The organism is Anianabacter salinae (assembly GCF_019061145.1).
Classification (GTDB): domain Bacteria; phylum Pseudomonadota; class Alphaproteobacteria; order Rhodobacterales; family Rhodobacteraceae; genus Anianibacter; species Anianibacter salinarum.
Genome location: NZ_JAHQZS010000001.1, coordinates 892,507 through 943,289, shown reverse-complemented (window position 1 = coordinate 943,289; position 50,783 = coordinate 892,507). Strand labels below are relative to the sequence as shown.

The following is a 50,783-nucleotide window of genomic DNA, read 5'->3' as shown; positions in this document are numbered from 1 at the left end:
TCATCTCCTGAGTTATCCGCTTCCCCGCACCAGAACCTCAGCCCCGACCCGCTTCCGCGTCACCAACAAGCGCCTCAGCGCCGCCGGTGAAGGGGGTTCTAAGCAGACACGCCAATACCCGCAAGCGGAAAATTCCGAAATCGCGGAAAAATCGTCAAGAAAGTGTTTTGTGGCTTTATATCAATGACTTGACCGTTCACACCCCCGTCAGAACCACATTCGAGGTCGTGCTGCGCCTCCTATCTAGCCGTCTTGCAACACGCACCTGCCCCCCTCTCACCCGACTCGCGATGCCCGCACTGTATTCCGCTGCCGCTGTCTGGCGCAGTTCAGCGTGCCCTCCCCTCCTCCCGATCCCGGTCGTTCCCTGCCAGACTCGTTGCAGTGTCGCAGCAGTCTCGTTTTGAGAATCAGTTGGCTCCCTGGGTCTGCCTTCGTCACCTTCAGCGGTAGCTCGACACGACGTCAGCAAGCCCGAAACCTGGCCGATATCCGGACAATCAGGCGTTCTGCGGGGATATTCGCGCCAAGTTGACCTCAACAGGTCGTGAGGTCGGGACAGTCCACAGCGATCCGCCATGACAGTGCTTGATTGTCGCCATGAAAAAGCCTCACCGTCCCTCGCGTGGGGTGTCGTAGCCCTACGTGTCGGTTGCGCACCCCGGTTTGTTAACGATGCGCCATCGCGCGGCTGCCACCGCGCAATACTCTCCAAGTATCAGGTGCATGTTTTCTGGGGGCGCGCGACATGGTCACGATCAATGACGGCAACGGCGGCAATACGCTAAACGGAACCAACGACGACGACACCATCAACGGCAATGGTGGCAACGACACCATCAACGGTCTGGGCGGCAACGACACGCTGGACGGCGGTGATGGCAACGATGTCGTCAACGGCGGCGACGGCAACGACAGCCTGAGAGGCGGGCGCGGCACCAACACCCTGACCGGCGGCAGTGGCAACGACACCTACGAATTCCAGGTCTCCGGCAGCGCCGGGCGCGATTTCGTCGATCTCGGCAGCGGCAACGACTTCGCGTTCCTCGGCTTCTTCAACGCCGGGCTTGGCCCGCACGCGGTGAACGGCGGCACCGGGATCGACACGATCCGGCTCGACGGAGCGGATATCAACAATTCCAACCTCAGCCTCGATCTTGGCGAGCCCGGTCAGCCGAACGAAAGCCAGAACTTCGGCACCGTCTACACCAACTTCGAGAACGTCATCGGCAACGCAGGCGCCAACAACCTGTCCGGCAACAGCCAGAACAACGTGATCGAAGGGCGGGGCGGCAACGACATCCTGTCGGGAGAAGGCGGCGACGACACGCTTCTGGGCGGCACCGGCAACGACACCCTGAACGGCGACGCGGGCAACGACCTGCTGGACGGCGGTGATGGGGCGGATGTCCTGAACGGCGGTGACGGCAACGACACGCTGATCGGCGGCGCGGGCGGCGACACCCTGAACGGCGGCGCGGGCAACGACACCATCATCGCACGCGACGGCGCGGATATCGTCAATGGCGGGGCGGGTGACGACTCCATCACCACCTCGGGCGCGGATACGATATTCGGCGGCGCCGATGCCGACACGATCAAGGTGGAACCGACGAGCGCCTTTCTTGGGGCGACTGTGCTGGCGGATGGCGGGTTTGCAGGCAACGACAACGACACGCTGGACCTGTCGGCTCTGATTGCCGATGGCTACCAGGTGGTGCTCAACCTGCCTGTCCCCGAGGTTCTCGGCAATCCGGGCTTCAGCGGCACGATCACGCTGCGGCAGCCCGGTCTTCTCGGCGACACGGTTATCATCAACTACACCGACATCGAGAACTTCAACATCTGCTTCACGGCGGGCGCCCGGATCACGACGGATCGCGGCGATATTGCGGTGGAATCCGTCCGGGAGGGCGACCGCGTCCTGACCCGTGACAACGGCTTTCAAGAGGTCCGCTGGACAGGCTCCACCCGCATCGCCGCCGACCGGCTGGTGTTCGAGGACCGCATGCGCCCCGTTCTGATCCGCAAGGACGCCTTCGGCGAAGGTTGCCCTGCCCGCGACACCATGGTCAGCCCGCAGCACCGGATGCTGCGCGCCGGACCCGCGGCAGAGCTGTATTTCGACGAGCCCGAGGTGCTGGTCGCCGCCAAGGACCTGACGGGTCTGGATGGCGTCCACCGTGTCGCGCCTGCGGCAGGTGTTCTTTATGTGCACCTGATGTTCGACAGGCACGAGGTGGTGCTTGCCGATGGCTGCTGGTCCGAAAGCTTCCAGCCCGGCGACTACAGCCTCAGCGGGATCGATCAGGGCCAGCGGTCCGAGATCTATGCCCTGTTCCCCGAGCTTGAGACGCCGAAGGGACTTGGCAGCTATGTCGCCGCCCGCCGGTCGCTCAAGACTCACGAAGCGCGACTTCTCGCCGACTGAACCGGCCTCTTGCCACGGGCTGTCGAAAGCCCGTGGACAATCTTCACATTTTGGCCTCATTGCCGCCGCCAGATCCCCCCGTTTCGGGCGAATGGTTCCGGAGTGGACCTTTCGCACCACGAACGTGTCAGGGTCCGGACGGCAGGCAACGAGTGACCAAGGAGGTGCCAGGTGGCACGCAAGGACAAGCCCGAGACGCAGGGCAAAACCATCAAGGCGTCAGACGAGCAGCGCAGCGCCCCCAAGCCGCCCAAGGTGGCCCCCGGACAGGTCTATCGCGACTGGGCCGCGATCTGACCTCTTGCCTGCGGAACCGCAGGTTCGCGCCTGCGTTCCTTCCGCATGACGCAAGCCTTTCACCCGCCTACCATTCCTAGGGATCACGCCGCGACGCTTGATCGTCTGGACCGGCTGGCACAGCGGATGGACAGCGCGTTCGGCATCCCCGGCACGCGGATCCGGGTCGGCTGGGACAGCATCCTGGGGCTTGTGCCCGGCATCGGCGATGCGCTCGCCATCGCGCCGGGGCTCTACATCATCGGCAAGGCGCGCGGGATGGGCGCCCCAACGCCTCTTCTGCTGCGCATGGGCACGAACAGCGCGGTCGATTTCGCGGTCGGCTCTGTCCCGCTGGTCGGCGACATCTTCGACATCGGCTTCAAGAGCCACCGGCGCAACGTCGCCCTGCTGCGCCGCCATATCGAGACCCGCACATGAAAAAGGCCGCCCCCGAAGGGCGGCCTTTTCAATTGCGCCGACTTTTGGGATCAGCCGACCAGTTCGAGACCCGAGAAGAAATACGCGATCTCTTCGGCAGCGGTTTCCGGCGCGTCAGACCCGTGCACCGAATTCTCGCCGACCGACTCGGCGAATTCTGCGCGGATCGTGCCCGGCTCTGCGTTCGCGGGGTTGGTCGCCCCCATCACGTCGCGGTTCTTGGCAATCGCGCCCTCGCCTTCCAGCACCTGCACGACGACCGGCTCGGATGCCATGAATTCGCACAGCTCGTCATAGAACGGGCGCTCTGCATGGACCTTGTAGAACTCGCCGGCCTGCGCCTTGGTCAGGTGAATACGCTTCTGCGCAACGATGCGCAGGCCCGCTTCCTCGAACTTGGCGTTGACCTTGCCGGTCAGGTTGCGACGGGTTGCATCGGGCTTGATGATCGAAAGGGTCCGTTCGACGGCCATGGCTGCTCTCCTGTGAGACGGAAAACCGGGCGTGAGGCCCGGCTTTTGAAATGTGGTCGGCGGTCGGTTAGCATGGGGGGCGGGGCTTGCAAAGCCCGGAACACGCACGCGCGGCCCGGGCGCTTGCTGCCCGGTCACAACATGCCTCCCCTGCGCCTGTAACCGGCGCTTTCCCCTGCCTTGATGCGCTGCTAAAGCGCGGCCATGCTCAAGATCGAAGACATCTCCTATTCCGTCGATGGCCGCCCCCTGTTCGAAGGCGCGTCCGCCGTGATTCCCGATGGCCACAAGGTCGGCCTGATCGGCCGCAACGGCAGCGGCAAGACCACGCTGTTCCGGCTGATCCGGGGCGATCTGACCCTTGACGGCGGCGCGATCAACCTGCCCTCGCGGTCCCGCATCGGCGGCGTCGCGCAAGAGGTCCCGTCGTCGGAAACCTCGCTCATCGACACCGTGCTGGCCGCCGATGCCGAACGCGCCGATCTCATGGCCCGCGCCGAGACGGAAACGGACGGCGCCGCCATCGCCGAAATCCAGACCCGCCTCGCCGACATCGACGCCTGGTCCGCCGAGGCGCGCGCCTCCTCGATCCTCAAGGGCCTCGGCTTTTCGGATACGGAACAGCTGATGCCCTGCTCTGCCTTCTCGGGCGGCTGGCGGATGCGCGTCGCGCTCGCGGGCGTGCTGTTTGCGCGCCCCGACCTTCTGCTGCTGGACGAGCCGACCAACTACCTCGATCTCGAAGGTGCGCTTTGGCTTGAAAGCTACCTTGCGCGCTATCCGCACACCGTCATCATCATCAGCCACGACCGCGGCCTTCTGAACCGCGCGGTCGGCACGATCCTGCACCTCGAGAACCGCGGCCTGACCGTGTATCAGGGCAACTACGACACCTTCGCGCGCACCCGCGCCGAACAGCGCGCCGTGCAGGCCGCGCAGGCGAAAAAGCAGGACCTGCGCCGCGCGCACCTGCAATCCTTCGTCGACCGCTTCCGCGCCAAGGCGTCCAAGGCCAAGCAGGCGCAATCGCGCGTGAAGATGCTGGAAAAGATGACACCGATCTCGGCGCCCGAGGAAATGGCGCGCCACGTCTTCACCTTCCCCGAACCCGAGGAATTGTCGCCGCCGATCCTGAACCTGCAGGGCGCCGCGGTCGGCTACGGCGATCGCGCGGTCCTGTCGAAGCTGGACCTGCGCATCGACCAGGACGACCGCATCGCGCTTCTGGGGCGCAACGGCCAGGGCAAGTCGACGCTGGCCAAGCTCTTGTCCGACCGGCTCGCGCCGATGGAGGGCAAGGTCACCAAGGCGTCGAAACTGCGCGTCGGCTTCTTCGCCCAGCACCAGGTCGACGAATTGCACATCGACGAGACGCCGCTGCAACACCTGCAAAGCATCCGCCCCGACGAAGGCCAGACCCGCCTGCGCGCGCGCCTCGCGGGCTTCGGCCTGACCGCCGACCAGGCCGACACCGCCGTGGGCCGCCTGTCAGGCGGCCAGAAGGCGCGCCTGTCTCTGTTGCTGGCCACGATCGACGCGCCGCACATGCTGATCCTCGACGAGCCCACCAACCACCTCGACATCGAATCGCGCGAGGCTCTGGTCGAAGCGCTGACCGCCTACACCGGCGCGGTGATCCTCGTCAGCCACGATATGCACCTTCTCAGCCTCGTGGCCGACCGTCTTTGGCTCGTCAAGGACGGACGCGTCGCCCCCTATGAGGACGACCTGGACGCCTATCGCCAGATGCTTCTGGCAGGCGACGCCCCGGCGAAACCCGCCAAGTCCGTCGCGCCGCCGCCGAAACGGGCCAGCCGCGACGACATCCTCGCGCTGCGGTCCGAGGCGCGCAAATGCGAGGCGCGGGTGGAAAAGCTGAACGAGATGCGCGACAAGCTGGCCACCAAGCTGGCCAACCCCGCACTCTACGAGCAGGACCGCGTCGGCGACCTGGGCGTCTGGAACAAGAAATACGCCGAGGTGATGGACGGTCTCGCCCGCGCCGAGGCGATGTGGATGGCCGCGCTCGAAAAACTGGAGAAGGCCGAGGCCTGACCCGCCCGCGCGCCCGATCCATCTTTGGTCCACAAATACCTCCGGGGGAGCCGCGCACTTCGCGCGGCGGGGGCGGAGCCCCCCAAAAATATCGTGTCGCGCCGCAAGGCGCGCCCGCTGGCTCACATATCGCCGCAAGGCGCGCCCGCTTGCCTAATTCGTTCCGCCCCGCTAGCCCGGCACGATGACCGATCTTGCGCCTTACATCACCGCCTTCACCACGCTCTTCGTCGTGATCGACCCGATCGGGCTTGCGCCGCTGTTTGTCGCGCTGACCCAAGGGATGACCGACCGCCAGCGCCGGATCATCGGGCTGCGCGCCTGCGCGATGGCGGTTGTCCTGCTGACCCTCTTCGGGCTGTTCGGCGAGGCAATCCTCGGCTTCATCGGCATCTCGCTGCCCGCCTTCCGCATTGCGGGCGGCATTCTTCTGTTCCTCACCGCGCTCGACATGCTGTTCGACCGCCGCACCAAGCGGCGAGAGGGGCAGGCCGAGGCGGCGGATGATCCCGGCGACGATCCCACCGTGTTTCCGCTGGCGACCCCGCTCATCGCCGGGCCGGGCGCGATGGCGACGATGATCCTTCTGACCGGATCGTCCGGCGCGGATTGGACGCATGTGGCGGCGATCCACGGTGTCATGGTCGCCGTGATCGCGCTGGTGCTGGCGCTGTTCATGGCAGGCGGGCTGATCGAGCGGGCGCTGGGGCCTGTGGGCATCAACATGGTTTCGCGGCTTCTGGGGATGCTGCTTGCGGCGCTATCGGTGCAGTTCGTGCTGGACGGCCTGCGCGGCTTTGGCCTCGCGGCGGCGTGATCGGCCGCTGACAAGCGCAGGCTGCGCGCCTATCTGTTGGCCATGGACGCAGACAATACCGCCCGCTTTCTCTATCTCGCGCTGCTCGGCGGCGCGATCGCCGCGTATTTCTTCGCGGCCAACCGCAACCGGCTTGGGCAGGTGGCGCAACAGGCGCTTGTCTGGGGTCTGTTGTTCATCGGCGTCATCGCCGCCTATGGCCTGTGGACCGACATCCGGCCCGACGTTCTGCCGCAGCAGGCGGTGGTGTCGGGCGACGGCGCCCGGATCGAGGTGCCGCAAGGGTTCGACGGCCATTACCGCTTGACGCTTGGCCTGAACGGAGCACCCGTCGACTTCATCGTCGACACCGGCGCGACCGACATGGTGCTGACCCCTCAGGACGCCGCACGCGCAGGCGTCGACGAAGGCCTTGCCTTCACCGGGCGCGCGGGCACCGCCAACGGCGAAGTGCGCACCGCACGCGTCCGGCTCGATACCGTCACCCTCGGCCCGATCACCGACCGCAACGTATCGGCGACGGTCAACGCCGCCGACATGCCCGCCTCGCTTCTGGGGATGGGTTATCTGCGGCGGTTCGAGCGGATCGAGATTTCGGGCGGCCGCCTGATCCTCGAACGCTAGGCGCTACTTGCCGAACAGGTCAGTCTGGCCCGGCGCTTTCGGCGGCTCCAGCCCCAGGTGTCGCCAGGCCCGGCTGGCCAGCATCCGCCCCCGCGGCGTGCGCTGGATCAGGCCCTGCTGCAGAAGATAGGGCTCGATCACCTCTTCCAGCGCGTCGCGCGATTCCGACAGCGCCGCTGCGATGGTCTCGATCCCCACAGGACCGCCGCCATAGTGATCCGCCAGCAGCCGCAGGTAGCGCCGGTCGGCACTGTCGAGGCCGATGTCATCGACCCCGAGCCGCGTCAGCGCACTGTCGGCGATGGCGCGCGACAGGCTGCCGTCGCCTTCGACCACAGCGAAATCCACCACCCGGCGGAGCAGCCGCCCGGCGATCCGCGGCGTTCCGCGCGCGCGCCGCGCGATCTCGTGTGCGCCTTCGGGCGCGCAGGGAATGCCCATCAGCCGGGCACCGCGCGCGACGATCTCCTCCAGTTCCGCGACCTCGTAGAACTGCAGCCGCACCGGGATGCCAAAGCGGTCGCGCAGCGGTGTCGTCAAAAGGCCCAGCCGCGTCGTCGCCCCGACCAGCGTGAAGGGCTGCAACTCGATCCGCACCGTGCGCGCCGCCGGCCCCTCGCCGATCACGAGATCCAGCTCGAAATCCTCGAGCGCGGGATACAGCACTTCCTCGACGACCGGGTTCAGGCGGTGAATCTCATCGATGAACAGCACGTCGTTGCGTTCGAGGTTCGTCAGGATCGCCGCCAGATCCCCCGCCTTGGCCAGCACCGGCCCCGAAGTCATGCGGAAATTGACGCCAAGCTCGCGCGCCATGATCTGCGCCAGCGTCGTCTTGCCAAGGCCGGGCGGGCCGTGGAACAGCACATGGTCCATCGCCTCGGACCGCATCTTGGCGCTTTCGATGAACACCCGCAGGTTCGCCCGCGCCTCGGCCTGCCCGATGAACTCGGACAACTGCTGCGGACGCAGCGCGCGGTCGGCATCCTCGGGGCGCGGAGCGGGGCGCAGGATCGGATCGGGTTCGGTCATGGCGCGACCTTGGCCCGGCCCGGACGGCCAAGGCAAGCACAGCGAGCGCAAGCACGGCGCACCTCGGTCACCGCCCTACCCCTTCGGCGCCAGCAGCCGCAGCGCCGCGCGGATCAGCGTCGCCGTCTCGGCGTCCGGCGTGTCGCCCTGGGCTTCTGCCACCGCGCGGGCAGCCTCGGACGGGGCGTAGCCCAGGTTGGCCAGCGCCGACATCGCCTCGGCCTGCGCGCTCGATCTCGGTCGCTCCGCCGGGCGTGGTTTCGTCGCGGCGGCGCCTTCGATCACCTCGTCATCGACTTGTGCCGCCTGCACGGGGGCCGATCCCGCCCCCATCGCCATCACCGACGGCGCCTTGTCCTTCAACTCGTTCACCACGCGCTGTGCGATCTTGGGGCCGACGCCGGGCGCCGCCTTGACCGCGTTCCAGTCGCCCAAGGCGATGGCGCGGCTCACCCCGTCCGGCCCCAGCGCGCCGACGATGCCCAGCGCCGATTTCGCGCCGATCCCCTGCACCGACACCAGAAGCCGGTACCATTCCTTTTCCACCAGCGACAGGAACCCGATGAGCTGCATCAGGTCTTCGCGCACCACGAGTTCGGTATAAAGCGCAACCGCCTCGCCCGGCCCCGGCAGCGCCATCAGCGTGCGGTCCGAGACCTGAACGATGTATCCGACGCCGCGCACGTCGATCATGACATGGTCGGTGCCGCGATACTCCAGCACGCCTGCGATGCGCCCGATCATGCCCCCACCTCGCGCAGGCGCGGCGCGCGCACATAGAAGGCGTGGCAGATCGCGACCGCCAGCGCATCGGCGGCGTCCGGCCCCGCGATCACGACACCGGGCAGTTGCAACTTTACCATGTGGTCGATCTGCACCTTGGCCGCATGGCCGACGCCGACGACCGTTTTCTTGACCTTGTTGGGCGCATATTCACCCACCGTCAGCCCGGCCTGCGCAGGCACCAGAAGCGCGATCGCCCGCGCCTGCCCCAGCTTCAGCGTGGCGACGCCGTCCTTGTTGACGAAGGTATGTTCCACCGCCGCCGTGTCCGGCGCATAGTCGGCGATCACGCGGGTCAACTGCCCGTGCAGTTCCAGAAGTCGCTCCGCCAGCTCGCCGGTTTCAGAGGTGCAGACGCCGTTCGCCACATGCCGCATGCGGCTACCGTCGGTATCGATGATTCCCCATCCCATCCGGCGAAGGCCCGGGTCGATGCCGAGAATGCGCATGATCTTGCCTGCCTGTTGTCGTTTTGCCCTATCTAGCACGAAACGTGAACATCCGCCACCGCTAACACGCTGTGCGGGGTTTCGCCCGAAAGCTGAGCGAGAAGTGTCGATATGCGTCATCCCGCTGCGCTGCAGCGACGCGTTCCGCACTTCGCGCGGGCTTTGCTGACACCGCGTCTCAGTCATGCGGAAAACGCATGCATCCCATGCAAAAACTGCTGCTTGTGCGGGCAGAATCGAAACGCTAGCTGCGGCTGACAGGCACAATTCCGTGCCGTCCATACGACCCGCCAACGGAGCTTGCCATGGCACTTTACGATCACGCCCGCATGGACGCGACCGCCGGTATCGGCGGAGCGATCTCGACCTCGGTCACCCGGTTCTTCACGCGCCTCTCCGACTGGAACGCCGCGCGCATCACCCGCCGCGCCCTGTCGAAACTGTCGGATCACGAGCTTGACGACATCGGTCTTGCCCGTGGCGATCTGGACAGCTTCAATCGCTTCTGAGGCCGTCCTTCGATCCATTGCAAAAACCCCGCTGCACGCGCCGTGCAGCGGGGTTTTTCATGTCCGGGTTCAGCGGCGACCCAGCGTCAACGTGGTCCAGTCGCCGATCACCTCGCGGCGCAGGCAGTCGAACCCCGCCGTGTCATAGGCCGCGACGACCTCGTCCGCCTGTTCGTTCAGGATGCCTGACAGGATCGCGTGGCCGCTTGGCGCCGTCACCGACGCCATTTCGGGCGCCAGATCGACCAGCGGCCCCTTGAGGATGTTGGCAAAGACCAGATCGAACGGCGCGGCCGCCATCAGTTCGGGATGATCGAACCCCGTCGCCTCGAGACAGCGCACCCGCCCCTCAAGATTGTTGCAGAGCGCGTTCGCCTCGGCGACCTCGACCGCGACCGGGTCGATGTCCGAGGCCAGCACATCTTCGGGCCAGACCTTGGCCGCGGCCATCGCCAGAACGGCGGTGCCGCAACCGATGTCGACCGTGTTGCGGGCGTGCACGCCCTGCCCGATCAGCCATTCCAGGGCCTTGAGGCAGCCTTGGGTGGTGCCGTGGTGGCCGGTGCCGAACGCCATCGCCGCCTCGATCAGCAGCGGCACGGCATCGCTGGGCACGCGGTCCGCGTCATGGCTGCCGTAGACAAAGAAGCGCCCGGCGACGACCGGTTGCAATTCGCGCCGCACCTTGGCGACCCAGTCGATGTCCGGGACCTCGGACACCACGAAGGGTTTCGCCCCATAGGCCGCCGCCAGCAGCATCAGCGCGATGTCGTCGGGTTCCTCGGTGAAGTAGCAGCCGACCTCCCACAGGCCCGACCCGTCCTCCATCTCGAAGACGCCAACGCCCTGCGGTTCGGGATCGAGGTCTTCCAGCGCCTCGCCCAGCGCCTCGGCCTGGGGTTTGCCGGGAAGGGTCGTCAGGGCGGAATAGGTGGTCATGGCAGGGGTCCTTGCATGTTGCGCGGCATCTGGCATGCAACGGCCCGCGCCGCAAGCGGCAGCGTCCCGATCACCGGCCCGAGGCGGTGTTGCCCCGGAACACCGACAACGCCATCGCCAGAACATCCCTCGGGTCCTCGCCCCGGCCGCGCATGTCGAGGGCAAGCCCGATCTGCGCGTGAAGGTACTGCGCCGCGAGAGGAACGGCGATGCCGCCCTGCCATTCACCCGAGGCCTGCGCCTCGGTCAACACGCGCGTGAACGCCGCGAGTGTCGCCTCCTGGATCAGGTCGACCAACCCTTGCGTGCGCTCGCCCAGCTGCGGCTTCACCGCGCGCATCTTGACCCAAAGGCAGCCGTGCGTGTGCAACGCATCCTCGGCGGCCAACCGGGCGACCTCGTCGATCTTCCATGCGAAGCTGCCCGGTCCATCAAGGACTGCCTGCATCTTCGCCAGGACGACCTCGGTATAGGTTTCCAGCACGGCGCAGGTCAGACCGTCCTCGTTGCCGAACTCGCGGTAGACCGACGGCTTGGACACTTCCGCCTTCTGGCAGATCGCATTGAGCGACACGGCGTCAGGCCCCTCTTCCCAGTAGGCGTGCATCGCCACGTCGAGAACGTCGGCGCGTTTCATCGTCCGGGGGCGCCCGCGACCGGGCCGGGAGGGATCGTCAGCCATTATTATACCACATGGTATTTTATTATTGACAGTCGGTTTCGTTTATTCGTACCAATCGGTATCAAAAAATGCAAACCGGAGAAACACCATGTTGAAGACATTGTTCGCCGCAGCCACCACCGCCGTCATCGCGACCTCGGCTTTCGCTGACACCCACGCCGACGAGCATATCGTCATGGCAGACGACATCGCGTGGCAGGACGTCGTTCCCGGCATCCAGCTTGCCCTCGGCTGGGGCGACCTAGAGGCGGGCGACGACATCTGGCTGATCCGTATGGAGCCGGGGGCGGCCTTGCCCAGCCACGCGCACACCAACGACTACTGGGGCATGACCGTTCAGGGGACATGGGTGCACATCCACGAGGACGGATCGGAAACCGCAACCACGGTCGGCGACTATGCCCTTGTCGAGGGCGGCGTGTTTCATGCCGACCGGTGCGACGGCGACGTGCCGTGCATCGGGCTTCTGGACTTCGACGGCGAACGGGATGCCATCTTTCCCGAGTGAAGCGACCTGAAAAACAAAAGACCCCGGCGCGCACCGGGGTCTTTTCTATCCTCTGATCGGCGCTGTCAGACTGCCGCGCCGGTTCCGATCGGGCAACTCACGCCCGTGCCGCCGATGCCGCAATAGCCCGCCGGGTTCTTGGCAAGGTATTGCTGGTGGTAGGGCTCGGCGTAGTAGAACACCGGTGCAGGTTTGATCTCGGTCGTGATCTCGCCAAAGCCCGCCTCCTTCAGCTTCGGCGCGAAGTCGCGTTTCATGCGCTCTGCCGCATCCTTCTGCGCCTCGGAGTAATAGTAGATGCCCGAGCGATACTGCGTGCCCGCATCGTTGCCCTGCCGCATCCCTTGGGTCGGGTCATGCCCTTCCCAGAACACGCGCAGCAGGTCTTCGTAAGAAATCACCGACGGGTCATAGATCACCCGCACCACCTCGTTATGGCCGGTCTTGCCGGTGCAGACCTCGTCATAGGTCGGGTTCGGGGTGTGCCCTGCGGCATAGCCCACCATGGTCAGCCAGACACCGTCCAGCTTCCAGAACATCCGCTCGACCCCCCAGAAACAGCCCATGCCAAAGATCGCCTCGGCCATGCCTTCGGGCACCGGCGATTTCAGCGGGCGGTCGTTGACGAAGTGATACTCGGCGGTCTCGATCGGCGCATCGCGGCCCGGCAGCGCGTCGGCCTTCGGCACCATTTCCATCTTCTTCTTCTGGAACAGGAACATCTCGGTCCTCCTTTTCGGCTTGCACGGGATATAGGCGCGCGGCCGTCCGGCTTCTACTCTGCCGGGGACGGTGTTGCAGCTTTCAGGCGGGCGAACACCGTCTCGTGACCGGGTTCGGGATGGCGCGGGATGCACAGCGCCAGCATCAGCGACGTGAAGGCCATCGCGGCCGCCAGCACGAACACCCCGCTTGGCGAGGTGATCCACAGGTAGCCCAGGAACGCCGGCAGAAACACCGCTGCGATATGGTTGATCGTGAAGGCGACGGCGGCGGTCGGAGCGATGTCGCCCGGATCGGCGATCTTCTGGAAATAGGTCTTGAGCGCGAAGGCGAGCGCAAAGAACAGATGGTCCAGCACATACAGCACCGCCGCAAGCACCACGCCCCAGCCGAACCAGTAGATCCCGCCATAGGCCAGGAAGATGGCCATCAGCCCGATGTATTCGAACGCCAGCGCCCGCCGTTCTCCGAACCGCGCCACGGCATGGCCCATGAACGGGGCGAACAGCATGTTGGCGACGAAGTTTATCAGGAACAGCGCCGTGACCTCGTGCACCTCGAAGCCGAAGCGCTCGACCATCATGAAGGCCGCGAAGACGACGAAGATCTGCCGCCGCGCGCCCGACATGAACTGCAGCGCATAATACAGCCAGTAGCGGCGGCGCAGCACCATCTTCTTGAGCTGCGGATTGGGGGACTCGAACTGCGGATAGGCAAAGGCGCAGAACACCGCGATCGCCGCCGTGATCCCCCCCGACGTGAGGTAGACGAAGTTGTAGCTCAGATCGAACGCCCGCCATGTCACCACCAGCAGGCCGTAGGACACCAGCGACGCCGCCGACCCCACGGCCACGATCCATCCCAGTGTCTGCGGCGCGCGGGCCTTGTCGATCCATTGCAGTTGCAGCGACTGGTTCACCGTCTCGTAGTAGTGAAACCCGACCGAGGCGAAAAACGTCACGATCAGCATCCCGCCCAGCGTCGGGAACCACGCGGTGATCGCAGAGGCGGCCCCCAACAGCAGCAGCGAAGCCAGCGCAAGCGTCTGTTCGCGCATGAAAATAATGATCGCGATCACGCCGATGGCCAGAAAGCCGGGGATCTCGCGCACCGTGTGGAGCCAGCCGATCTCTACCCCGGTGAAGTTCGCCGCCTCGATGACGAAGTTGTTCAGAAGCGCCGACCACGTCGCAAAGGCGATGGGCATGGCGAAGGCCATGAGAAACAAGAGCGCCTCGGGCCTGCGCCAGCGCGGCAGGGCCTTGGCCTGATCGAGGGTCATCGTCGCCATGTGCAAAGCCAATACGCCTCGGCGCCGGTCTTGGCGAGGGCCTTGGCGCAGATCCCGTCTGTGCGCCTACGCAGGGGAGAAGCGGTAGACCACGTCGGAAAACGCATCGCGCGGAAAGACATATAGGAACCGCAGCCCCTCGGGCCCGGCCAGCACGCTGTGTTCGGCATCGGCGGGGATGAACAGCGCATTGCCTGCGCTGAACTCGTGCGGAACGCCGTCTATCGTCACCACGCCCGCCCCCGCCAGCGCGAAATACATCTCGGCGGGTTCGTGCCTGTGCGGCAGCAGAGTCCCCTGCGCGCCGAACTCTGCGATGCCCATGACCATGCCCGAAGTCGCGGTGCGGTCGGCCGAGAACAGCGTCCGCCAGCGCACGGTGCCAAAGGCCGGGTCCTCGCCGCCTTCCAGCGGGGCGTGGTCGGCATTCGCCACCACCGGCAGCGCGGCGAGGATCGCCGCGACCTCGGTCATCGGAAGACTTGCGTCGATCTGCACGTCGGCCATAGCGGCGCTCTCCATCGTCTCTTGCCGCAAAACGTCGTCCCTTCCCGAGCGGCAATCTGATCCGGCGGCGACAGCGGCGCGTCGTTTTCGCGCCGGATGATCTGAATCAAGGACGCGAACGCCCCGCCGGGGCAGGGTTCGGCAGGCTTTTTCACGGAGACCGCCCATGGACCTGCTCATCGCCATCCTCGACCGGATCGGAGAGGCGCCCGCCGCCGCGCTTGCCGGAGTGCTGACCGGCGTGATCTTCGGCATCGCCGCCCAGCGCTCGCGGTTCTGTCTGCGGGCAGCAACGGTGGAATTCGCGCGCGGCAGCCTTGGCCCCAAGGTCTCGGTCTGGCTGCTGACCTTCTCGACCGCCGTCGTCTGGGTTCAGGGCGCACAGATGCTGGGCCTGATGCGCGGCAGCGACGCGAGGATGATGGCGGTCACGGGATCATGGTCGGGCGCGATCCTCGGCGGCCTTCTGTTCGGCATCGGCATGGTGCTGGCGCGCGGCTGCTCGGGGCGGTTGCTGGTGCTGGCGGCGACCGGCAACCTGCGCTCGGTCATCTCGGGCCTGATCTTTGCCGTGGTGGCGCAGATGAGCCTTTCGGGATGGCTCGCGCCGCTGCGCGATGCGCTTGCAGGGCTTTGGGTCACCCAAGGCGGCCACAACGTGAATCTTCTGGCCGGGATGCCAGAGGGGACCGGCCTGACCCTTGGCCTTGCCATTGCGCTGGTGGCGCTTGGCCTGTCACGGCGGAACCGCATCGGCGCGGCAACACTGGTCTTTGCCTCGGGCGTCGGTTTCGCGGTGGCGGTCGGCTATGTCAGCACCTTCACGCTGGCACAGGTCAGCTTTGATCCCTTGCAGATCGAAAGCGCGACGTTCACCGGCCCCTCTGCCAACACGCTGATGTTCTTCCTCGACCGCACGGCAGTGCTGGAATTCGACATCGGCCTCGTGCCGGGCGTGTTCCTGGGGGCCTTGCTGGCCGCTGCGGCGACAGGCGAGTTGAAGCTGGAGGGGTTCGACGGCGCCGCCACGATGCGCCGCGCGATGCTGGGCGCGGCGCTGATGGGCTTCGGCGGGATGCTGGCGGGCGGCTGCGCCATCGGCACGGGCGTGACGGGCGGGTCGATTTTCGTCGGCACCGCCTGGGCGGCGCTGAGCGCGATGTGGGCCGGGGCGATCCTGACCGACATGCTGATCGACCAGCGCGGCAGTCCCGTCGCGGCCTGAGCGGTCAGAAAAAGCTCTGCGGGTCGATGTCGACGCTCAGCCGCAGATCGCCCTTGATTGGCACCGACGCGACCCATTCCGCCAAGGCCGCCTGCAGCGGCGCCCCCTTGTCCGCCTTGACCAGAAGCCGCACCCGGTGCCGCCCCCTGATCCGCGCGATGGGCGCGGGCGCGGGGCCGTAAACCTGCGCCCCGATCCGGCGGAGCGGGCCGTCCGCGCGCGCCAGCCGGTTGCCAAGGTCGAACACAAGTTGCACGTCGGGCGAGGACAGCACGATGCCCGCCATCCGGCCATAGGGCGGAACGCCTGCGCGTTCACGTTCAGCGGCCTCTGCGGCCCAGAACGATTCCTCCTCGCCGGACAGGATCGCGCGGATCACCGGGTGTTCGGGCTGAAAGGTTTGCAGCAAGGCCAGCCCCGGCGCCTCGACACGGCCCGCGCGCCCCGCCACCTGCCGCATAAGCTGGAACGTGCGTTCCGCCGCGCGCAGGTCCGACCCCTGCAAGCCAAGGTCGGCGTCGATCACGCCCACCAGCGTCAGTTTCGGGAAATTGTGCCCCTTGGCGACAAGCTGCGTGCCGATGATGATGTCGGCCGCGCCCTCGGCGATCTCGACGATGGCCGCCTTGAGCGCGCGCGCCGATCCGAACAGGTCGGACGACAGCACCCGCACCCGTGCGTCCGGGAACAGCGCCGCCGTCTCCTCGCCCAGCCGCTCCACGCCGGGGCCGACGGGGGCCAGCTTGCCCTCGACCTTGCAGGACGGGCAGACCTCGGGCATCGGTTTCGTCTCACCGCACTGGTGGCACACAAGGCGCTTGAGAAAGCGGTGCTCGACCATCCGCGCATCGCAGTGATCGCAGCCGATCTGATGGCCGCAGGCCCGGCATATCGTCACCGGCGCATAACCGCGCCGGTTCAGGAACAAGAGCGACTGCTCGCCCGCCTCGATACGCCCGCGCACCGCCTGCGCCAGTGTGGGCGAGATCCAGCGCGTGCCCGGCAGATCCTCGGACCGCATGTCGAGCGCGCGCATCTGAGGCATCACCGCAGCACCGAAGCGCGATGTCAGGTCAAGCCGCGCGTATTTCCCTGCGTCCGCGTTGGCCCATGTTTCCAGCGACGGCGTGGCCGAGGCCAGCACCACCTGCGCCCCGGTCATCGACGCGCGCAGAACCGCCATGTCCCGCGCGTTGTACAGCACCCCGTCCTCCTGCTTGTACGAGGTGTCGTGTTCCTCATCGACGACGATCAGGCCAAGGTCGCGGAACGGCAGGAAAAGCGCGGACCGTGCGCCGACGACGAACTGTGCGCCCCCCTCGCCCACCATGCGCCAGCAGCGGCGGCGTTCGGTCATCGTCACGCCGGAATGCCATTCCGCCGGTTTCGCGCCGAACCGTGCCTCGACGCGGGTCAGGAACTCGGCCGTCAGCGCGATTTCCGGCAGCAGCACCAGCGCCTGACGCCCCCTCCGCAGCGTCTCGGCCACCGCTTCCAGATACACCTCGGTCTTGCCCGATCCGGTGACGCCCTTCAGCAGCGTGGTGCCGTAGGTTTCGGCGCGGATCGCCTCGCCCAGACGCGCGGCGGCGGTCGCCTGATCTTCGGTCAGGGGCTTGCCGGGGCGGTCCGGGTCCAGCGCGGGATAGGGCAGATCGCGGGGGCTGTCCTCTTCCAGCACCACCCCCTCTTTCACCAGCCCCTTGACCACCGAGGACGTCACGCCCGCCATCTCGGCCAATTCGCCCAAGGTAAAAGCCAGCCCGCCGTATTCCTCCAGTGCCGCGATCACCCGCGCCCGCGCATCTGTCGCGCGCTTGGGCAAGCCGGTGCCGCGCCGGTAGACCTTGCGCATCGCGGGCGGATCGCCAAGGCCGGGCGAGCGGGTCGCAAGCCGCAGCATCGCGGGCATCGGGGTCAGCGTGTAGGCGCCCGCCCGCTCAAGAAAGGCGCGCATCTCGTCCAGCATTGGCGCAGCATCGAGCACACGGATCACGCTGCGGATCTTCGCGCGGTCGAAATCGCCTTTCCCCGGCCCCCAGACGCAGCCCAGCACCTTGCGCGGCCCCAGCGGCACCTCGACGAACGCGCCAAGGTGACATCCGCCCTCGGGCGCCTTGTAATCCAGGATACGGCCCAAGGGCTGCGTGGTCAGCACACCGACCAGATCGCCTTCGTGGAAGAAGGATGTCATATCGCGCAGCCGATGTCGGTTCTGGGGAAATCGTCACCGATGAACAGAAGCGGACAGCGCAGATCACGCGCGAGGGCATAGGAAAAGCAATCGGCAAGGTTCAGGCGTGCAGGGTGCAGGCCCTTCCCGAAACTCCGGTAGGCCTTTGCCGCAAGATGGGCGCGGGCCTCGTCCACCGGCAGGACATCCAGCACCAACCTGTCCACCAGCCGCAAAGCCGCGTCTCCGACGCCGCGCAGGTCCGCGACGATCAGGAACTCTTGCAGCGTTCCCGCCGAGATGCACCGGCGCGACGCCTGCCGCATCATGTCGAGACAGGCGGACGCCTCGGGTTCGTCCAGAAGGATTGCGATCAAGGCAGACGTATCGACAACGATCACTTGGGAAGGCCAAACTCGTCATACAGAAAATCGGCGGCGCGCGCGGCAGACGGCCCGGGAAGCGCCTTGGCCGCGGCCTCTTTCGAGATGTCCTCGACCTCGCGCAGTCTTGCGTCCCAGTCGATCGCCTCTGCCTCATCGCGCGCCGAAGCCAACCGCACGACGGGCTTGCCATGCCGCGTCAGAACGATCTCTTCCCCCGCCTCCGCCCGGCGGACCAGATCGGTTAACCGCGCCTTCGCTTCGCTTACCGGCACCTGCATGGTCCAATCCTCAACTAACTTGGTCCAATATATCCAGACTTTTGGACCAATTCAAGCCACGCTAATACGGGTTCATCCGCGCGCTGCTTTCGACTACATGTGCGCCGAACACATCCTCCAGCGAAAGAGGCACCCCATGAAATTCTTCGTCGACACCGCCGAAGTGGACGCGATCCGCGAGCTGAACGATCTGGGCATGGTCGACGGCGTGACCACCAACCCGTCGCTCATCATGAAGTCCGGCCGCGACATCAAAGAAGTCACCAAGGAAATCTGCGAGATGGTCGATGGCCCGGTCAGCGCCGAGACCGTCGCGCTCGACGCCGACGGCATGATCGCCGAAGGGCGCGAGCTGGCGAAGATCGCCGATAACATCGCGATCAAGGTGCCGCTGACCTGGGACGGGCTCAAGGCCTGCAAGGTGCTGTCGAGCGAGGGCCGCATGGTCAACGTCACGCTGTGCTTCTCGGCCAACCAGGCGCTTCTGGCGGCCAAGGCGGGGGCGACCTTCATCTCTCCGTTCATCGGCCGGATCGACGATCTGTCGCTCGACGGGATGGACCTGATCGGCGACATTCGCACGATCTACGACAACTACGGCTTCGAGACGCAGATCCTTGCGGCGTCGATCCGCAGCCTGAACCATATGAAGGACGCCGCCCTGATCGGTGCCGATGTGGCCACAGCGCCACCCGCGGTGATCAAATCCATGGCAAACCATGTGCTGACCGACAAAGGTCTGGACGCCTTCATGTCCGATTGGGCAAAAACGGGTCAGAAGATCCTGTAAGACCGGCATGTGAACCGGCGACGTCAGTGAACGAGGATGGCATGAGCAGTTCGGCAGCGACGATCCAGGAGGATCTGCGCGCAAGGATCATTTCCGATCCCGAGGCCATCCTCGGCGACAACGATCTGATGAAGGCGCTTCTGGCCGCGAACGAGCGGGTGATGGGCACCAACGTCGTCGACCTGCGCGGTCTGGCGATGGAACGGCTCGAAGCCCGCCTAGAACGGCTGGAGGACACGCACCGTAGCGTCATCGCCGCCGCCTACGACAACCTGTCCGGCACCAACCAGGTGCACCGGGCGGTGATGCGGCTGCTCGATGCAGACTCGTTCGAGGATTTCCTGACCGCGCTCGAGGCCGAGGTTCCCGAGATCCTCAAGGTCCACACGATCCGGCTGGTGCTGGAGACGCGGGTGGCCCCAGACGATCCCGTCGTTCGCCTGCTTGGCAAGGTGCTGGCTGTGGCCGATCCTGGCTTTGTCGACGGCTACATCACGCAAGGCCGCGACGTGCCGATCCGCCGCGTGACCCTGCGTCAAAGTCAGCCCGACAGCGAGGTGATCTACGGCGATGCGGCGCATGACGTGCGCTCCGAGGCGTGCCTCAAGCTCGATCTTGGCGATGGGCGCCTGCCCGGCATGATCGCTCTTGGCGCCGAGGATCCGCACCAGTTCAAGCCGACGCAAGGCACCGATCTGCTGGAATTCTTCGCCGGAGTGTTCGAGCGCACGATGCGCCGCTGGCTGGCGTGACCGCGCCGCCGCCTGTCTTCCTGTCCCCCGGCCTGCGCGATGCGCTTGGCCTCTGGCTTGACCACAAGCGCGCGCTGGACGGTGCGGCGGATCACACCCTGACCGCCTACCGCGCAGATGTGCTGGGCTTTCTGGCCTTCCTCACGCAGCACCACGGCGAGGCGCGCGGCGCTGCCGTTCTTGCGGACCTGTCGGTGTCCGACATGCGGTCCTGGATGGCGCACGAGCGCGGGCGGGGGCTGTCGGCCCGCTCGCTCGCACGGGCGCTGTCGGCGGTGAAGTCCTTTGCCCGCTGGGCGGCCGAGCGCGATGGCTTCGATGCCACGGCGATCCTGTCGGCGCGCAGCCCAAAGTTCCAGCGCAAGCTGCCCCGCCCCCTGGCCGAGGATGCCGCCCGCGAGATGCTGTCGGTGGTCGAGACGCAAGCGCGCACCCCATGGGCCGCCGCCCGCGATCTGGCGGTGGTGACTCTGCTGTGGGGCTGCGGGCTGCGTATTTCCGAAGCCCTGTCGCTCTCCGGCGCCGCGCATCCGCTTGGCGACACGCTGCGGATCACCGGCAAGGGCGGCAAGGAACGGCTGGTGCCGGTGCTGCCCGCCGCCCAGGGTGCGGTTGCCGAATACGTCCGCCTCTGCCCGTTCGACCTGACGCCGCCAGAGCCGCTGTTCCGCGCCGCGCGCGGCGGGGCGCTTGGCCCGCGCGGCATCCAGAAGGCGATGGAATCGGCACGGCTTCAGCTTGGATTGCCCGCCACGGCGACACCCCACGCGATGCGGCACAGCTTTGCCACACACCTGCTGAACGCGGGCGGCGATCTGCGGTCGATCCAGGAACTTCTGGGCCATTCCTCGCTGTCCACGACGCAGGCCTACACCGCCGTCGACACCGCCCGCCTGATGGAGGTCTACGAGACCGCGCACCCACGCGCCCGCAGGGCGCCATAGGGCCAACGCCCGCAGGGCGCCATAGGGCCAACGCTCGCAGGGCGCCATAGCTCCGCGCCGCAGGGCGCCATAGGGCACGCGCATCGTTTGCATCCGGGCGGCGCTTGGTTCATGACGCAATTATGACACTCAACACCCGCGCGCTTCTCGTCCATCTGCTTACCGCCACCGGTGCGATCTTTGCCATGCTGGCCCTGCTCGCGGCGGTCGAGGGCAATTGGGGCGTGATGTACCTGTGGCTGGTCGTCGCCTTCGTGGTGGACGGCATCGACGGCCCGCTGGCGCGCCGCTACGACGTCAAGACCAACGCCGCGCGCTTTGACGGTGTGCTGATGGACCTCATCATCGACTACCTGACCTACGTCTTCATTCCCGCCTATGCGCTGTTCGCATCGGGCCTGTTGCCGGGCTGGACCGGCTGGGCGGCGATCCTGACGATCAGCTTTGCCAGCGTCGTTTATTTCGCCGACACCCGGATGAAGACCGCGGATTCCTCGTTCCAGGGCTTTCCGGGCTGCTGGAACATGGTCGTTCTGGTGATCTTCGCGGTCGAGCCGCACTGGACCGTGACCCTTGGCATGGTCGTCGCGCTGGCGGTGGCGATGTTCCTGCCGATCAAGTTCGTGCACCCGGTGCGCACGAAACGCTGGCGCGCCGTGACGCTGCCGCTGGCGCTGGTGTGGGTGGCGCTTGGCGCTCACGCGGCCTGGACCGGGTTCAACGAAGGGCCCGAGGTCACGATCGCTCTGGCGGCGGTAAGCCTGTATCTGTTGTTCGCGGGCGCCGTGCAGGAACTGTTCCCGGCCCGCCGCGCCTGAGAGACGGCTAGAACACCGGCGCCGGATACCCCACACCCGCCAGATACAACCCCTGCGGCGGCGCGACCGGACCGCAGCGCGCACGGTCCCGCGCCTCCAGCGCGGATTTCACGTCCTGCGGCGACCACGCCCCCGAGCCGACCCTTTCCAGCGTTCCGGCAAAGCTGCGCACCTGGTTGTGCAGGAAACTGCGGGCACGGACGTGCAGCCGGATTTCCTGTCCGCCATCGCCGCGCTGCACCTCCTCGACGCGCAATTCGTCGAGCGTCTTCACCGGGCTTCGCGCCTGGCACAGCGCCGCGCGGAAGGTGGTGAAATCGTGCTTTCCAAGCAGATGATCGGCGCCCGCCTGCATCGACGCCGCGTCCAGTTGCGTCTTGACCTGCCACACGCGCCCCGCCTCCAGCACCAGCGGAGCGCGGCGCGCGACGATGCGAAAGACATAGCGCCGCTCTGTAGCCGAGAACCGCGCATGCCAGTCATCAGCCACCCGCGCGGCCCCCACCACGGCCACCGGCGCAGGTTTCAGATGATAGTTCAGCGCCTCGGACAGCCGGAACGGCGACCAGTCGCGCACCATATCGCAATGCGCCACCTGCCCTGTCGCATGAACCCCCGCATCCGTGCGTCCCGCCGCCGCGATGCGCGGCACGTCCGGCTCCAGCCGCGCCAGTGCAGCCTCGACGGCGTCCTGCACCGACGGCAGGTCGATCTGCGTTTGCCAGCCCGCAAACGGGCCGCCGTCGTATTCAAGAAGTAGCGCATAGCGTGGCATGGGCCGAGGGATTAGCGCCGCCGCGCGGGCTTGGCAAACACTGGCACATGGCAGGGCTTTCGCCGAGGCGCTGCGGTGCCTATCTTCTGCGCAAGGCAAACGGGGGCAGGCAGTGATCCTTGGCGATATCGCGGACGGGCTGACGCGCGGCGTCGAGAGCATGGGCAATGCCGTGTCCGAGACATTCTTCGAGCCGGTGATCCGACTTGGCGTCACCGGCCTGTCGCGCGCAGGCAAGACGGTGTTCATCACGTCGCTCGTCGCCAACCTGATCGATCGGGGCCGGATGCCGGGGCTGGTCGCCGCCTCCGAGGGCCGCATCCGCACCGCGTTCCTGCAGCCCCAGCCCGACGACCACGTTCCGCGCTTCGACTACGAGTCGCACCTAGGCGCGATCCTGTCTACGACGCCGCATTGGCCCGATTCGACCCGTGCGATCAGCGAGTTGCGCCTGTCGCTGCGGGTGTCGCCCACGGGACTGATTGGCGGGTTGTCTGGGCCGCGCACCGTGCACATCGACATCGTGGATTACCCCGGCGAATGGCTTCTGGACCTTGCGCTTCTGGACCGCAGCTATGCCGACTGGGCCAAGGCGACGCTGGAGAGGATCGCAAGGCGCCCGCTGGCGGCGGATTACCTGTCCCTCATCCGCGAAACCGACGGCGCCGCGCGTTTCGAGGAACCTGCAGCACGGCGGCTGGCCGACAGCTACACCGCTTACCTGACCGGCGCCCGCGCGGCGGGATATTCCGACTGCACGCCCGGGCGGTTCCTGCTGCCCGGAGAGATGGCCGGATCGCCTGCGCTGACCTTTGCGCCGCTGCCCCGGCCCGACAGCCCAGGGCGCGGCAGCCTCTGGCGCGAGATGGACCGACGCTTCGAAGCCTACAAGTCGCGCGTGGTCAAGCCGTTCTTCCGCGACCACTTTGCCCGGATCGACCGGCAGGTCGTGCTGGTCGATGCGCTGGGCGCGATCCACGCCGGCCCCGAGGCGCTGGAGGACCTGCGCCGCGCGATGACCGAGATCCTGTCCGCCTTCCGCCCCGGCCGGAATGCGTTTCTGTCCCAGCTTTTGCTGGGCAAGCGCGTCGGAAAGATCCTGTTTGCCGCGACCAAGGCCGATCACCTGCACCACACCCAGCACGCCCGCCTGACCGCGATCATGGAGGCGCTCACCAAGGACGCCCGCGCTCGCGCCGATTTCTCGGGCGCGCAAACGGCGGCGATGTCCATTGCCAGCCTGCGCGCCACGGTCGAGGAAACGCTGACCCATGACGGGCGCGAGCTGGACTGCGTGCGCGGCACGCTTCTGGACGGCGGCAAGCGCGCGGCCTTCTACCCCGGCGAGTTGCCGGGCGATCCGCAGCGCCTGCTCGCACCCGCCCGCGAAGGCGCCGAAACCTGGCTTGACGGCGACTATGGCATCATGTCCTTCGCGCCCGCCGCACTGACGTTGAAACCGGGCGAAGGCCCGCCGCACATCCGGCTTGACCGTGCGGCGCAATTCCTGATCGGGGACCGGCTGTGACGCCGCGCCTCGCCCCTGCGCGCGCCAGTGACACCGGCTGGCTCGCACGAATCCTGTCGGACGGACGCGGCCTGCGCACGGGCCACGCAGACCGCCGGGCACTGCGCGACCTGATCCGGCAGGGCGCGGTCATCACCGCGCGCGGCTGGGTCGCGCCGGTGGGATTTTTGGCGCGCTCAGGCGACACCATCCACGCGCTCTACGTCTCGCCGTCAGCACGCGGGCGCGGCATCGGCGAGCGGCTGATCGAACACGCCAAGGACGGACGCGACCGGCTTGATCTTTGGACCGCGCAGGGCAACGAGGGCGCGCGCCGCTTCTATGCGCGGCACGGCTTCTACGTCAGCGGCTTCTCGGCGGGCAGCGCGAACGATGAAGGCGCCCCCGACGTGCGCATGACATGGGTGAGGGACGCCGCATGACCGAACGACGCGGACCTGTGCTGATCGAACTGGACGGCGACGCGGCAGAAATGGTGACCCCCGCCACCGCGCCGCCCGTGCCCGACACCGCCGAGGCGCCCGATCCGCGCGCGATGCGCACCCTTGCCACGCTCGCGACGCGGCGGCCCTTGCGGCTGGCGCAGTGGTTCTGGTCGCTGCTCGGGGCGATCCTGGCTCTTGCGGTCTCTGTCGCGGCGTGGAATTTCGTCACCGGGCTTCTGGCGGCGAACCCGGTGCTGGGCGGCATCGCCACCGCGCTGGTCGCCGCCTTCGTGCTGGTCCTGCTGGCTATCGCGGTCAAGGAATGGGCGGCCTTCGCGCGGCTCGGCACGCTCGACCATCTGCGGCAGGCGGCTGACAGCGCCGTCGCCGACAGCGATCTTGCCGCCGCGCGCAAGGTGGCCGAGCGACTGTCCGCGCTCTATGCGGGGCGACCCGAACTCGACTGGGGACGCGATCGGCTGAAGGACCGGCTGGGCGATGTCTTCGACGCCGACGGCGCCATCGGACTGGCCGAGACCGAGCTTCTGGCCCCGCTCGATACCGCCGCGCGCGCCGAGGTCGAGGCCGCGGCGCGGCAGGTCGCCACCGTCACCGCCATCGTGCCGCTGGCTTTCGCAGACGTGGCAGCGGCGCTGACGTCGAACCTTCGGATGATCCGGCGCATCGCGGAAATCTACGGCGGCCGCGCGGGCACGCTGGGAAGCTGGCGGCTGACCCGGTCGGTTCTGACGCATCTGGTCGCCACGGGGGCTGTGGCGGTGGGCGACGACCTGATCGGATCGGTGGCGGGCGGAAGCATTCTGTCCAAGGTGTCGCGCCGCTTTGGCGAGGGGATCGTGAACGGCGCGCTGACGGCCCGCGTTGGCGTGGCGGCGATCGAGGTTTGCCGCCCCCTGCCGTTCCGCGTAGCGAAACGCCCCTCGGTCAGTGGACTGGTCAGCCGGGCGCTTTCGGGGCTGTTCGACGGCATGTCTTCGGGGTCGCGCAAGGCGTGATGCGGGGCGGCGGGAAGAAATCCGCCCTACAGCGACAGGGCGCAAACCGGCCCTTCGATCGGGACTACCTAAGGGTCGGCACGCCCCCCGGTCCGCGGTCCCTGTCCACGACGCCCGCGCGCAGCGACCGCCCGATGCGGTGCGCCAGCGCCGACCAGGCGGCGGCGGTTTCGGGCGGCAATTCCTCGTGCAGCGTCCGGTCGAACAGCCCGAGCCAGGCGTCGAACATGCCGGGGCGGACGTTGCCCGCGCCCCTGTGCACCTCCATGACGTTGCCGTCATAGCCGCGCGCGTTCAGGATAGCGTTTTCCCAGAACCGCGTCACCTTGGCCTCGTGCGCGGGCCAGTCCGTGACATGCACGGCGAACACCTGCCCCAGCATCGGATGCGCCCGCACCGCCGCATAGAACGCAGCGACCACGCGGGCGATGTCCTCGGGCGGGATGTCGAACTTGGGCGGCAGGGCGGATGTCATGGTGCAGTGGTAACGCCGCTCGGCCTGCCGTTGCAATGCGCCGCCTTGTCCTGTCCCGGCGCCTTGCCTATAAGCGCCCCATGATGTCCCGCTTGGCGATCATCCAGCGAATTACATGCCCGGCGCTCTGACCCAGAGCCGCCGGGACAAGGCGTCTGAGACTTCGCGCCGCCCTCACCCCATCCTGACAAATCCAGCCTGAGGACTCCCCTCATGTGCGCCGACACGCCTGACTACAAAGCCACCCTGAACCTGCCCGAAACCGAGTTTCCCATGCGCGCGGGCCTGCCCAAGCGCGAGCCTGAATGGCTCGACCGCTGGGAACGGATCGGGGTCTACGACCGCCTGCGCGAGAAAGAGGGCCGCACGCCCTTCACGCTGCACGACGGCCCTCCCTATGCCAACGGCAACCTTCACATCGGCCATGCGCTGAACAAGACGCTCAAGGACATGGTCGTGCGTAGCCAGCAGATGATGGGGCGGGATGCGCGCTACATCCCCGGCTGGGACTGCCACGGCCTGCCGATCGAGTGGAAGATCGAGCAGAAATACCGCGAAAAGGGCCTCGACAAGGACAAGGTCGACGTCGTCGAGTTCCGCCGCGAATGCCGCGACTTCGCCGCAGGCTGGATCGACATCCAGCGCAGCGAATTCAAGCGGCTTGGCGTCACCGGCGCCTGGGATCGCCCCTACCTGACGATGGATTTCCACGCCGAGCGGGTCATCGCCGAGGAATTCATGTCGTTCCTGATGAACGGCCTGCTTTACCAGGGGTCCAAGCCGGTGATGTGGTCGCCGGTGGAAAAGACCGCGCTGGCAGAGGCCGAGGTCGAGTATCACGAGCGTCAGACAGATGCGATCTGGGTGCAGTTCCCCGTCGTGGCGGGCGGCGACGCGCCGATGCCGCTGGACGAGGTCTCCGATTTCGACGGTGCGAACCAGGCGCTGGTCGCCGCCGATTTCCGGGGCGCCCGTGTCGTGATCTGGACGACGACGCCCTGGACCATCCCGCAGAACCGCGCGATCTGCTTTGGCCCCGGCATCGACTATGGCCTTTACGAGATCACCGGCCGCCCCGAAGAATGCTGGGCGCGGATCGGCGACCGCTATCTTCTGGCCGACGCGCTGGCGGACGACGCGCTGGGCGCGATGCGGCTGGAGCCGTCGATGTATCGCCGCCTGCGCACCGTCTCGGCGGACGAGTTGTCGACGATCACCTGCGCCCATCCGCTGCGCGGCGCGGATGGCGCGTCGGGCGAATGGGACTACGACGTGCGCCTGCTGCCGGGCGATCACGTCACCGATGACGCGGGCACTGGGTTCGTTCATACCGCTCCCAGCCACGGCGACGACGACTACGAGATCGGGCGCAAGCACGGTCTGCCGATGACCTACAACATCCTCGACGACTCGTCCTATCGCACAGACCTGCCGTTCTTCGCGGGGCTGCGGATCATCGAAGAGAACGGCAAGCCCGGCAAGGCCAACAAGGCCGTCATCGACAAACTGGTGGAAACCGGCGGCCTGCTGGGTCGCCGCCGTATCACCATCTCGGACGCGCATTCCTGGCGCTCGAAGGCGCCGGTGATCCGCCTGAACCGCCCGCAGTGGTTCGCCGCCATCGACCGCGCGGTCGGTGACGGGCAGGACACCTATGGCACCACCATCCGCGAACGCGCGCTGCGGTCCATCGACGAGCTGGTGACCTGGACGCCCAAGACAGGGCGAAACCGGCTGTATTCGATGATCGAGAACCGGCCCGACTGGGTGCTGTCGCGCCAGCGCGCCTGGGGTGTGCCGCTGACCTGCTTCGTCAAGATCGGGGCCAAGCCGGACGATCCCGATTTCCTGCTGCGCGACCCCAAGGTGAACGCCCGCATCGCGGAAGCCTTCGAGACCGAGGGCGCCGATGCATGGTATCAGCCGGGCGCCAAGGAACGCTTCCTTGGCGAGGATCACGACGCTGACGCCTACGAGCAGGTATTCGACATCCTCGACGTGTGGTTCGACAGCGGCTCGACCCATGCATTTGTCCTGCGCGACCGTGCCGACGGGTCAAAGGACGGCATCGCCGATCTCTACCTCGAAGGCACCGACCAGCACCGGGGGTGGTTCCATTCCTCGATGCTGCAAGCCTGCGGCACCAAGGGCCGCGCGCCCTATCGCGGCGTGCTGACCCACGGCTTCACGCTGGACGCCAAGGGCAACAAGATGTCGAAATCGCTCGGCAACACCGTCGCCCCCGAGGAAGTCATCAAGCAGTACGGTGCCGATATCCTGCGGCTTTGGGTGGCCCAGTCGGACTACACGGCGGACCTGCGCATCGGCGACGAGATCCTCAAGGGCGTCGCCGACAGCTATCGCCGCCTGCGCAACACCATGCGCTACATCCTCGGCTCGCTTCCCGATGACGTGCCCGCGCTGCCGTCTGAGGTGCCGGAACTCGAACGCCTGATCCTCCACCGCGTGTGGGAGGTCGATGCAGCCGTTCGCGCGGCCTACACGGCTTACGACTTCCAGAAGGCGTGGCGCACGGTGTTCGATTTCGCCACGCTGGACCTGTCGGCCTTCTACTTCGACGTGCGCAAGGACGCGCTGTATTGCGATGCGGCCGACAGCCCGCGCCGGATCGCCTGCGAGGCGGTGCTGGGGGTGCTGTTCGACCACATGGTCCACTGGCTGGCCCCCATCCTGGTGTTCACGTCCGAGGAAATCTGGCTGGAACGCTTCCCCGGCGATGCGTCGTCGGTGCACCTGACGGACATGCCCGTGGCCGATCCCGCATGGCGCGACGATGCGCTGGCCGAGCGCTCAAGGATCGTGCGCGCCGCCCGCCGGGTGGTCAACGGCGCGCTGGAAGAGAAACGCCGCGACAAGGTCATCGGTGCCTCGCTGGAGGCTGCGCCCGTGGTGCATCTGTCGGGCAAGACTGCCGAGGTGGTGACGAACCCCGAAACCTTCGCGGACCTGTGCATCACGTCGGCCGTCACCCTGACGACCGATCCCGCCCCCGAAGGCGCGTTCCGTCTGGACGATGTGCCCGTGGTCGCCGTGGTCTTCGCCGAGGCGGAAGGCGCCAAGTGCGAGCGGTGCTGGAAAATCTTGCCCGATGTCGGCACGCACGCGCACCCCGACGTCTGCGCGCGCTGCGACGCCGCGCTGGGATAGGCGGCAATTTGGCGGGCGCTGCGGCGCCCGCCACTTCGGCTTTGCGCGGATGCGCGAGGACGCGCTATGTTGCCGCCATGTCCTACAAACCGGCCGACTATACAGACCTTGCGCCCTACCTGATGGTGCCCGACGCCGAGGCGGTGCTGACCTTCTGCGAAACCGTGTTCGGCGCGGACCGTCTGCGCGTCATCCCGCGCGAGGACGGCGGCGGGATCATGCATGCCGAATGCCGGATCGGCGACACCGTCCTGATGATGGGCGAGGCGGACGGCCCGCCTGCCATGCTTCACCTCTATCTGCCCGACCCCGACGCTGTCTTTGCGCGGGCCATCGCGGCGGGTGCGACCGAGCTTCAGCCGATGATGGAAAAAGGCGACGGCGACCGGCGCGGCGGGTTTCGCAGCGCCTGCGGGACAAGCTGGTTCGTTGCGCGGCAACTCTGATCTCCGCCCGGCCATGCCGAAGCGCGCAAGTGACCCGCCGCGCGCGCACATCCCGCGGGGTTACATCCCGCGCCGCGGCGCCTACCTTCCACTGCAACGCACATGAAACCCCGGAGCCTCCGCGATGACCGATTACACCCCGCCCGCCGTCTGGACATGGGACACCGAAAACGGCGGCAAGTTCGCCAGCACCAACCGCCCCATCGCCGGACCCACCCACGACAAGACGCTGCCGGTGGGCGAGCATCCCTACCAGCTCTATTCACTCGCCACGCCCAACGGTGTGAAGGTCACGGTGCTGTTCGAAGAGCTGATCGAGGCGGGCCATGATTTCGACTACGACGCCTGGCTTATCAACATCGGCGAGGGCGACCAGTTCGGGTCGGGCTTTGTCGAGGCGAACCCCAATTCCAAGATCCCGGCGCTGGTCGACCGGTCCGGCGACGCGCCCGTGCGCATCTTCGAGAGCGCGGCAATCATGCTGACCCTCGCCGAACGCTACGGCGCGTTCTTGGGCAAGCCCGAGGATCGGCCGGAAATGCTGTCCTGGCTGTTCTGGCAGATGGGCTCCGCCCCGTTCCTTGGCGGCGGCTTCGGCCATTTCTATGCCTACGCACCCGAAAAACTGGAATACCCGATCAACCGCTACGCGATGGAGGCCAAGCGCCAGCTCGACGTCCTGAACCGGCACCTCGAGGGCCGCGACTGGATGGCCGGGGACAGCTACACAATCGCCGACATGGCGATCTGGTCGTGGTATGGCCAGCTTGTGCTGGGGCGGCTGTATGACGCGGCCGAGTTCCTCGACGTGGCCAGCTACGCCAACGTCGTGCGCTGGGCCGAGGCGATCGACGCGCGCCCTGCGGTCAAGCGGGGACGCATGGTCAACCGCGCCTTCGGCGAGCCGGAACTGCAACTGCACGAGCGTCACTCGGCGTCCGATTTCGAGACGAACACCGAGGACAAGCGCGCCGCCGAATGACGGTGACGGACGAGGCCATCGCTGCCGCCTTGATGGACCTTGCCCATGCGCGGGGGGCGGGCAAGACGTTCTGCCCGTCCGAAGCCGCGCGGGCCCTTGCGGCGGAGTGGCGTCCGTTGATGCCGGACGTGCGGCGGGTCGCGTCAGCCCTGCCGCTGTCGGCCACCCAAGGCGGCGCGCCCGTGGATTCGGTGGCGGCGCGCGGACCGATCAGGCTGGGCCTGCGGTGAACTGCGTCACCGTCGACACGCCGGTCGGCACTCTGTCGATCCTTGGCGGGGCGTCGGTGCAGGCGGTGCGCTGGGGCGCGCTGCCGGGTGACCCGTCGCCGTGCCTTGCCCGCGCAGCCGACGAGGTGCGGGCGTATTTCGCCGGATCGCTCACCGCCTTCACCGTGCCGCTCGACCCGGGCGGCACGGAATTTCAGCACCGTTTTCTCGATATGCTTCTGGCGATCCCCTTCGGCGAGACGCGCCGCTATGGCGATCTGGCCCGCGCGCTTGGCGTTTCGGCGCAGGCCATCGGGCAGGCTTGCGGCGCCAACCCGATCCCGGTCCTGATCCCGTGCCACCGCGTCTTGTCGGCCTCTGGCCTTGGCGGCTATTCCGGCGCGGGCGGGATCGAGACCAAGGTGGCGCTGCTGCGGCACGAGCACGCGGCGGGGCTGCTGATCTAGGCACTCTCAGGCAAAGCTGATCCGCCCGCGCCCTGCCTCCTTGGAGGCATAGAGCGCGCGGTCCGCCTCGGCCAGAAGATCACCGGCGCGGTCGGGATCGGCGCCGCCGCTGACGGCGATGCCGATGCTGGCCGATACCCGGCACGCGGCCCCCTCGAACGCGATCGGCGCCTCGATCCGGGCAAGGATGCGGCCTCCGATCCCGCGCAGGGGTTCGGGATCGACAAGGCCGGGGAACACCAGAACGAATTCGTCGCCGCCGATCCGGGCGACGGTATCGCCCGCCCGCGTCTCATCCAGAAGAATGCGCGCGACCGAGCGCAGCACATGGTCGCCCGCCGCGTGGCCGTGGGTGTCGTTGACGGCCTTGAACCAGTCGAGATCAAGGTGGGCGAGCGCGAATGGCGTGTTGCCCCGAACCAGCCGCTTCAGCACCGCGTCCAGCGCACGGCGGTTGCGCAGCCCGGTCAGGGTGTCGGTGACGGCCTGTTCCTCGGCGGTTTCGCGGGCGGCGCGGGTCTTGCGGGTCACGCGCATCAGTTCGGCCTGCACCGCATCGTTCGCCTCGCGCAGATAGGCCAGATCGAGGCCAAGGTTCGTCGGCGCAAGGTCGGCGGCAGTCATCCCGTGCCGCCGGATCAGATCAAGCGTGCCGATCCCTGCCGACAGGTCGATCAGGATCCCGTCGCCCAGCGGCACCGCGATCCCGGTCAGGGCACAGTCCGGCAAGGCCCGCAGCACCAGCGACACCGGGACCGGCGCGGTCGCGGCAAGGATATCGCGCGCGAACGGGCGGCGGACATCGGCGGCAGCGGACAAGGTCTGCCCAGTCAAGCCGCCGCAGAGCCGGGCCAGCGTCGGCCCCATCGCGCGCACCCGACCGTCGCGCGACAGGCGCAGGTGCATCGGCATCAGCGCATCCAGCGCGTCTTGGGTAAGCACCGCCGGGGCGTGGCCCAGCGCCACGGTCATTGCGCAGCCCCCATCGCAAAGGCGCGCGCGTCGGCAAAGTCCAGATCGGCGATATCGACGGTCAGCGTGGCGCGGTCGCCGCGTTGATCCAGAGACACGATCGCAAGCACCCCGTATTCATCGGCCATCGCCCGCAGGATGCCCAGGAAAAAGGGCCCCGCCCCGTCCGGGCCGCCAGTCAGCGTCAGCCGAAAGCGCGAAGGCGCTTCTTCGGCCACGTCGATCACCGGCAGCTCCAATGTCGCCACCGCCAGCCGCGCGCGGTCCGGCAAGCCTGCAAGCGCATGCAGGAAATCGGGATAGGTCGGCCCGCCATAGCGCAAGAGACGGCGTAGTGCGCCAAGCTCGGGATGGGCGACGATGAAGGTGCCCACATCCTCGATCAGCATGTCGCGCGGCAGCCCCAGACGTGCGGCGGCGGCGTCGAGCATGACCCATGTCACCGCGTCGTCGTAGACTTCGAGGATGTCGAAACCGTCCTCGTCCAGACCGGCGGTCTCGGCGATGGCGGCCCAGACGGACCGCCCGCGCGTGCGGGTCAGGAAGGACTGGATGGACCGGTTGACAAGGCCGTGCATGGGCGCGCTCCGCAAGACTTGGGAACGCTAGCGCGGGCGGGTTTAACAAACCGCAAACGGGGTCAGAAATCTGTCGGCGCGCCGCCTTCGGCCTTTCGCCGGGCCACGAAATCGGCCAGTTCCTCGCGGATGGCGATGTCCATCGGCGGCGGCTCATAGCTGGCAAGGATGTCCTGGTAGGTGCGGTGGGCCCGCTCGGCCGTCCAGACCGATCCGCCCAGCGCCCAGGCCTCGTAGTTGCGCCAGTCGGACACGAAGGGCTGGTAGAAGGCGGTGGTGTAGCGTTCCTGTGTGTGCTGACAGCCGAAATAGTGGCCGTTCGCCCCGACCTCGCGGATGGCGTCCAGCGCGATGTCGTCGGGCGTGGTGGCGGTGAGCGCGGGATCGAAATAGCGCTGGATCATCTGGATCACCTCGCAGTCCATCACGAACTTCTCGGGGCTGGCGATCAGCCCGCCCTCCAGCCAGCCGGCGGCGTGATAGACCATGTTGGTGCCCGACTGCACGGCGGCCCAAAGCGAATTGCTGGTCTCCCACATCGCCTGACCGTCCGGCACGTTCGCGGCGCAGACGCCGGACGAGCGCAGGGGCAGACCGTAGAACCGCGCCATCTGGCCGGTCATCTGCGTGGCGCGCATGTATTCCGGCGTGCCGAACGCGGGCGCCCCCGATTTCATGTCGACGTTCGACGTGAACGTGCCCAGCACACAGCCAACGCCCGGGGCGACATACTGGAACAGAGCAATCGCCGACAGCGCCTCGGCCAGCGACAGCGCTACGGCGCCCGCCATCGTCACCGGCGCCATCGCCCCCGCCAGCGTGAAAGGCGTCACGATCACGGGCTGGCCACGCCGGATCAGCCGCAGGCAGCCGTCGATCATCGGGATGTCGTGCTTGAGAGGCGAGGTAGAGTTGATGTTGGTGTACATCCGCGGGGCGGCGTCGAAGTCCTCATGCGACAGCCCGCCCGCGATGCGCACCATCTCCATCACGTCCTCGACCCGCTCGGGGCCCAGCGAATAGGCGTGCGCGACCTTGTCCGTCAGCGACAGCTTGTCGAACAGCACGTCGAGGTGGCGTTCCCTCGGGTGGATGTCCAACGGCTCGACCGGGTAGCCGCCCGCGAAGTGGATGCAATTGAAATACTGCGTCAGCTTGAGCAGGTTCGCGCAGGTTTCACGGGTTCCGGTGATCTTGCCGGTGGTCAGGTCCCAGTAGTTCGGCGGCGACGAGACGTTGCCGAAGAGCATGTGCCCGGCGCCCATCGTGATCCGCCGGTCCGGGTTCCGCGGGGTGATGTCGAACTGCGCGGGCGCGCGGGCGACCATCTCCATCACGAAATCGCGGCCCATGCGGACGTTGGTGCCCGACACGGTGCACCCCGCCTGCCGGAACAATCCCAGGCTTTCCTCGTTCAGGAACTCGATGCCGATGTCTTCGAGAATACGCATGGCCCCGTCATGGAGCGCCGCGACGCCTTCGGCCGTCAGCGGTTCGGTCGGGCGATCGGTGTTGACCGGCACCCGCCAGGGCATCTGCTCGATCGCGGCGCTGCCGCTGCGGCTGGCGTGGCCCGCCCGTCCGCCCGAGCGGCGCTTTCTGGTAAGCGTGTCGACCATCCCGGCCCCCTTTGGTTTATCCCAGAAGACCAGCAGGCGAGCGGTGCCGATATGGCGTTTGCGACGAAATCGGCGGGGCATTTGGCGTTTTCGGGCTAGAACGCCTGCAAGCGTCCATTCGCCGCCCGGGATGACCGATCCGCAACACTTGCCTGCCGCAATCCCGCCACAATAGACCCGCGGCTTGGGCACGCCCCCCGACTCAGGCTAGCGTCCCGCCTGCCCCGAACGCCCGAAAGGACCCCGCCCATGCGTTACGAGTACAAGGTTGTCCCTGCCCCGCGTAAGGCGGCCAAGACCCGCGGCGTCAAGGGCACCGAGGCCAAGTTCGCCGTGGCCCTGTCCGAATTGATGAACGAGATGGGCAGCCAGGGCTGGGAATACCAGCGCACCGACACCCTGCCCTGCGAAGAACGCCAGGGCCTGACCGGGCGCACGACGACCTTCCAGAACATGCTGGTGTTCCGCCGCTCGCTGGAGCCGGAAACCGAAGTGCAGGCGGACGCCGCGCTCGCCCGGATCGAGCGGTCCGAGCCGGTGCTGGCGATCCCGACCTTCCGCTCGACCGCGCGGATCGCGCCGCTGTCCGCCGAGGCACCCGAGGGCGACACGCCCCGGCTGGACGCGGCGCATCACCCTGATCCGTCCGGCCATGCGCCGCGCGTGGACACTACCGCCGATCACTGATCCGCACGCTTGCCGCACAGGAGCGGTGCGCCGTGCGCAGGCGCGCATCGACAGGGCGGCGCAGGCCCCTGACAGATGCGCGCAGGGACACGGCACACAGGAAAATGTGTCATGCCCTCTTTCGCGTCGCGGCCAATGGCCTAAACTGCACTGCCCGAGTCGAAAAGGCAGGTGTCATGAGCAAGAACGATCCGTTCGGTTTCGACCTCCGAGTGTCTGCGGACAAGAAAAAGCGCACGCGCGGCCGCCGCGGCATGTCGGGGGCGTTCGAAACCTCGACCAAGGTGTGCGAACATCCCGGCTGCGAGGAGGCGGGAAAATACCGCGCGCCGAAATCGCCCGATCACCTTGACGACTACTTCTGGTTCTGCAAGGACCACGTCCGCGAGTACAATCTGAAATGGAACTTCTTCAACGGCGCGACCGAAGAAGAATTCGAGGAACAGATCGACAAGGACCGCGTCTGGGGCCGCGAGACCAAACCGTTCCGCAAATCCGCGGAACAGCAGGCATGGTCGCGCCTTGGCATCGACGATCCGCACCAGGTTCTGGGCGAGAACGCGACGCGCAACCCCGGCAAGGCAGTCACCGGATCGCGCAAGCTGCCCCCCACGGAACGCCGCGCGCTGGAAATCCTCGAAGCGCGCGACACCTCGAGCAAGGCGGATCTGCGCAAGGCCTACAAGGCGCTTATCAAGGTGCTGCACCCCGACATGAACGGCGGCGACCGCAGCCAGGAAGAGATGCTGCAGGAAGTCGTCTGGGCCTGGGACCAGGTCAAGGACAGCCGCAACTTCCAGTAGGGGCCCTGCCGTCATGGCCGAGGTGATCGTTCTTGGCGCCGGGATCGTTGGCGTGGCGACCGCGCTGGCGGTGCAGGCGTGCGGCCATGCCGTGACCCTGATCGACCGCCGCGCACCTGGCGAGGAAACCAGTTTCGGCAATGCAGGCGTGATCGAGACCGAGGGGGCGGAGCCGCACCCCCTGCCCCATGACCTTGCGACCCTGTTCTCCTATGCGCTTGGCCGGTCCAACGATGTCGTCTGGTCGCCGGGCGCGGCGCTGCGGCAATTTCCGGCGCTCCTGCGCTATTTCATGAACTCGGGCGCAGGCCGCCACGCCGCGATCTCGCGCCACTATGCGCCGCTCGTCGCCCGCTCTACCGCCGATCATGCACCGCTGGTCGAGGCGTCGGGCGCGCAGAACCTGATTGCCCGCGACGGCTGGGCGTTCCTGTTCCGCGATGCGCGCGCCTTCGATGCCGCCGTGAAGGACGCCGAGCGGATGGCGCGGACCTACGGGCATGAGGCACGGGTGATTTCAGGCGAAGACTACCGCGCCGAAGACCCCGCGCTGCGCCTGACGCCTGCGGGCGCCTTGCACTGGCGCGGCGCCTGGTCCTGCGCCGATCCCTCCGCGCTGACCAAGGCTTATGCAGCGCTGCTCCAGCGGCGGGGCGGGCGTATCGTGACCGGCGACGCGAGGTCGCTGCGGCAGGCAGGCGCGGGCTGGGCGGCGAACGCCAAGGACGGCGAGATCAGCGCCGCGCAGGCCATCATCGCGCTCGGCCCTTGGTCCCCGGCGATCCTGCGGCGTTTCGGCTACCGCTTTCCGATGATCCACAAGCGCGGGTATCATGGCCACTACGCCGCGCCCGTCGCGCCGCGCCGTCCGGTGTTCGACGCCGCGAACGGCATCGTCCTCGCGCCGATGACGCGCGGCTTGCGGATCACCACCGGCGCCGCGCTGGTACCGCAGGACGCCCCCGCCGATCCGGTGCAATTGACGCGCGGCGCGCAGGCAGCGGCGGAGCTTTACGACATCGGCGCGCGCGTGGACGAGCCGCAGTGGCACGGCACCCGCCCCTTCATCGCCGACCTGCTGCCGATCACGGGCGCCGCGCCGCACCATCCGGGTCTGTGGTTCAACTTTGGCCATGGCCACCACGGCCTGACCCTTGGCCCGACAACGGCAACGCTGCTTGCCGCCGCGATGGAGGGCGAGGCTGACCCGCTGCTCGCCCCGCTTACGCCCGCGCGGTTCCGCTAGAGGATCATCGCCCGGATCGCGTAGGCCACGATGCCGACCGTTGCGACACCGCCCATCCACAACAGCACGAACCACCCCAGCTTTTTCAGCATCAGTGATACCCCTCGTCCGGGTCCATCTTTCCGCGGAACACCCAGTAGGCATAGGCGGTGTAGGCCAGGATCACCGGCACCAGCACCGCCGCGCCCACGAACATGAACAGCTGCGACTTATAGGGGCTCGCCGCGTCCCAGATCGTGACCTCGGTGGGGATAATGTAGGGCCACATCGACACGCCAAGCCCGATGAAGCACAGAAGGAACAGCGCCAGCGCCAGCACGAAGGGCACCCAATCGCGCCCGTGCGTGGTCAACGACCGCGCAAGGATCAGGGTAATCACGGCCACCGCGATCGGCACGGGCGACACCCACAGGATCTCGGGCCAGCCGAACCAGCGGTCGAAATACGCCGCTTCAAGGAACGGCGTGGCCAGCGACACCGCGCCGATGAAGCCCAGCGTGACGATCCCGAACACGCGCGCCAGGGAGCGGACACGGTGCTGGATCGCGCCCTCCAGCTTCCAGTTCAGCCAGCAGGCGCCAAGGAACGCATAGCCCGCGACCACGGCCACGCCGGTCAGCATCGTGAACGGCGTCAGCCAGTCCCACCAGCCGCCGCCATAGGCGCGCCCGTCCACCTCGACCCCCTGCAGGATCGCGCCCAGCACGATGCCTTGCGACAGCGCCGCGACGGTCGAGCCGCCGATGAACGCGCCGTCCCAGAAGATTTCCGAGCGGCGCGAGGCCGCGCGCCAGCGGAACTCGAAGGCCACCCCCCGGAACACCAGCGCGAGCAGCATGGCGATGATCGGCGGGTAGAGCGCAGGCATCAGGATCGCGTAGGCCATCGGGAAGGCCGCGAACAGCCCGCCCCCGCCCAGCACCAGCCAGGTCTCGTTGCCGTCCCACACCGGCGCGACTGAATTCATCATCAGGTCGCGGTCGGATTTCTTGCGAAACAGCGGATAGAGGATGCCGATGCCAAGGTCGAACCCGTCAAGGACGACATAGACATAGACCGAGAACGCCAGAAGCAGCGCCCAGGCGATGGTGAGATCAAAGCTGACGGCAAGGTCCTGCATGGTGTCACTCCGCCGGGGATTGGGCGCCGGGCATGATGCCGGCGGTTCTGATCGGGCCGTCGATGTCGCGCGCATCGTCCTCGCTGCGCTTGGGCGGCTTGCCCATCAGGCGCAAAAGATAGACGACACCGGCGCCGAACACCGCGAAATAGATCACGATGAACGCGATCAGAGACGCCCCGACGGCGCTTGCCGCGATGGGCGAGGCGGCATCCGCCGTCAGCATCTCGCCGTAGATGACGTAAGGTTGCCGCCCGACCTCGGTGGTGATCCAGCCTGCGATCACGGCGACCAGCCCCGAGGGCCCCATCGCCAGCATCGCGCGGTGCAGCCAGGTCTGTTCATAAAGCTGTCCGCGCCAGCGCGCCCACAGCCCCCACAGCCCTGCGCCGAGCATCAGGAACCCGATGCCGACCATGATGCGGAACGACCAGAACACCATCGCAACCGGCGGTTCCAGCTCGTCCGGCACGGTGTCGAGCCCGGCCATGCCGTCGTTCCAGCCCTTGTTCAGGATCGGCCCGCCGATCTTGGGGATCTCCACCGCATAGCGCATCTCGCCCGCTTCCTGGTCGGGGATACCGAACAGGATCAGGGGAATGCCCTCGCCGTCCTCGTAGCTCTGGAAATGCCCTTCCATCGCCAGCACCTTAGTCGGCTGGTATTCGTAGGTGTTCAGGCCATGCTCGTGCCCCAGAACGATCTGCAGGGGCGCGGTGACGGCGATCATCCACATCGCCATCGAGAACATCCGCCGCACGCCCATGTTGCCATAGCGGCCCTTGAGCAGGTGCCACGCCCCGACCCCGCCGACAATGAACGCCGTCGTCAGGTAGGCCGCCGTCAGTGTATGCGCGAGCCGGTAGGGGAAGGACGGGTTGAAGATGATTTCCAGCCAGTTCTCAGGGAGATACTGGCCGTTCTCGCCCACAGTGAACCCGGCGGGAGTGTGCATCCAGCTGTTCACGCTGAGAATCCAGGTGGCCGAGATTGCGGTGCCGACCGCAACCATCAGCGTGGCCAGCATATGCAGGCCGGGGCCGACGCGGCTGCGCCCGAACAGCATGATGCCAAGGAAACCGGCCTCGAGGAAGAAGGCGGTCAGCACCTCGTAGGCCATCAGCGGCCCGATCACCGGCCCCGCGCGATCCGAAAAGACGGACCAGTTGGTGCCGAACTGGTAGGACATCACGATGCCCGACACGACGCCCATGGCGAAGGACACGGCAAAGATCTTGACCCAGTAGTTGAACAGCTTGAGATAGGTCTCGTCGCGAGTGCGCAGATACATCGCGTTGAGAACGGCCAGATAGCTGGCAAGGCCGATCGTGAAGGCCGGGAAGATGAAGTGGAAGGCGACCGTAAACCCGAACTGGATCCGGGCGAGCATCACCGCTTCAAATCCTAGAAAAGTCTCCATGGCTCATAACCCCAAGAATGCATCTGCTGTTCCCGAGGGTAAAGATATGACGCGGACCGCTCATTTCAGCGGCCCGCGTCACCTTGTCATTGCGCGCTGTATCGGGCGCGATCCGGTCAGGCGCTGGCGGGCTCGAAGGTCAGCGCGAGACCGTTGAGGCAATGGCGCTCGCCCGTGGGCTGGGGACCATCGTTGAAGATGTGGCCCAGATGCCCGCCGCAACGGCGGCAATGCACCTCGGTGCGCGGGATCAGCAGGACGAAATCGCGCTTGGTGCGCACCGGATCGCCGTCCAGCGGCGCCCAGAACGACGGCCAGCCGGTGCCGGAGTCGTATTTCGTGTTGGACGGATACAGCGGAAGGTCGCAGCCCTTGCAGTGGAAGGTGCCTTCGCGCTTTTCGTCGTTGAGCGGCGAGGTATAGGCGCGCTCGGTGTCCTCGTTGCGCAGGACGGCGTATTCGTCATCTGTCAGCATCGCGCGCCATTCTGCTTCGGTCCGGCGGACGGTGACATAATCGGCATCGGTCGCGGCATATGCAGCGCGGGAGCCCGCAAGACCTGCAAGGCCTGCGGCGGCGGTGCCAAGAAATCCTCTGCGGTTCATATCGGTCTCCTGTGGTCGGTGGCGCCAATCATAGCCTAAATGGCGACGCGCCGCCCGGTTTTCAAAGTCACCGGACGGCGCGCCAGGGCCGCAGCGTTGGCGGGGATTGCTGCGGCCGCTCTCGGAGCCGGTGCGATTACATCGCGGCCGGCAGCATCACGGTATCGATCACGTGGATCACGCCGTTCGACTGCTTGACGTCGGCAATGGTCACGGTTGCGACATTGCCCTGCTCGTCGGTCAGCGTGATGTTCTCGCCGTCCATTTCGGCGGTCAGCATGCAGCCACCCAGGGTCTCGACCATGTGCGCGCCGCTGTCGTCGGCGATCATGCCTGCGATGGCATCGGACATCGCTTCCGCGCCGACAACGTGGCAGGTCAGGATGGTGGTCAGCGTGTCCTTGTTCTCGGGCATCACCAGCGTCTCGACGGTGCCTTCGGGCAGCTTGGCGAACGCGTCATCGGTGGGTGCGAAAACGGTGAACGGGCCTTCGCCCTGCAGCGTCTCGACGAGGCCGGCGGCCTGGACGGCGGCAACCAGCGTGGTGTGGATGGGCGAATTCACCGCGTTCTCGATGATGTTCATCTCGGCCGACATCTCGGCGCCGCCAACGGTCGGGTTGCCATGTGCAGCAGCCGAAGCGATGCCGGTGGAAAGGGTCAGGGCGAGTGCGGTTGTCGCGAGAGTGCGAAGCATTGGGTGTCCTCCTCTGGTTCTCGGGCCAATCTGCCCGATGGACATCCGAAGACACGGAAGGCGGAAACGCAGAGTTTCCGCCTTCGCATCACGCCTCGATCACAGTGTCATCACAGCGACGTGACCGCTCCTGCGCCCAGCACCTGCCCGGTGGGCGCGCCGGTGGGAGAACCGCCCGGCGGCTCTTCGGAGATCGCCAGCGTTCCGCTCAGCACCGCTTGCCGGATCTCGCCGGGCAGGACCACCGATGCGGTCTGCGCCTCTGGCAACAGGCCCAACGACACCGGCGCGGGCGCGCCTTCGGCGATCAGCCACAACTCCAGCACGCGGCCGGGCGGCGCTTCGCCAGCGCGGCGCTCCAGCGTCAAGGCGCCCGTAGCGCTGTCATAGGAGGCCTGCACCGCGAAACTGCCGTCCTCGGCCGCGATGGTCGCGGCGTAGTCGGCGTCGGGTTCAGGGGTGGTGAGCGGCAGCGCGATGAACAGCGCGAAGGCAACCGCCGCAGCCGCCAGCGCGCCGCCCAGCAGACCCATCAGCGAAAAGCCGCGCCGGGTGCCATCCGCGAACAGCCGCTTCTCGATCGCGCGCTTCACCCGTGCGGACGGCGCGGTCTCGGCAAAGCCGGTGGCCATTCCGACGAAATCCTCGTCCCAGGCCCGCACCAGCGCGAACAGGTCCGGCGACCCGGCAAGGCGGTCCTCGAAAGCGCGGCGTTCCTCCGGCTCCAGCAGGTGAAGCGCGTATTCGGCGGCGAGAACCTCGTCGTCGCGTTTGTCTTGGGCGTCGGTCATCTACTCATACACTCTTTCAATCGTTGCAGACTGCGCCGCAGCCAGGTCCTCATGGTGTTGAGCGGGACGTCGTGCCGATCGGCCAGCTCCTTGTAGCTCAGCCCGTCCAGATACGCGCCCCGCACGGCGGCGGCGCGATCCGTCTCAAGCTCGCCCAGACAGCCAGAAATGCGGTCGGCCTCGGATCTCGCGATGGACGCCGCTTCGGGCGTCGGATCGCTCGAGGCCAGATCGTGAACCTCGTCGATATCCTCGGTCTGCGCCTTGCGCGCCCGAACGCGGTCGATCGCCAGATTGCGTGCCAGGGTAATCAACCACGTCATCGGACTGTATCCGCCCGCCGTATAGCGGTCGGCCTTGTGCCAGATGCGTATGTAGACCTCCTGGAGCGCTTCTTCGGCTTCTGCCCGGTTGCTCAAGACACGCAGGCAGACGCCAAAAAGTTTCGCGCTGGTGCGGTCGTAAAGCTCTCTGAACGCCTTGCGGTCGCGCAGCGCCACCCGGGAGATGAGAACCTCGATATGCGCCGTGTCCGACATGCCCTGCCTCGATTGCCTGCGCGTCAGTGTAGCAGGCGACGGGGTGCGGTCCAGCGCCCGGGTGGGGAAATCGGCCCGTGACGTTGACCTCCTGCAAGATATCTTTCACAACGCTGCGGAACCGGCAGGTCCCCTGCCGACAGGCGATCTTTCCCCGAAAGAGGACGACATGACGGACGGCATGATTGATATTGAGGCGAAACCGACCGAGGAAGTGTCTGTCCGGGACGTCTTTGGCGTCGACACCGACATGGTGGTGCATGGCTTCGCCGAACCGAGCGAACGGGTTCCGACCTTCGATCCGACCTACAGGTTCGACCCCGACACGACGCTGGCGATTCTAGCGGGCTTCGAATTCAATCGCCGCGTCATGGTGCAGGGCTACCACGGCACCGGCAAATCGACGCATATCGAACAGATCGCCGCGCGGCTGAACTGGCCCGCGGTCCGGGTGAACCTCGACAGTCACATCAGCCGGATCGACCTGATCGGCAAGGACGCGATCAAGCTCAAGGACGGCGTGCAGGTCACCGAGTTCCAGGAAGGCATCCTGCCCTGGGCCCTGCGCAACCCGACAGCCATCGTGTTCGACGAATACGACGCGGGCCGCGCCGACGTGATGTTCGTGATCCAGCGCGTGCTGGAAGTGGACGGCAAGCTGACGCTTCTGGACCAGAACAAGGTGATCGAGCCGCACCCCTATTTCCGCATCTTCGCGACCGCGAACACCGTCGGCCTTGGCGACACGACGGGCCTGTATCACGGCACCCAGCAGATCAACCAGGGCCAGATGGACCGCTGGTCGCTTGTGGCGACGCTGAACTACCTCGAGCACGACGCCGAGGTCGGCATCGTGCTGTCGAAGAACCCGGGCCTCAACACCGAGGCGGGGCGCCGCGAGGTCAGCCAGATGGTCACGGTCGCCGACCTGACCCGCACTGCGTTCATGAACGGCGATCTGTCCACGGTGATGAGCCCCCGGACCGTGATCGCCTGGGCGCAGAACGCCGACATCTTCAAGGACGTCGGCTATGCCTTCCGCGTGACGTTCCTCAACAAGTGCGACGAGCTGGAGCGGCAGACGGTCGCCGAGTTCTACCAGCGCTGTTTCGACGAGGAACTGCCGGAAAGCGCGGTCAGCATGGCCGGGCGGCGCTAGATCGTCGGAACCGCCGCCCCGCGGAGCGGGGGCGGCGGTGCGCGCGCTTTACGCGGCGCGTGCAACCTTGGTCGCGTAGGCCCACCAGGCAAGCTCGTCCAGCATGGCGGTCGCGCTGGGGATCAGTACAGGCGCAACATCCGCCATGGTCCCGGCGCCGCCACCCATCGGATGCACCTTCATCAGCTCGCCGCCGCCAAGATGAACGGCGTTGCGCAATGGCACCATCTGCAGCTCGACCGCAATCGTCCGCAAATGCTCGACCGCACGCGCACCACCCAGCCCGCCATAGCCGAAGGCGGCCATCGGCTTGCGGTTCCATTCCTTGTAGGCCTGATCCAGCGCGTTCTTCAGCGCGCCGGTGATCGACCGGTTGTATTCCGCGACGATGAAGATGTAGCCGTCGAATTCGGCCAGCTTTTCCTGCCATTTCACCGCGCGCGGATCAGCGGACGGTGCCCACAGGTTCGACGCCGCCTCGTTGAACAGAGGAAGGTCGTAGTCGCGCAGATCGACAAGTTCGAAGTCCATGTCGTCGCGTGCCTGGGCGGTTTCCAGCATCCATTGAGCCGGCGTGTCGGCGAAGCGCGTCTCGCGGGTCGAACCGATGATGATGGCGATACGGGGAGTGGCGGTCATGTGTCGTTCTCCTGCAAGGGGCCGGACAGGAGCGGGCCCCGCACCGGTATCTGCCATATGGTCGCACAACACGCCCGATGTTAGCGTCGACCATGTGCTTCTCCGCACACACAGGACGTCAACTCTCGCCACCTTGCCCGGCGCGGGCGGGCGGCGCGTCGGTGCGGATGGACGGTCGGGCTTGCCCCGTCCCGCGCCGAACCCCACCCCTGCCCCCCCGCACCGAGATCTAAATGACCGCTCCCCCCTTGCCGCCCCTGCGATGTGGTGAAATATCCTGAAGGCCATGGCGAACCGCGACGACAACCCAGCCGAACCGTTCAAGAAGGCGCTCGCCGAGGCGACGCGCGTGCTTGCCGACGATGCCGAGCTGAACGTGACCTATTCGGTCGATCCGCCGGGGATGAGCAACGACGCGCTGCGCCTGCCGCAGGTGTCGCGCCGGATGACGGCGGACGAGGTGCTTCTGGCGCGCGGCACCGCCGACGCCTTCGCCATGCGGCGCAAGTATCACGACGAAGGCACGTTCAACCGCTACTCGCCGCAGGGCCAGATGGCGCGCGATCTTTATGACGCGATGGAGACCGCCCGCTGCGAGGCGATGGGCGCGCGCGACATGCCCGGCACCGCCAAGAACATCGACGCCAAGATCGGCAACGAGGCGATGCGCAAAGGCTATGCCCAGATCACCGAGGCGTCCGAGGCGCCGCTTTCGGTTGCCGCCGGATACCTTGTGCGCAACCTCGCCACCGGGCGCGATCTGCCAGAGGGCGCCGACAACGTCCTGAAACTGTGGCGCGAATTCATCGAAGGCCAGGCCTCCGGCACGCTGGACGGCTTGCAGGACACGCTGGACGACCAGGCCGCCTTTGCCCGTTTCACGCGGCAGGTGATCGACGATCTGGGCTACGGCGACCAGCTTGGCGACGACCCCGACGCCGAGGACGACGAGACCGACGACAGCGCCAGCGACGAGGAAGACGACAGCCCCGACCAGACCGGCGGCGACGACCAGGACGAGGAAGACGACACCGAGGCCAGCCCCGAGCAAAGCCAGGAGCAGCAGCAGGACGAAAGCCAGGCGCAGGTGTCGATGGACGATCTGGCCGACATGGAATCGGCCGAGGATGCCGAGATGCCCGAGGGCGACAGCCCGATGGAGCCTCCGCCGCCGCAGCCGATTTCCGACGCCGATCCCAACTACGAGGTTTACAGCCAGGAATTCGACGAGGAAATCCGCGCCGAGGATCTGGCCGAGCCGCAGGAACTGGAACGCCTGCGCGCCTATCTCGACCAGCAGCTCGACCCGCTGAAGGGCGCGGTGTCGCGGCTGGCCAACAAGCTTCAGCGCCGCCTGCAGGCGCAGCAGAACCGCAGCTGGGAATTCGACCGTGAGGAAGGCATCCTCGATGCCGGACGGCTCGCGCGCGTGGTGGCGAACCCCACGACGCCGCTGTCGTTCAAGGTCGAGAAGGACACCGAGTTCCGCGACACCGTGGTGACGCTTCTTCTGGACAACTCCGGCTCGATGCGCGGGCGGCCCATTTCCATCGCCGCGATCTGCGCAGACGTTCTGGCCCGCACGCTGGAACGGTGCAGCGTCAAGGTCGAGATCCTGGGATTCACCACCCGCGCCTGGAAGGGCGGCCAGGCGCGCGAACAATGGCTTCACGCCGGGCGGCCGCAGATGCCGGGACGGCTGAATGACCTGCGACATATCATCTACAAGACCGCCGACGCGCCGTGGCGCCGTGCGCGCGAAAATCTGGGCCTGATGATGAAAGAGGGCCTGCTGAAAGAGAACATCGACGGCGAGGCGCTGGAATGGGCGCACCGCCGGATGCTGGGCCGTCCCGAGGCGCGCAAGATCCTCATGGTGATCTCGGACGGCGCGCCGGTCGACGATTCCACGCTGTCGGTCAACCCCGCGAATTACCTTGAAAAACACCTGCGCGACGTGATCGCCATGGTCGAGCGCCGCAAGATGGTGGAACTGATCGCAATCGGCATTGGCCACGACGTTACGCGCTACTACAATCACGCGGTGACGATCACCGATGTCGAGCAACTGGCCGGTGCGATGACCGAGCAACTGGCGACATTGTTCGACAAGGACCCCCGCGCCAAAGCCAAGATGTTCGGGATGCGCCGGGCCAGTTGATGCGGTTCGCGGCCCGACTGAATGCAGTTTCGTCAGGAAACTGATACAAATCGGCGTAAGCTGTGCAGAACGTCACCGGAGGAACCCCATGGCCGACCACATCAAGACTCGCAATGCCGGAGGAACCTGGGTCGTGCGCGCGGGCGGTGCCGTTATCGCCGAAAGCCGCAACGCGATCGAGCTTACCGAGGGGGATCATCCCTTCGTCATCTATTTCCCGCGCGATGACGTGGGCATGGTGTTTCTGGATGAAAGCGACAGCCGCACGACCTGCCCCTGGAAGGGCGAGGCGAAATATTTCTCGATCGTCACGAAAAGCGTCACGATCCCAGATGCGGCCTGGAGCTATGAGAACCCGAAAGACGGCGTTGCGGCCATCGCGGGCCATCTTGCCTTCTATTCCAGCGACCGGGTGGCTGTCGAACAGCTGTAGGCACGCGCGCGGCGGCTCAGGAGTGCTCCTCCGCCGCCGTTGCGGCCAGCGCGCGGTTGTAGGCCTTGAGCGCGTCGATCTGGAACAACGCCCCGCGCAGCACCGGGCCGGTATCCGCTTCTCCGGGGCTGACAACGGGGATAAAGGCGACGCCCGCCTCCTCGAACATCGGCATCGCCCGTTCCAGCGTGGCGGCCGACCCAAGGTAGATCCCCTGTTCGATCAATTCGCGGCACCTGTCTTCTGACGCCATGCCGGGATTGCCCTTTTCGCGCATGATCATCGACACCTTCACCAGCGCCAGAAGATAGGCCTGCGGACCGGCGGCAAGGTGCACGTTGCGCCGTTCCAGCTGTGTCAGGAAGAACGACCGGTGCACCAGCCGCGAGGCGAGCGCGGTCGAGATCGACACCGACACCATCACCGCGATCCCGGTTTGCCAGTCTCCGGTCAGTTCGAACACGATCAGCGTCGTCGAGATTGGCGCCCCCAGCACCGCCGCCGCGACCGCGCCCATCCCCGCAAGGGCATACAGCGTCTCGGACCCCGACACGTCGGGGAACAGGCTGGTGGCGACGATGCCAAAGGCCAGCCCCGTCAGCGCCCCGATCATCAACGAGGGCGAGAACACCCCCCCGCCCATGCGCCCCGCCATGGTGATCGCCACGGCGACGATCTTGATCGCGACGAACACGAAGGCTTCGTGGAACACCAGATCGCCCACCAGTGCGCGCGATGTGGTCTCATAGCCGACGCCGATGATGTGCGGGAACCAGATCGCGATCATCCCCAGAAGCAGGCCAGCAAGGGCCGGGCGCAGGACACGCGGCAGCCTGGTGCGCGCCTGAAAGGCGCTGGCCAGGTCGTCGGCGGCAAAGATCGCGCGCATCAACACCACAGCGACCAGCCCCGAGATCAGGCCCAGGATCAGGAAAGCGGGCAACTCGACGTAGAACTCCAGCGTGCCCTCGGTGATCGGGGTGAATTCCGTGACACCGCCGTATTCCAGCCGGTTGATGACCGTGCCTGCGACGCTGGCGATGACGATGGGCGCAAAGGCATGCACCGCGAAATGCCGCAACACCACCTCAAGCGCGAACAGCGCCCCGGCGATGGGCGCGTTGAACGAAGCGGACACCGCCGCCGCCACCGCGCAGCCCAGAAGATCGCGTCCGGTGATGGCGTCGGCGTTGATCCGGTTCGACACCCAGCTTGCGATCAGCCCCGCGATATGGACCACTGGCCCCTCGCGCCCCGTGGACCCGCCCGTCGACAGCGTAATCATCGACGACAGCGCCGAAGCGATGCCCGCCTTCTTCTCGACGCGGCCGTCGCGCAGGGCGGCGCCCTCGATCACGTCCGCGACCGACCGCACGCGCCCGTCATCGGTGGCACTGTTGAGGATGATCCCCACCACCAGCCCGCCCGCAACAGGGATCGCCAGCACCATCCACCACGGCAACGTGGTCGCGAAGGAATGCAGAAGCGACACATCCTCGGTGCCGTAGACCCACGCCTGCAACCTCTCGACCGCAAGGCGGAAGCCAAGCGCGGCAAACCCTGCCGCGATGCCGATGAACAGCGCGATGAACCAGAACTGGATCTGTCCCGGCCCCTTGATGCGCAGGATGCGCCAGGTCTCGGCCAGCCCGCTGCGCGTCTCGGTCAGCGTGCGCGCAAGGAACCCGTCCGGCTGTGCCATCATCTCTCCGCTTGCGGACCCTGCGACGCCCTTTTCCGGACCACCCGGCTGGCATAGGGTCCATCCGTCCGGAGAAGAGGAACCCGCCATGACCATAGCGGCCGCATTGGCAGAGCTCGAAACCCTTTTAGGAAAAGGGCTTTCCCGTTCCAAGTCCGATCTCGACACGCATGGGGCGAGTGAAAGCTGGTTCGCCCCCGCCCCGCCCGATGCCGTGGCCTATCCCGCCAGCACCGACGACGTGTCGCGGATCATGGCGATCTGTCACCGCCACGGCTGCCCGGTGATCGGATTCGGAGCGGGCACCTCGCTGGAAGGTCACACCTCGGCGATCAACGGCGGCCTCTGCGTCGATTTCCGCGACATGGCGAGCGTGGTGCAGGTCAACCCCGAGGACATGGACTGCGCCGTCCAGCCCGGCATCACGCGCGAGGCGCTGAATATCGCCCTGCGCGATACCGGGTTGTTCTTTCCGGTCGATCCCGGCGCAAACGCGTCGCTGGGCGGCATGGCCTCGACGCGGGCCAGCGGCACCACGGCGGTGCGCTACGGCACGATGCGCGACAACGTGCTTGGGCTGGAGGTCGTGCTGGCCGATGGCCGGGTGATCCGCACCGGCACGCGGGCGCGCAAATCCTCGGCCGGGTATGACCTGACGGGCCTCTTTGTCGGCGCCGAGGGCACACTGGGCCTGATTACCGAACTGATGCTCAAGCTGCATGGCCAGCCCGAGGCGATCTCGTCCGCGGTCTGTGCCTTCCCCGCGATGGGCCCCGCAGTCGATGCGGTGATCGAGACGATCCAGACCGGCATCCCGATGGCGCGGATCGAGTTTGTCGACGCGGCGACGGCGAAGGCGTTCAACAGCTTTGCGGGCGTCGATTTCCCCGCCGCGCCCCATCTGATGATCGAATTCCACGGCTCGGCCCGCGGCGTCGAGGACGACGCGGCGGCCTTTGGCGAGATCGCCCAAGGCCACGGCGCGACGGGTTTCCGCTGGTCCGTCAAACCCGAGGAACGCAATGCCCTGTGGAAGATGCGCCACAACGCCTATTACGCCTGCCTTGCGCTGCGCCCCGGCGCGGGCGGCGTGGTGACGGACATCTGCGTCCCGATCTCGAAGCTGGCCGAAGCGGTCGAGGAAACCGCCGCCGACATCGCCGCCAGCGAGCTGATGGGGCCGATCCTTGGCCATGTGGGCGACGGCAATTTTCACGCGATCCTGCTGGTCGACAAGTCCGATGCGACCGAGATCGAGACCGCCAAGGCGCTTTCCTCGCGGATGGCCGAGCGCGCGCTGCGGATGGGCGGGACGGTGACGGGCGAGCACGGGATCGGCATGGGCAAGCTGGGCTACATGAGCGCCGAACACGGCGAGGCGTGGTCTGTGATGGGCGACATCAAGCGCGCGCTTGATCCTTCGGGCATCCTCAACCCCGGCAAGCTGGTGCGGCAGGGCTGATGCTGGCCGCGCCCGAGGATGTCGCGCCCGCATTCCGCGATGCCTGGATGGCCCGCGACGGCGACGCCATTGCGGCGCTGTTCGTGCAGGACGCCGATTTCGTCAACGTCGTCGGCATCTGGTGGCAGGACCGCGCCGCCATCGGGCGGGCGCATGGCTACGCGCTGCAGAGCTTCTTCGCGGACACGCGCCTTGTGCTGGGCCGCGTCAAGACACGGCGGATCGGCGGGGACGCTGCCGTTGTCCATGCGCGCATGATCCTCACCGGCCAGCGCGCGCCGGACGGAACCGCGGCGGGCCGGCGGGTGACGATCCTGTCCTTCGTGATGGAACGGCGCGGCGACGGCTGGCTCTGCGTCTCGGCGCAGAACACCGACATCGTGCCGGGGGCGGAGACCCAGGTGGCGGGGGCGGAGGGGCTGGCGGCGACGGATTATCGCGGATAGGCGTGCGCGCGCGGCCACGGCTGGGGGGACGCTGTCCCCCCAGACCCCCCTGGAGGTATTTATGGACCAAAGATGAGCAGGGCGTGTCGTCTGATTGTGCGACTCGCACGCGCGCACTAGCCTGCCGGGCGACAGGAACAGGAGGACGATCCCATGAGCGATTACGGTTTCGACACGCTGCAGGTTCACGCGGGCGCGCGGCCCGATCCGGCCACCGGCGCGCGGCAGGTGCCGATCTACCAGACCACGGCCTATGTGTTCCGCGACGCGGACCATGCGGCGGCGCTCTTCAACCTGCAGGAGGTCG

57 protein-coding genes (1 of these 57 running past the window's edge) are annotated in these 50,783 nt (G+C 66.9%); 31 read left to right on the top strand and 26 right to left on the bottom strand.

Annotated features, from left to right (window positions below; all coding sequences use genetic code 11):
* From KTJ87_RS04675 to KTJ87_RS04660, 4 genes are all read left to right on the top strand, one after another.
* Positions 1-187: hypothetical protein (locus KTJ87_RS04675; RefSeq protein ID WP_267137897.1), on the top strand; the 187-nt coding region annotated here is incomplete at its 5' end.
* A 561-nt stretch (positions 188-748) separates the two neighbouring features.
* The gene (locus KTJ87_RS04670; RefSeq protein WP_267137896.1) at positions 749-2,431 is read left to right on the top strand and encodes a Hint domain-containing protein; all 1,683 of its coding nucleotides are present in this window, start codon (positions 749-751) and stop codon (positions 2,429-2,431) included.
* 171 nt (positions 2,432-2,602) lie between these two features.
* Positions 2,603-2,728 (top strand): hypothetical protein, encoded by a 126-nt coding sequence (locus KTJ87_RS04665; RefSeq protein ID WP_267137895.1) that lies wholly within the window; start codon positions 2,603-2,605, stop codon positions 2,726-2,728.
* Between the two features lie 45 nt (positions 2,729-2,773).
* The gene (locus KTJ87_RS04660) at positions 2,774-3,148 is read left to right on the top strand and encodes a DUF4112 domain-containing protein (RefSeq protein ID WP_267137894.1); all 375 of its coding nucleotides are present in this window, start codon (positions 2,774-2,776) and stop codon (positions 3,146-3,148) included.
* A gap of 50 nt (positions 3,149-3,198) precedes the next feature.
* Here KTJ87_RS04660 and ndk read toward each other — a convergent pair whose 3' ends face one another.
* A complete protein-coding gene (gene ndk / locus KTJ87_RS04655; RefSeq protein WP_267137893.1) occupies positions 3,199-3,621 on the bottom strand; it encodes a nucleoside-diphosphate kinase in 423 nt (140 codons plus the stop codon).
* A 204-nt stretch (positions 3,622-3,825) separates the two neighbouring features.
* On the opposite strand from ndk, the gene KTJ87_RS04650 reads away from it, so the two are divergent.
* From KTJ87_RS04650 to KTJ87_RS04640, 3 genes are all read left to right on the top strand, one after another.
* A complete protein-coding gene (locus tag KTJ87_RS04650) occupies positions 3,826-5,676 on the top strand; it encodes an ABC-F family ATP-binding cassette domain-containing protein (protein WP_267137892.1) in 1,851 nt (616 codons plus the stop codon).
* A gap of 184 nt (positions 5,677-5,860) precedes the next feature.
* On the top strand, positions 5,861-6,493 hold the full coding sequence (locus KTJ87_RS04645) for a MarC family protein (protein ID WP_267137891.1): 633 nt from the start codon (positions 5,861-5,863) through the stop codon (positions 6,491-6,493).
* 42 nt (positions 6,494-6,535) lie between these two features.
* Positions 6,536-7,117 carry a retropepsin-like aspartic protease family protein gene (locus KTJ87_RS04640; RefSeq protein WP_267137890.1) on the top strand — a complete coding sequence of 194 codons (582 nt, stop codon included), beginning with the start codon at positions 6,536-6,538 and terminating at the stop codon, positions 7,115-7,117.
* A 3-nt stretch (positions 7,118-7,120) separates the two neighbouring features.
* Here KTJ87_RS04640 and ruvB read toward each other — a convergent pair whose 3' ends face one another.
* The 3 genes from ruvB to ruvC form a co-directional block, all read right to left on the bottom strand.
* Positions 7,121-8,149, bottom strand: coding sequence for a Holliday junction branch migration DNA helicase RuvB (gene ruvB, locus KTJ87_RS04635; RefSeq protein WP_267137889.1), 1,029 nt, complete (start codon positions 8,147-8,149; stop codon positions 7,121-7,123).
* 75 nt (positions 8,150-8,224) lie between these two features.
* On the bottom strand, positions 8,225-8,893 hold the full coding sequence (gene ruvA, locus KTJ87_RS04630) for a Holliday junction branch migration protein RuvA (RefSeq protein WP_267137888.1): 669 nt from the start codon (positions 8,891-8,893) through the stop codon (positions 8,225-8,227).
* Entirely contained in the window at positions 8,890-9,381 is a 492-nt protein-coding gene (gene ruvC, locus KTJ87_RS04625; protein WP_267137887.1) for a crossover junction endodeoxyribonuclease RuvC, read from the bottom strand. The genes ruvA and ruvC overlap by 4 nt, the downstream gene beginning before the upstream one ends.
* A gap of 305 nt (positions 9,382-9,686) precedes the next feature.
* Here ruvC and KTJ87_RS04620 point away from each other — a divergent pair, with 305 nt between their 5' ends.
* A complete protein-coding gene (locus KTJ87_RS04620; RefSeq protein ID WP_407650463.1) occupies positions 9,687-9,890 on the top strand; it encodes a DUF1127 domain-containing protein in 204 nt (67 codons plus the stop codon).
* 69 nt (positions 9,891-9,959) lie between these two features.
* On the opposite strand, the gene KTJ87_RS04615 is transcribed toward KTJ87_RS04620, so the two are convergent.
* Both KTJ87_RS04615 and KTJ87_RS04610 read right to left on the bottom strand, forming a co-directional pair.
* A complete protein-coding gene (locus KTJ87_RS04615) occupies positions 9,960-10,829 on the bottom strand; it encodes a 50S ribosomal protein L11 methyltransferase (RefSeq protein WP_267137886.1) in 870 nt (289 codons plus the stop codon).
* A 70-nt stretch (positions 10,830-10,899) separates the two neighbouring features.
* Positions 10,900-11,466 carry a TetR/AcrR family transcriptional regulator gene (locus KTJ87_RS04610; protein WP_267137885.1) on the bottom strand — a complete coding sequence of 189 codons (567 nt, stop codon included), beginning with the start codon at positions 11,464-11,466 and terminating at the stop codon, positions 10,900-10,902.
* A gap of 133 nt (positions 11,467-11,599) precedes the next feature.
* Here KTJ87_RS04610 and KTJ87_RS04605 point away from each other — a divergent pair, with 133 nt between their 5' ends.
* Entirely contained in the window at positions 11,600-12,019 is a 420-nt protein-coding gene (locus KTJ87_RS04605; protein ID WP_267137884.1) for a cupin domain-containing protein, read from the top strand.
* Positions 12,020-12,084: 65 nt separating this feature from the next.
* Here KTJ87_RS04605 and msrA read toward each other — a convergent pair whose 3' ends face one another.
* From msrA to KTJ87_RS04590, 3 genes are all read right to left on the bottom strand, one after another.
* Complete coding sequence (gene msrA / locus KTJ87_RS04600) at positions 12,085-12,741, bottom strand: peptide-methionine (S)-S-oxide reductase MsrA (RefSeq protein WP_267137883.1); 657 nt, start codon at positions 12,739-12,741, stop codon at positions 12,085-12,087.
* Positions 12,742-12,794: 53 nt separating this feature from the next.
* The gene (locus tag KTJ87_RS04595) at positions 12,795-14,033 is read right to left on the bottom strand and encodes an MFS transporter (RefSeq protein ID WP_267137882.1); all 1,239 of its coding nucleotides are present in this window, start codon (positions 14,031-14,033) and stop codon (positions 12,795-12,797) included.
* Positions 14,034-14,099: 66 nt separating this feature from the next.
* Positions 14,100-14,540: a cupin domain-containing protein gene (locus KTJ87_RS04590; protein ID WP_267137881.1), complete on the bottom strand. Its 441-nt coding sequence runs from the start codon at positions 14,538-14,540 to the stop codon at positions 14,100-14,102.
* A 166-nt stretch (positions 14,541-14,706) separates the two neighbouring features.
* Here KTJ87_RS04590 and KTJ87_RS04585 point away from each other — a divergent pair, with 166 nt between their 5' ends.
* Positions 14,707-15,765 carry a YeeE/YedE family protein gene (locus KTJ87_RS04585; protein WP_267137880.1) on the top strand — a complete coding sequence of 353 codons (1,059 nt, stop codon included), beginning with the start codon at positions 14,707-14,709 and terminating at the stop codon, positions 15,763-15,765.
* 4 nt (positions 15,766-15,769) lie between these two features.
* On the opposite strand, the gene KTJ87_RS04580 is transcribed toward KTJ87_RS04585, so the two are convergent.
* From KTJ87_RS04580 to KTJ87_RS04570, 3 genes are read right to left on the bottom strand one after another with little or no spacing between them, the layout of a single operon-like run.
* Positions 15,770-17,959: a primosomal protein N' gene (locus KTJ87_RS04580; protein ID WP_267137879.1), complete on the bottom strand. Its 2,190-nt coding sequence runs from the start codon at positions 17,957-17,959 to the stop codon at positions 15,770-15,772.
* Positions 17,956-18,339, bottom strand: a complete 384-nt coding sequence (locus tag KTJ87_RS04575) for a type II toxin-antitoxin system VapC family toxin (protein WP_267137878.1) — start codon at positions 18,337-18,339, stop codon at positions 17,956-17,958. Before KTJ87_RS04575 ends, KTJ87_RS04580 begins: the two co-directional genes overlap by 4 nt.
* Positions 18,336-18,602: a type II toxin-antitoxin system Phd/YefM family antitoxin gene (locus tag KTJ87_RS04570; RefSeq protein WP_267137877.1), complete on the bottom strand. Its 267-nt coding sequence runs from the start codon at positions 18,600-18,602 to the stop codon at positions 18,336-18,338. Before KTJ87_RS04570 ends, KTJ87_RS04575 begins: the two co-directional genes overlap by 4 nt.
* Positions 18,603-18,738: 136 nt before the next feature.
* Here KTJ87_RS04570 and fsa point away from each other — a divergent pair, with 136 nt between their 5' ends.
* The 4 genes from fsa (at position 18,739) to KTJ87_RS04550 (ending at position 21,906) form a co-directional block, all read left to right on the top strand.
* Positions 18,739-19,392, top strand: coding sequence for a fructose-6-phosphate aldolase (gene fsa / locus KTJ87_RS04565; RefSeq protein WP_267137876.1), 654 nt, complete (start codon positions 18,739-18,741; stop codon positions 19,390-19,392).
* A 41-nt stretch (positions 19,393-19,433) separates the two neighbouring features.
* Complete coding sequence (locus KTJ87_RS04560) at positions 19,434-20,144, top strand: DUF484 family protein (protein WP_267137875.1); 711 nt, start codon at positions 19,434-19,436, stop codon at positions 20,142-20,144.
* Positions 20,141-21,088: a tyrosine recombinase XerC gene (locus tag KTJ87_RS04555; RefSeq protein WP_267137874.1), complete on the top strand. Its 948-nt coding sequence runs from the start codon at positions 20,141-20,143 to the stop codon at positions 21,086-21,088. The genes KTJ87_RS04560 and KTJ87_RS04555 overlap by 4 nt, the downstream gene beginning before the upstream one ends.
* A gap of 122 nt (positions 21,089-21,210) precedes the next feature.
* Positions 21,211-21,906, top strand: a complete 696-nt coding sequence (locus KTJ87_RS04550; protein ID WP_267137873.1) for a CDP-alcohol phosphatidyltransferase family protein — start codon at positions 21,211-21,213, stop codon at positions 21,904-21,906.
* 7 nt (positions 21,907-21,913) lie between these two features.
* On the opposite strand, the gene truA is transcribed toward KTJ87_RS04550, so the two are convergent.
* Positions 21,914-22,681: a tRNA pseudouridine(38-40) synthase TruA gene (gene truA / locus KTJ87_RS04545; protein ID WP_267137872.1), complete on the bottom strand. Its 768-nt coding sequence runs from the start codon at positions 22,679-22,681 to the stop codon at positions 21,914-21,916.
* 112 nt (positions 22,682-22,793) lie between these two features.
* On the opposite strand from truA, the gene KTJ87_RS04540 reads away from it, so the two are divergent.
* From KTJ87_RS04540 to KTJ87_RS04530, 3 genes are read left to right on the top strand one after another with little or no spacing between them, the layout of a single operon-like run.
* Positions 22,794-24,209: a YcjX family GTP-binding protein gene (locus KTJ87_RS04540; RefSeq protein ID WP_267137871.1), complete on the top strand. Its 1,416-nt coding sequence runs from the start codon at positions 22,794-22,796 to the stop codon at positions 24,207-24,209.
* Positions 24,206-24,631, top strand: a complete 426-nt coding sequence (locus tag KTJ87_RS04535) for a GNAT family N-acetyltransferase (protein ID WP_267137870.1) — start codon at positions 24,206-24,208, stop codon at positions 24,629-24,631. The genes KTJ87_RS04540 and KTJ87_RS04535 overlap by 4 nt, the downstream gene beginning before the upstream one ends.
* The gene (locus KTJ87_RS04530; protein ID WP_267137869.1) at positions 24,628-25,650 is read left to right on the top strand and encodes a YcjF family protein; all 1,023 of its coding nucleotides are present in this window, start codon (positions 24,628-24,630) and stop codon (positions 25,648-25,650) included. Before KTJ87_RS04535 ends, KTJ87_RS04530 begins: the two co-directional genes overlap by 4 nt.
* A gap of 64 nt (positions 25,651-25,714) precedes the next feature.
* Here KTJ87_RS04530 and KTJ87_RS04525 read toward each other — a convergent pair whose 3' ends face one another.
* The gene (locus KTJ87_RS04525) at positions 25,715-26,125 is read right to left on the bottom strand and encodes a group III truncated hemoglobin (protein ID WP_267137868.1); all 411 of its coding nucleotides are present in this window, start codon (positions 26,123-26,125) and stop codon (positions 25,715-25,717) included.
* 213 nt (positions 26,126-26,338) lie between these two features.
* On the opposite strand from KTJ87_RS04525, the gene ileS reads away from it, so the two are divergent.
* The 5 genes from ileS (at position 26,339) to KTJ87_RS04500 (ending at position 31,397) form a co-directional block, all read left to right on the top strand.
* Positions 26,339-29,293, top strand: a complete 2,955-nt coding sequence (gene ileS / locus KTJ87_RS04520; RefSeq protein ID WP_267137867.1) for an isoleucine--tRNA ligase — start codon at positions 26,339-26,341, stop codon at positions 29,291-29,293.
* A 77-nt stretch (positions 29,294-29,370) separates the two neighbouring features.
* Positions 29,371-29,739 (top strand): VOC family protein, encoded by a 369-nt coding sequence (locus KTJ87_RS04515; RefSeq protein WP_267137866.1) that lies wholly within the window; start codon positions 29,371-29,373, stop codon positions 29,737-29,739.
* A 124-nt stretch (positions 29,740-29,863) separates the two neighbouring features.
* A complete protein-coding gene (yghU, locus tag KTJ87_RS04510) occupies positions 29,864-30,721 on the top strand; it encodes a glutathione-dependent disulfide-bond oxidoreductase (RefSeq protein ID WP_267137865.1) in 858 nt (285 codons plus the stop codon).
* The gene (locus KTJ87_RS04505) at positions 30,718-30,951 is read left to right on the top strand and encodes a DUF3253 domain-containing protein (RefSeq protein ID WP_267137864.1); all 234 of its coding nucleotides are present in this window, start codon (positions 30,718-30,720) and stop codon (positions 30,949-30,951) included. The genes yghU and KTJ87_RS04505 overlap by 4 nt, the downstream gene beginning before the upstream one ends.
* Positions 30,948-31,397 carry a methylated-DNA--[protein]-cysteine S-methyltransferase gene (locus KTJ87_RS04500; protein WP_267137863.1) on the top strand — a complete coding sequence of 150 codons (450 nt, stop codon included), beginning with the start codon at positions 30,948-30,950 and terminating at the stop codon, positions 31,395-31,397. The genes KTJ87_RS04505 and KTJ87_RS04500 overlap by 4 nt, the downstream gene beginning before the upstream one ends.
* Positions 31,398-31,403: 6 nt before the next feature.
* Here the strand turns inward: KTJ87_RS04500 and KTJ87_RS04495 are convergent, their stop codons facing one another.
* The 3 genes from KTJ87_RS04495 to KTJ87_RS04485 form a co-directional block, all read right to left on the bottom strand.
* Positions 31,404-32,369 carry a GGDEF domain-containing protein gene (locus KTJ87_RS04495; protein ID WP_267137862.1) on the bottom strand — a complete coding sequence of 322 codons (966 nt, stop codon included), beginning with the start codon at positions 32,367-32,369 and terminating at the stop codon, positions 31,404-31,406.
* Complete coding sequence (locus KTJ87_RS04490; protein ID WP_267137861.1) at positions 32,366-32,947, bottom strand: heme NO-binding domain-containing protein; 582 nt, start codon at positions 32,945-32,947, stop codon at positions 32,366-32,368. Before KTJ87_RS04490 ends, KTJ87_RS04495 begins: the two co-directional genes overlap by 4 nt.
* Before the next feature lie 62 nt (positions 32,948-33,009).
* Positions 33,010-34,566 (bottom strand): trimethylamine methyltransferase family protein, encoded by a 1,557-nt coding sequence (locus KTJ87_RS04485; RefSeq protein WP_267137860.1) that lies wholly within the window; start codon positions 34,564-34,566, stop codon positions 33,010-33,012.
* A 249-nt stretch (positions 34,567-34,815) separates the two neighbouring features.
* Here KTJ87_RS04485 and KTJ87_RS04480 point away from each other — a divergent pair, with 249 nt between their 5' ends.
* The 3 genes from KTJ87_RS04480 (at position 34,816) to KTJ87_RS04470 (ending at position 37,302) form a co-directional block, all read left to right on the top strand.
* Positions 34,816-35,253, top strand: a complete 438-nt coding sequence (locus KTJ87_RS04480) for a DUF4177 domain-containing protein (protein ID WP_267137859.1) — start codon at positions 34,816-34,818, stop codon at positions 35,251-35,253.
* 176 nt (positions 35,254-35,429) lie between these two features.
* A complete protein-coding gene (locus KTJ87_RS04475) occupies positions 35,430-36,056 on the top strand; it encodes a J domain-containing protein (protein WP_267137858.1) in 627 nt (208 codons plus the stop codon).
* Between the two features lie 13 nt (positions 36,057-36,069).
* Positions 36,070-37,302, top strand: coding sequence for an NAD(P)/FAD-dependent oxidoreductase (locus KTJ87_RS04470; RefSeq protein WP_267137857.1), 1,233 nt, complete (start codon positions 36,070-36,072; stop codon positions 37,300-37,302).
* Here KTJ87_RS04470 and KTJ87_RS04465 read toward each other — a convergent pair.
* The 7 genes from KTJ87_RS04465 to KTJ87_RS04435 form a co-directional block, all read right to left on the bottom strand.
* On the bottom strand, positions 37,299-37,394 hold the full coding sequence (locus KTJ87_RS04465) for a DUF2474 domain-containing protein (protein WP_267137856.1): 96 nt from the start codon (positions 37,392-37,394) through the stop codon (positions 37,299-37,301). The two genes, KTJ87_RS04470 and KTJ87_RS04465, sit on opposite strands and share 4 nt — an antisense overlap.
* Complete coding sequence (gene cydB, locus KTJ87_RS04460; RefSeq protein WP_267137855.1) at positions 37,394-38,422, bottom strand: cytochrome d ubiquinol oxidase subunit II; 1,029 nt, start codon at positions 38,420-38,422, stop codon at positions 37,394-37,396. Before cydB ends, KTJ87_RS04465 begins: the two co-directional genes overlap by 1 nt.
* A 4-nt stretch (positions 38,423-38,426) precedes the next feature.
* Complete coding sequence (locus KTJ87_RS04455) at positions 38,427-39,842, bottom strand: cytochrome ubiquinol oxidase subunit I (protein ID WP_267137854.1); 1,416 nt, start codon at positions 39,840-39,842, stop codon at positions 38,427-38,429.
* Positions 39,843-39,958: 116 nt separating this feature from the next.
* A complete protein-coding gene (gene msrB, locus KTJ87_RS04450) occupies positions 39,959-40,447 on the bottom strand; it encodes a peptide-methionine (R)-S-oxide reductase MsrB (RefSeq protein ID WP_267137853.1) in 489 nt (162 codons plus the stop codon).
* A gap of 136 nt (positions 40,448-40,583) precedes the next feature.
* Complete coding sequence (locus KTJ87_RS04445) at positions 40,584-41,144, bottom strand: fasciclin domain-containing protein (protein WP_267137852.1); 561 nt, start codon at positions 41,142-41,144, stop codon at positions 40,584-40,586.
* A gap of 110 nt (positions 41,145-41,254) precedes the next feature.
* Complete coding sequence (locus tag KTJ87_RS04440; RefSeq protein WP_267137851.1) at positions 41,255-41,935, bottom strand: anti-sigma factor; 681 nt, start codon at positions 41,933-41,935, stop codon at positions 41,255-41,257.
* Positions 41,932-42,474 (bottom strand): sigma-70 family RNA polymerase sigma factor, encoded by a 543-nt coding sequence (locus tag KTJ87_RS04435; RefSeq protein WP_267137850.1) that lies wholly within the window; start codon positions 42,472-42,474, stop codon positions 41,932-41,934. Before KTJ87_RS04435 ends, KTJ87_RS04440 begins: the two co-directional genes overlap by 4 nt.
* Positions 42,475-42,643: 169 nt before the next feature.
* Here KTJ87_RS04435 and cobS point away from each other — a divergent pair, with 169 nt between their 5' ends.
* On the top strand, positions 42,644-43,633 hold the full coding sequence (cobS, locus tag KTJ87_RS04430; protein ID WP_267137849.1) for a cobaltochelatase subunit CobS: 990 nt from the start codon (positions 42,644-42,646) through the stop codon (positions 43,631-43,633).
* A 48-nt stretch (positions 43,634-43,681) separates the two neighbouring features.
* On the opposite strand, the gene KTJ87_RS04425 is transcribed toward cobS, so the two are convergent.
* Complete coding sequence (locus KTJ87_RS04425) at positions 43,682-44,272, bottom strand: NADPH-dependent FMN reductase (protein ID WP_267137848.1); 591 nt, start codon at positions 44,270-44,272, stop codon at positions 43,682-43,684.
* A 286-nt stretch (positions 44,273-44,558) separates the two neighbouring features.
* Between KTJ87_RS04425 and cobT the strand changes: the two genes are divergently transcribed.
* Both cobT and KTJ87_RS04415 read left to right on the top strand, forming a co-directional pair.
* The gene (gene cobT, locus KTJ87_RS04420; protein ID WP_267137847.1) at positions 44,559-46,433 is read left to right on the top strand and encodes a cobaltochelatase subunit CobT; all 1,875 of its coding nucleotides are present in this window, start codon (positions 44,559-44,561) and stop codon (positions 46,431-46,433) included.
* Between the two features lie 88 nt (positions 46,434-46,521).
* Positions 46,522-46,866, top strand: a complete 345-nt coding sequence (locus KTJ87_RS04415; protein ID WP_267137846.1) for a DUF427 domain-containing protein — start codon at positions 46,522-46,524, stop codon at positions 46,864-46,866.
* 16 nt (positions 46,867-46,882) lie between these two features.
* On the opposite strand, the gene KTJ87_RS04410 is transcribed toward KTJ87_RS04415, so the two are convergent.
* Complete coding sequence (locus KTJ87_RS04410) at positions 46,883-48,571, bottom strand: chloride channel protein (RefSeq protein ID WP_407650462.1); 1,689 nt, start codon at positions 48,569-48,571, stop codon at positions 46,883-46,885.
* An 85-nt stretch (positions 48,572-48,656) separates the two neighbouring features.
* Here KTJ87_RS04410 and KTJ87_RS04405 point away from each other — a divergent pair, with 85 nt between their 5' ends.
* The 3 genes from KTJ87_RS04405 to KTJ87_RS04395 form a co-directional block, all read left to right on the top strand.
* A complete protein-coding gene (locus tag KTJ87_RS04405; protein ID WP_267137844.1) occupies positions 48,657-50,030 on the top strand; it encodes an FAD-binding oxidoreductase in 1,374 nt (457 codons plus the stop codon).
* Positions 50,030-50,476, top strand: a complete 447-nt coding sequence (locus KTJ87_RS04400) for an SgcJ/EcaC family oxidoreductase (RefSeq protein ID WP_267137843.1) — start codon at positions 50,030-50,032, stop codon at positions 50,474-50,476. Before KTJ87_RS04405 ends, KTJ87_RS04400 begins: the two co-directional genes overlap by 1 nt.
* Before the next feature lie 153 nt (positions 50,477-50,629).
* Positions 50,630-50,783: the beginning of an O-acetylhomoserine aminocarboxypropyltransferase/cysteine synthase family protein gene (locus KTJ87_RS04395; RefSeq protein WP_267137842.1), read on the top strand. Its footprint extends 1,130 nt past the window's final position; 154 of the gene's 1,284 nt are visible here — the first part of the coding sequence; its start codon is at positions 50,630-50,632; its stop codon lies beyond the right edge, outside the window.

What these genes read in the sequence shown, in the direction of transcription:
- KTJ87_RS04645 (WP_267137891.1), top strand. Translation starts at nt 5,861, where the DNA reads ATGACCGATCTTGCGCCTTACATCACCGCCTTCACCACGCTCTTCGTC.
- KTJ87_RS04405 (WP_267137844.1), top strand. Translation starts at nt 48,657, where the DNA reads ATGACCATAGCGGCCGCATTGGCAGAGCTCGAAACCCTTTTAGGAAAA.
- fsa (WP_267137876.1), top strand. Translation starts at nt 18,739, where the DNA reads ATGAAATTCTTCGTCGACACCGCCGAAGTGGACGCGATCCGCGAGCTG.
- KTJ87_RS04495 (WP_267137862.1), bottom strand. Translation starts at nt 32,369, where the DNA reads ATGACCGTGGCGCTGGGCCACGCCCCGGCGGTGCTTACCCAAGACGCG.
- KTJ87_RS04425 (WP_267137848.1), bottom strand. Translation starts at nt 44,272, where the DNA reads ATGACCGCCACTCCCCGTATCGCCATCATCATCGGTTCGACCCGCGAG.
- KTJ87_RS04475 (WP_267137858.1), top strand. Translation starts at nt 35,430, where the DNA reads ATGAGCAAGAACGATCCGTTCGGTTTCGACCTCCGAGTGTCTGCGGAC.
- ruvB (WP_267137889.1), bottom strand. Translation starts at nt 8,149, where the DNA reads ATGACCGAACCCGATCCGATCCTGCGCCCCGCTCCGCGCCCCGAGGAT.
- KTJ87_RS04640 (WP_267137890.1), top strand. Translation starts at nt 6,536, where the DNA reads ATGGACGCAGACAATACCGCCCGCTTTCTCTATCTCGCGCTGCTCGGC.
- KTJ87_RS04670 (WP_267137896.1), top strand. Translation starts at nt 749, where the DNA reads ATGGTCACGATCAATGACGGCAACGGCGGCAATACGCTAAACGGAACC.
- KTJ87_RS04415 (WP_267137846.1), top strand. Translation starts at nt 46,522, where the DNA reads ATGGCCGACCACATCAAGACTCGCAATGCCGGAGGAACCTGGGTCGTG.
- KTJ87_RS04580 (WP_267137879.1), bottom strand. Translation starts at nt 17,959, where the DNA reads ATGACATCCTTCTTCCACGAAGGCGATCTGGTCGGTGTGCTGACCACG.
- KTJ87_RS04615 (WP_267137886.1), bottom strand. Translation starts at nt 10,829, where the DNA reads ATGACCACCTATTCCGCCCTGACGACCCTTCCCGGCAAACCCCAGGCC.
- KTJ87_RS04610 (WP_267137885.1), bottom strand. Translation starts at nt 11,466, where the DNA reads ATGAAACGCGCCGACGTTCTCGACGTGGCGATGCACGCCTACTGGGAA.
- KTJ87_RS04485 (WP_267137860.1), bottom strand. Translation starts at nt 34,566, where the DNA reads ATGGTCGACACGCTTACCAGAAAGCGCCGCTCGGGCGGACGGGCGGGC.
- KTJ87_RS04445 (WP_267137852.1), bottom strand. Translation starts at nt 41,144, where the DNA reads ATGCTTCGCACTCTCGCGACAACCGCACTCGCCCTGACCCTTTCCACC.
- KTJ87_RS04650 (WP_267137892.1), top strand. Translation starts at nt 3,826, where the DNA reads ATGCTCAAGATCGAAGACATCTCCTATTCCGTCGATGGCCGCCCCCTG.
- KTJ87_RS04530 (WP_267137869.1), top strand. Translation starts at nt 24,628, where the DNA reads ATGACCGAACGACGCGGACCTGTGCTGATCGAACTGGACGGCGACGCG.
- yghU (WP_267137865.1), top strand. Translation starts at nt 29,864, where the DNA reads ATGACCGATTACACCCCGCCCGCCGTCTGGACATGGGACACCGAAAAC.
- KTJ87_RS04440 (WP_267137851.1), bottom strand. Translation starts at nt 41,935, where the DNA reads ATGACCGACGCCCAAGACAAACGCGACGACGAGGTTCTCGCCGCCGAA.
- KTJ87_RS04410 (WP_407650462.1), bottom strand. Translation starts at nt 48,571, where the DNA reads ATGATGGCACAGCCGGACGGGTTCCTTGCGCGCACGCTGACCGAGACG.
- KTJ87_RS04605 (WP_267137884.1), top strand. Translation starts at nt 11,600, where the DNA reads ATGTTGAAGACATTGTTCGCCGCAGCCACCACCGCCGTCATCGCGACC.
- KTJ87_RS04515 (WP_267137866.1), top strand. Translation starts at nt 29,371, where the DNA reads ATGTCCTACAAACCGGCCGACTATACAGACCTTGCGCCCTACCTGATG.
- ileS (WP_267137867.1), top strand. Translation starts at nt 26,339, where the DNA reads ATGTGCGCCGACACGCCTGACTACAAAGCCACCCTGAACCTGCCCGAA.
- KTJ87_RS04550 (WP_267137873.1), top strand. Translation starts at nt 21,211, where the DNA reads ATGACACTCAACACCCGCGCGCTTCTCGTCCATCTGCTTACCGCCACC.
- KTJ87_RS04660 (WP_267137894.1), top strand. Translation starts at nt 2,774, where the DNA reads ATGACGCAAGCCTTTCACCCGCCTACCATTCCTAGGGATCACGCCGCG.
- KTJ87_RS04595 (WP_267137882.1), bottom strand. Translation starts at nt 14,033, where the DNA reads ATGGCGACGATGACCCTCGATCAGGCCAAGGCCCTGCCGCGCTGGCGC.
- KTJ87_RS04590 (WP_267137881.1), bottom strand. Translation starts at nt 14,540, where the DNA reads ATGGCCGACGTGCAGATCGACGCAAGTCTTCCGATGACCGAGGTCGCG.
- KTJ87_RS04465 (WP_267137856.1), bottom strand. Translation starts at nt 37,394, where the DNA reads ATGCTGAAAAAGCTGGGGTGGTTCGTGCTGTTGTGGATGGGCGGTGTC.
- truA (WP_267137872.1), bottom strand. Translation starts at nt 22,681, where the DNA reads ATGCCACGCTATGCGCTACTTCTTGAATACGACGGCGGCCCGTTTGCG.
- ruvC (WP_267137887.1), bottom strand. Translation starts at nt 9,381, where the DNA reads ATGCGCATTCTCGGCATCGACCCGGGCCTTCGCCGGATGGGATGGGGA.
- KTJ87_RS04570 (WP_267137877.1), bottom strand. Translation starts at nt 18,602, where the DNA reads ATGCAGGTGCCGGTAAGCGAAGCGAAGGCGCGGTTAACCGATCTGGTC.
- KTJ87_RS04455 (WP_267137854.1), bottom strand. Translation starts at nt 39,842, where the DNA reads ATGGAGACTTTTCTAGGATTTGAAGCGGTGATGCTCGCCCGGATCCAG.
- KTJ87_RS04585 (WP_267137880.1), top strand. Translation starts at nt 14,707, where the DNA reads ATGGACCTGCTCATCGCCATCCTCGACCGGATCGGAGAGGCGCCCGCC.
- msrA (WP_267137883.1), bottom strand. Translation starts at nt 12,741, where the DNA reads ATGTTCCTGTTCCAGAAGAAGAAGATGGAAATGGTGCCGAAGGCCGAC.
- KTJ87_RS04400 (WP_267137843.1), top strand. Translation starts at nt 50,030, where the DNA reads ATGCTGGCCGCGCCCGAGGATGTCGCGCCCGCATTCCGCGATGCCTGG.
- cobT (WP_267137847.1), top strand. Translation starts at nt 44,559, where the DNA reads ATGGCGAACCGCGACGACAACCCAGCCGAACCGTTCAAGAAGGCGCTC.
- cydB (WP_267137855.1), bottom strand. Translation starts at nt 38,422, where the DNA reads ATGCAGGACCTTGCCGTCAGCTTTGATCTCACCATCGCCTGGGCGCTG.
- ndk (WP_267137893.1), bottom strand. Translation starts at nt 3,621, where the DNA reads ATGGCCGTCGAACGGACCCTTTCGATCATCAAGCCCGATGCAACCCGT.
- cobS (WP_267137849.1), top strand. Translation starts at nt 42,644, where the DNA reads ATGACGGACGGCATGATTGATATTGAGGCGAAACCGACCGAGGAAGTG.
- KTJ87_RS04525 (WP_267137868.1), bottom strand. Translation starts at nt 26,125, where the DNA reads ATGACATCCGCCCTGCCGCCCAAGTTCGACATCCCGCCCGAGGACATC.
- KTJ87_RS04470 (WP_267137857.1), top strand. Translation starts at nt 36,070, where the DNA reads ATGGCCGAGGTGATCGTTCTTGGCGCCGGGATCGTTGGCGTGGCGACC.
- KTJ87_RS04560 (WP_267137875.1), top strand. Translation starts at nt 19,434, where the DNA reads ATGAGCAGTTCGGCAGCGACGATCCAGGAGGATCTGCGCGCAAGGATC.
- msrB (WP_267137853.1), bottom strand. Translation starts at nt 40,447, where the DNA reads ATGAACCGCAGAGGATTTCTTGGCACCGCCGCCGCAGGCCTTGCAGGT.
- KTJ87_RS04620 (WP_407650463.1), top strand. Translation starts at nt 9,687, where the DNA reads ATGGCACTTTACGATCACGCCCGCATGGACGCGACCGCCGGTATCGGC.
- KTJ87_RS04480 (WP_267137859.1), top strand. Translation starts at nt 34,816, where the DNA reads ATGCGTTACGAGTACAAGGTTGTCCCTGCCCCGCGTAAGGCGGCCAAG.
- KTJ87_RS04490 (WP_267137861.1), bottom strand. Translation starts at nt 32,947, where the DNA reads ATGCACGGCCTTGTCAACCGGTCCATCCAGTCCTTCCTGACCCGCACG.
- ruvA (WP_267137888.1), bottom strand. Translation starts at nt 8,893, where the DNA reads ATGATCGGGCGCATCGCAGGCGTGCTGGAGTATCGCGGCACCGACCAT.
- KTJ87_RS04435 (WP_267137850.1), bottom strand. Translation starts at nt 42,474, where the DNA reads ATGTCGGACACGGCGCATATCGAGGTTCTCATCTCCCGGGTGGCGCTG.
- KTJ87_RS04505 (WP_267137864.1), top strand. Translation starts at nt 30,718, where the DNA reads ATGACGGTGACGGACGAGGCCATCGCTGCCGCCTTGATGGACCTTGCC.